The organism is Gillisella taibaishanensis, from assembly GCF_001938985.1.
GTDB classification, from domain to species: Bacteria; Pseudomonadota; Alphaproteobacteria; order Rhizobiales; family Rhizobiaceae; genus Allorhizobium; species Allorhizobium taibaishanense.
Window position 1 is genome coordinate 460,342 of record NZ_MKIN01000021.1, and the last position, 56,584, is coordinate 516,925.

51 protein-coding genes (2 of these 51 running past the window's edge) are annotated in these 56,584 nt (G+C 59.7%); 21 read left to right on the forward strand and 30 right to left on the reverse strand.

All coding sequences use genetic code 11. The features are described from left to right. From BJF91_RS09240 to BJF91_RS09275, 8 genes are all read left to right on the forward strand, one after another. Positions 1 to 928, forward strand: partial view of an ABC transporter ATP-binding protein gene (locus BJF91_RS09240; protein WP_075614190.1) — the 3' portion only. Its footprint begins 173 nt before the window's first position; the window shows 928 of its 1,101 coding nt (coding positions 174–1,101); its start codon lies off the left edge, out of view; it ends in the stop codon at positions 926 to 928. Continuing rightward, positions 925 to 1,803, forward strand: a complete 879-nt coding sequence (locus BJF91_RS09245; protein ID WP_075614191.1) for an ABC transporter permease — start codon at positions 925 to 927, stop codon at positions 1,801 to 1,803. Before BJF91_RS09240 ends, BJF91_RS09245 begins: the two co-directional genes overlap by 4 nt. Positions 1,804 to 1,806: 3 nt before the next feature. Next, the gene (locus BJF91_RS09250) at positions 1,807 to 2,649 is read left to right on the forward strand and encodes an ABC transporter permease (protein WP_075614192.1); all 843 of its coding nucleotides are present in this window, start codon (positions 1,807 to 1,809) and stop codon (positions 2,647 to 2,649) included. Between the two features lie 183 nt (positions 2,650 to 2,832). Next, entirely contained in the window at positions 2,833 to 4,176 is a 1,344-nt protein-coding gene (locus BJF91_RS09255) for an extracellular solute-binding protein (RefSeq protein WP_075614193.1), read from the forward strand. A gap of 75 nt (positions 4,177 to 4,251) precedes the next feature. After that, the gene (locus BJF91_RS09260) at positions 4,252 to 5,142 is read left to right on the forward strand and encodes a carbohydrate ABC transporter permease (RefSeq protein ID WP_075614194.1); all 891 of its coding nucleotides are present in this window, start codon (positions 4,252 to 4,254) and stop codon (positions 5,140 to 5,142) included. A gap of 7 nt (positions 5,143 to 5,149) precedes the next feature. Continuing rightward, positions 5,150 to 6,037: an ABC transporter permease subunit gene (locus BJF91_RS09265; protein ID WP_075614195.1), complete on the forward strand. Its 888-nt coding sequence runs from the start codon at positions 5,150 to 5,152 to the stop codon at positions 6,035 to 6,037. Positions 6,038 to 6,062: 25 nt separating this feature from the next. Further along, a complete protein-coding gene (locus tag BJF91_RS09270; RefSeq protein ID WP_075614196.1) occupies positions 6,063 to 7,214 on the forward strand; it encodes a sn-glycerol-3-phosphate import ATP-binding protein UgpC in 1,152 nt (383 codons plus the stop codon). Beyond that, positions 7,211 to 8,116 (forward strand): sugar phosphate isomerase/epimerase family protein, encoded by a 906-nt coding sequence (locus tag BJF91_RS09275; RefSeq protein ID WP_075614197.1) that lies wholly within the window; start codon positions 7,211 to 7,213, stop codon positions 8,114 to 8,116. Before BJF91_RS09270 ends, BJF91_RS09275 begins: the two co-directional genes overlap by 4 nt. 63 nt (positions 8,117 to 8,179) lie before the next feature. Here the strand turns inward: BJF91_RS09275 and BJF91_RS09280 are convergent, their stop codons facing one another. Beyond that, entirely contained in the window at positions 8,180 to 8,818 is a 639-nt protein-coding gene (locus BJF91_RS09280; protein WP_075614198.1) for a response regulator transcription factor, read from the reverse strand. Further along, positions 8,815 to 9,921 carry a sensor histidine kinase gene (locus BJF91_RS09285; protein ID WP_075614199.1) on the reverse strand — a complete coding sequence of 369 codons (1,107 nt, stop codon included), beginning with the start codon at positions 9,919 to 9,921 and terminating at the stop codon, positions 8,815 to 8,817. Before BJF91_RS09285 ends, BJF91_RS09280 begins: the two co-directional genes overlap by 4 nt. Positions 9,922 to 10,265: 344 nt before the next feature. On the opposite strand from BJF91_RS09285, the gene BJF91_RS09290 reads away from it, so the two are divergent. After that, positions 10,266 to 11,999: an ABC transporter permease gene (locus BJF91_RS09290; protein WP_075614554.1), complete on the forward strand. Its 1,734-nt coding sequence runs from the start codon at positions 10,266 to 10,268 to the stop codon at positions 11,997 to 11,999. A 79-nt stretch (positions 12,000 to 12,078) separates the two neighbouring features. Then, positions 12,079 to 13,389, forward strand: a complete 1,311-nt coding sequence (locus BJF91_RS09295; RefSeq protein WP_075614200.1) for an ABC transporter ATP-binding protein — start codon at positions 12,079 to 12,081, stop codon at positions 13,387 to 13,389. A 78-nt stretch (positions 13,390 to 13,467) separates the two neighbouring features. Here the strand turns inward: BJF91_RS09295 and BJF91_RS09300 are convergent, their stop codons facing one another. The 9 genes from BJF91_RS09300 to BJF91_RS09340 form a co-directional block, all read right to left on the reverse strand. Further along, positions 13,468 to 14,235, reverse strand: a complete 768-nt coding sequence (locus BJF91_RS09300) for a cyclase family protein (RefSeq protein ID WP_075614201.1) — start codon at positions 14,233 to 14,235, stop codon at positions 13,468 to 13,470. Next, a complete protein-coding gene (locus BJF91_RS09305) occupies positions 14,235 to 15,155 on the reverse strand; it encodes an NAD-dependent epimerase/dehydratase family protein (protein WP_075614202.1) in 921 nt (306 codons plus the stop codon). Before BJF91_RS09305 ends, BJF91_RS09300 begins: the two co-directional genes overlap by 1 nt. Beyond that, a complete protein-coding gene (locus BJF91_RS09310; protein WP_075614203.1) occupies positions 15,155 to 16,132 on the reverse strand; it encodes a fumarylacetoacetate hydrolase family protein in 978 nt (325 codons plus the stop codon). Before BJF91_RS09310 ends, BJF91_RS09305 begins: the two co-directional genes overlap by 1 nt. Before the next feature lie 137 nt (positions 16,133 to 16,269). Next, positions 16,270 to 16,851 (reverse strand): cupin domain-containing protein, encoded by a 582-nt coding sequence (locus BJF91_RS09315; RefSeq protein WP_075614204.1) that lies wholly within the window; start codon positions 16,849 to 16,851, stop codon positions 16,270 to 16,272. Next, positions 16,848 to 17,966, reverse strand: a complete 1,119-nt coding sequence (locus tag BJF91_RS09320) for an MFS transporter (RefSeq protein ID WP_075614205.1) — start codon at positions 17,964 to 17,966, stop codon at positions 16,848 to 16,850. Before BJF91_RS09320 ends, BJF91_RS09315 begins: the two co-directional genes overlap by 4 nt. 73 nt (positions 17,967 to 18,039) lie before the next feature. Then, a complete protein-coding gene (locus tag BJF91_RS09325; RefSeq protein ID WP_075614206.1) occupies positions 18,040 to 19,170 on the reverse strand; it encodes an FAD-dependent oxidoreductase in 1,131 nt (376 codons plus the stop codon). Further along, positions 19,167 to 19,634 (reverse strand): Rieske (2Fe-2S) protein, encoded by a 468-nt coding sequence (locus BJF91_RS09330; protein WP_324615709.1) that lies wholly within the window; start codon positions 19,632 to 19,634, stop codon positions 19,167 to 19,169. Before BJF91_RS09330 ends, BJF91_RS09325 begins: the two co-directional genes overlap by 4 nt. After that, positions 19,549 to 20,493 carry a VOC family protein gene (locus tag BJF91_RS09335; RefSeq protein ID WP_075614208.1) on the reverse strand — a complete coding sequence of 315 codons (945 nt, stop codon included), beginning with the start codon at positions 20,491 to 20,493 and terminating at the stop codon, positions 19,549 to 19,551. Before BJF91_RS09335 ends, BJF91_RS09330 begins: the two co-directional genes overlap by 86 nt. A 321-nt stretch (positions 20,494 to 20,814) precedes the next feature. Then, positions 20,815 to 21,987, reverse strand: coding sequence for an alpha/beta hydrolase family protein (locus BJF91_RS09340; RefSeq protein ID WP_075614209.1), 1,173 nt, complete (start codon positions 21,985 to 21,987; stop codon positions 20,815 to 20,817). Positions 21,988 to 22,176: 189 nt separating this feature from the next. Here BJF91_RS09340 and BJF91_RS09345 point away from each other — a divergent pair, with 189 nt between their 5' ends. Beyond that, on the forward strand, positions 22,177 to 23,154 hold the full coding sequence (locus BJF91_RS09345) for a LysR substrate-binding domain-containing protein (RefSeq protein ID WP_139310643.1): 978 nt from the start codon (positions 22,177 to 22,179) through the stop codon (positions 23,152 to 23,154). 42 nt (positions 23,155 to 23,196) lie between these two features. Here the strand turns inward: BJF91_RS09345 and BJF91_RS09350 are convergent, their stop codons facing one another. From BJF91_RS09350 to madL, 9 genes are read right to left on the reverse strand one after another with little or no spacing between them, the layout of a single operon-like run. Next, the gene (locus BJF91_RS09350; protein WP_075614211.1) at positions 23,197 to 24,117 is read right to left on the reverse strand and encodes an ACP S-malonyltransferase; all 921 of its coding nucleotides are present in this window, start codon (positions 24,115 to 24,117) and stop codon (positions 23,197 to 23,199) included. Continuing rightward, positions 24,114 to 25,010, reverse strand: coding sequence for a triphosphoribosyl-dephospho-CoA synthase MdcB (mdcB, locus tag BJF91_RS09355; RefSeq protein ID WP_075614212.1), 897 nt, complete (start codon positions 25,008 to 25,010; stop codon positions 24,114 to 24,116). The genes BJF91_RS09350 and mdcB overlap by 4 nt, the downstream gene beginning before the upstream one ends. 1 nt (position 25,011) lies before the next feature. Beyond that, a complete protein-coding gene (gene mdcG / locus BJF91_RS09360; RefSeq protein ID WP_075614213.1) occupies positions 25,012 to 25,671 on the reverse strand; it encodes a malonate decarboxylase holo-[acyl-carrier-protein] synthase in 660 nt (219 codons plus the stop codon). Then, the gene (mdcE, locus tag BJF91_RS09365) at positions 25,661 to 26,371 is read right to left on the reverse strand and encodes a biotin-independent malonate decarboxylase subunit gamma (protein ID WP_075614214.1); all 711 of its coding nucleotides are present in this window, start codon (positions 26,369 to 26,371) and stop codon (positions 25,661 to 25,663) included. Before mdcE ends, mdcG begins: the two co-directional genes overlap by 11 nt. Then, on the reverse strand, positions 26,368 to 27,252 hold the full coding sequence (locus tag BJF91_RS09370) for a biotin-independent malonate decarboxylase subunit beta (protein WP_075614215.1): 885 nt from the start codon (positions 27,250 to 27,252) through the stop codon (positions 26,368 to 26,370). The genes mdcE and BJF91_RS09370 overlap by 4 nt, the downstream gene beginning before the upstream one ends. Then, positions 27,249 to 27,578 (reverse strand): malonate decarboxylase acyl carrier protein, encoded by a 330-nt coding sequence (mdcC, locus tag BJF91_RS09375; protein ID WP_075614555.1) that lies wholly within the window; start codon positions 27,576 to 27,578, stop codon positions 27,249 to 27,251. Before mdcC ends, BJF91_RS09370 begins: the two co-directional genes overlap by 4 nt. Positions 27,579 to 27,587: 9 nt before the next feature. Further along, positions 27,588 to 29,225 carry a malonate decarboxylase subunit alpha gene (gene mdcA / locus BJF91_RS09380; RefSeq protein ID WP_075614216.1) on the reverse strand — a complete coding sequence of 546 codons (1,638 nt, stop codon included), beginning with the start codon at positions 29,223 to 29,225 and terminating at the stop codon, positions 27,588 to 27,590. A gap of 24 nt (positions 29,226 to 29,249) precedes the next feature. Beyond that, a complete protein-coding gene (gene madM, locus BJF91_RS09385; protein WP_075614217.1) occupies positions 29,250 to 30,014 on the reverse strand; it encodes a malonate transporter subunit MadM in 765 nt (254 codons plus the stop codon). A gap of 7 nt (positions 30,015 to 30,021) precedes the next feature. Continuing rightward, entirely contained in the window at positions 30,022 to 30,432 is a 411-nt protein-coding gene (madL, locus tag BJF91_RS09390) for a malonate transporter subunit MadL (protein WP_075614218.1), read from the reverse strand. Between the two features lie 258 nt (positions 30,433 to 30,690). Here madL and BJF91_RS09395 point away from each other — a divergent pair, with 258 nt between their 5' ends. Then, positions 30,691 to 31,389 (forward strand): GntR family transcriptional regulator, encoded by a 699-nt coding sequence (locus tag BJF91_RS09395; protein WP_234801583.1) that lies wholly within the window; start codon positions 30,691 to 30,693, stop codon positions 31,387 to 31,389. Positions 31,390 to 31,468: 79 nt separating this feature from the next. Here the strand turns inward: BJF91_RS09395 and BJF91_RS09400 are convergent, their stop codons facing one another. The 3 genes from BJF91_RS09400 to BJF91_RS09410 all read right to left on the reverse strand — a co-directional run bounded on the left by BJF91_RS09400 (position 31,469) and on the right by BJF91_RS09410 (position 36,847). Continuing rightward, a complete protein-coding gene (locus BJF91_RS09400) occupies positions 31,469 to 34,666 on the reverse strand; it encodes an efflux RND transporter permease subunit (RefSeq protein ID WP_075614219.1) in 3,198 nt (1,065 codons plus the stop codon). A gap of 134 nt (positions 34,667 to 34,800) precedes the next feature. After that, positions 34,801 to 35,991, reverse strand: a complete 1,191-nt coding sequence (locus BJF91_RS09405) for an efflux RND transporter periplasmic adaptor subunit (protein ID WP_075614220.1) — start codon at positions 35,989 to 35,991, stop codon at positions 34,801 to 34,803. A gap of 37 nt (positions 35,992 to 36,028) precedes the next feature. Next, on the reverse strand, positions 36,029 to 36,847 hold the full coding sequence (locus BJF91_RS09410; protein ID WP_075614221.1) for an alpha/beta hydrolase fold domain-containing protein: 819 nt from the start codon (positions 36,845 to 36,847) through the stop codon (positions 36,029 to 36,031). Between the two features lie 192 nt (positions 36,848 to 37,039). Here BJF91_RS09410 and BJF91_RS09415 point away from each other — a divergent pair, with 192 nt between their 5' ends. From BJF91_RS09415 to BJF91_RS09425, 3 genes are all read left to right on the forward strand, one after another. After that, positions 37,040 to 37,951: a LysR family transcriptional regulator gene (locus BJF91_RS09415; RefSeq protein ID WP_075614222.1), complete on the forward strand. Its 912-nt coding sequence runs from the start codon at positions 37,040 to 37,042 to the stop codon at positions 37,949 to 37,951. 182 nt (positions 37,952 to 38,133) lie between these two features. Continuing rightward, on the forward strand, positions 38,134 to 39,279 hold the full coding sequence (locus BJF91_RS09420) for an acyl-CoA dehydrogenase family protein (protein WP_075614223.1): 1,146 nt from the start codon (positions 38,134 to 38,136) through the stop codon (positions 39,277 to 39,279). Positions 39,280 to 39,475: 196 nt separating this feature from the next. After that, positions 39,476 to 40,027 carry a flavin reductase family protein gene (locus tag BJF91_RS09425; protein WP_075614224.1) on the forward strand — a complete coding sequence of 184 codons (552 nt, stop codon included), beginning with the start codon at positions 39,476 to 39,478 and terminating at the stop codon, positions 40,025 to 40,027. Positions 40,028 to 40,108: 81 nt separating this feature from the next. Here the strand turns inward: BJF91_RS09425 and BJF91_RS09430 are convergent, their stop codons facing one another. From BJF91_RS09430 to BJF91_RS09440, 3 genes are all read right to left on the reverse strand, one after another. Continuing rightward, positions 40,109 to 40,573 (reverse strand): RrF2 family transcriptional regulator, encoded by a 465-nt coding sequence (locus tag BJF91_RS09430; protein WP_075614225.1) that lies wholly within the window; start codon positions 40,571 to 40,573, stop codon positions 40,109 to 40,111. A gap of 264 nt (positions 40,574 to 40,837) precedes the next feature. Further along, positions 40,838 to 42,028, reverse strand: coding sequence for an FMNH2-dependent alkanesulfonate monooxygenase (gene ssuD / locus BJF91_RS09435; protein WP_075614226.1), 1,191 nt, complete (start codon positions 42,026 to 42,028; stop codon positions 40,838 to 40,840). 26 nt (positions 42,029 to 42,054) lie between these two features. Next, complete coding sequence (locus BJF91_RS09440) at positions 42,055 to 43,020, reverse strand: aliphatic sulfonate ABC transporter substrate-binding protein (RefSeq protein WP_075614227.1); 966 nt, start codon at positions 43,018 to 43,020, stop codon at positions 42,055 to 42,057. A gap of 446 nt (positions 43,021 to 43,466) precedes the next feature. Between BJF91_RS09440 and BJF91_RS09445 the strand changes: the two genes are divergently transcribed. From BJF91_RS09445 to BJF91_RS09455, 3 genes are read left to right on the forward strand one after another with little or no spacing between them, the layout of a single operon-like run. Next, positions 43,467 to 44,432 carry an aliphatic sulfonate ABC transporter substrate-binding protein gene (locus BJF91_RS09445; RefSeq protein WP_075614228.1) on the forward strand — a complete coding sequence of 322 codons (966 nt, stop codon included), beginning with the start codon at positions 43,467 to 43,469 and terminating at the stop codon, positions 44,430 to 44,432. A 35-nt stretch (positions 44,433 to 44,467) separates the two neighbouring features. Next, on the forward strand, positions 44,468 to 45,337 hold the full coding sequence (locus tag BJF91_RS09450) for an ABC transporter permease subunit (RefSeq protein ID WP_083943245.1): 870 nt from the start codon (positions 44,468 to 44,470) through the stop codon (positions 45,335 to 45,337). A gap of 4 nt (positions 45,338 to 45,341) precedes the next feature. Beyond that, complete coding sequence (locus tag BJF91_RS09455; RefSeq protein ID WP_075614229.1) at positions 45,342 to 46,154, forward strand: ATP-binding cassette domain-containing protein; 813 nt, start codon at positions 45,342 to 45,344, stop codon at positions 46,152 to 46,154. Between the two features lie 63 nt (positions 46,155 to 46,217). Here BJF91_RS09455 and BJF91_RS09460 read toward each other — a convergent pair whose 3' ends face one another. From BJF91_RS09460 to treY, 3 genes are all read right to left on the reverse strand, one after another. Then, complete coding sequence (locus BJF91_RS09460) at positions 46,218 to 47,693, reverse strand: FAD/NAD(P)-binding protein (protein WP_162843849.1); 1,476 nt, start codon at positions 47,691 to 47,693, stop codon at positions 46,218 to 46,220. 286 nt (positions 47,694 to 47,979) lie between these two features. Beyond that, entirely contained in the window at positions 47,980 to 48,411 is a 432-nt protein-coding gene (locus BJF91_RS09465; protein WP_075614230.1) for an OsmC family protein, read from the reverse strand. A 189-nt stretch (positions 48,412 to 48,600) separates the two neighbouring features. Continuing rightward, positions 48,601 to 51,075: a malto-oligosyltrehalose synthase gene (treY, locus tag BJF91_RS09470; RefSeq protein WP_075614231.1), complete on the reverse strand. Its 2,475-nt coding sequence runs from the start codon at positions 51,073 to 51,075 to the stop codon at positions 48,601 to 48,603. Positions 51,076 to 51,286: 211 nt separating this feature from the next. Here treY and treZ point away from each other — a divergent pair, with 211 nt between their 5' ends. The 3 genes from treZ (at position 51,287) to BJF91_RS09485 (ending at position 56,021) form a co-directional block, all read left to right on the forward strand. Then, the gene (treZ, locus tag BJF91_RS09475) at positions 51,287 to 53,059 is read left to right on the forward strand and encodes a malto-oligosyltrehalose trehalohydrolase (protein ID WP_075614232.1); all 1,773 of its coding nucleotides are present in this window, start codon (positions 51,287 to 51,289) and stop codon (positions 53,057 to 53,059) included. 312 nt (positions 53,060 to 53,371) lie between these two features. Next, complete coding sequence (locus BJF91_RS09480; protein ID WP_075614233.1) at positions 53,372 to 54,436, forward strand: DUF475 domain-containing protein; 1,065 nt, start codon at positions 53,372 to 53,374, stop codon at positions 54,434 to 54,436. A 694-nt stretch (positions 54,437 to 55,130) separates the two neighbouring features. Further along, positions 55,131 to 56,021: a SphA family protein gene (locus tag BJF91_RS09485; RefSeq protein ID WP_083943247.1), complete on the forward strand. Its 891-nt coding sequence runs from the start codon at positions 55,131 to 55,133 to the stop codon at positions 56,019 to 56,021. Positions 56,022 to 56,129: 108 nt separating this feature from the next. On the opposite strand, the gene BJF91_RS09490 is transcribed toward BJF91_RS09485, so the two are convergent. Beyond that, positions 56,130 to 56,584, reverse strand: partial view of a ferritin-like domain-containing protein gene (locus BJF91_RS09490; RefSeq protein ID WP_075614235.1) — the 3' portion only. 58 nt of this gene lie beyond the right edge of the window; only the last 455 of its 513 coding nucleotides appear in the window; its start codon lies beyond the right edge, outside the window; the stop codon is at positions 56,130 to 56,132.

Below are 56,584 nucleotides of genomic sequence, written 5' to 3' on the forward strand. Positions count from 1 at the left end.
CAAGTCCACGGCGCTGAACTGCATTGCCGGCCTGCTGCCGCTGACCGGCGGCGAGATCAGGGTCGGCGGCCAGCGCATCGACCAATTGGAGCCGGAAAAGCGCGGCTTCGGCATGGTGTTCCAGAGCTATGCACTGTTTCCGCATATGAGCGTGCGCCGCAATGTCGGCTTCGGTCTTGCGATGCAGGGGATCAAGGGTGCGGAGGCGGATCGCCGCATCGAGGCTGCTCTCAATCTCGTCCGTCTCGGCTCGCAGGCGGACAAACTGCCCGGTCAGCTCTCCGGCGGCCAGCAGCAGCGCGTCGCCATTGCCCGCGCCATCGTCATCCGTCCGCCCGTGGTGCTGATGGACGAGCCGCTCTCCAATCTCGATGCAAAGCTGCGTCTGGAAATGCGCGCCGATATCCGCGCCATCCACGATCAGATCGGCTCGACCACGATTTACGTCACCCACGACCAGGACGAGGCGCTGTCGATGGCCGACCGGATCGTGGTGATGAGCCAGGGCCATATCCGTCAGATCGGTACGCCCGAAGATCTCTACATGCGCCCCAACCACGTCGATGTCGCCGATTTCATGGGCTTCCGCACCAGGGTTGCCGGTCGGATCACCGCCGTATCCGGCGATCAGGCCCAGATCGATGCGGCAGGTGCTACGATCACAGGCACGATCCGCGAGCCGGTCTCTGTCGGCGATCCTGCCGTGCTCAGCGCCCGACCAGAGGATCTGATCGCGGTTGGCGATGGCAGCGGTATTCCGGTGACTGTCAAATCCATGGAATATCGCGGCCGCGCATTCTTTGGTGCCGCCGAGGCACACAACGGCGCGGAAGTGCATTTCCGCTCCGATAGCCTGCTGCCGCGCGGCACGGCCACCAGCGTGCGCCCGGCCGAAGGCCGCGCCCTGATCTTCCGGGGTGACGCATGAGCGACACATCTCTGCGCGTCAGACTTGCGGCCAAGGGTCTCGACGGCACGACACTGATGGTCGTTCCGGGCCTTCTCGTCATCCTGGCTCTGTTCATCTACCCCTTCGTCTATGGCGTGATCGACTCGCTGACGCCGTCGGAAGGGGCCTGGTACACGAATTACGTCACGTTCTTCACCGACCAGTTCCAGTATCGCACCATTGGCGCGACGCTTTGGCTGGCGCTGCCGGTCACTATCGTCAATCTGGCGCTGGCGCTGCCAATCGCGTTTCGCGTGCGGTTGATGACCCGCCAACGGCTGTTGACCACCATTCTCGTGCTGCCGGTCACGCTCGGCACGGTGTTCATTGCCGATGGCTTGCTGACCTTTCTCGGGCCACAGGGCTGGTTCAACCGCACGCTGATCCTGATCGGCATTCTCGATACGCCGATCAAGCTCACCAACAATTACTGGGGCGTGTTTGCCTCGTTGCTGATTTCGGGCTTTCCCTTCGCCTTCCTGCTAACGCTCTCCTACGTGACAGGCATCGATCCGGCCATCGAGCAGGCAGCGGCCACGCTCGGCGCCAATGCCCGCCGGCGGTTTACGAAAGTGTTCCTGCCGCTGCTGGTGCCGGGGCTTGCGGTTACCTTCTGCCTGTCCTTCGTCCAGGCGTTTGCAGTCTTTCCCTCAGCCGTGCTGCTCGGCGCGCCGGCGGGACCCACCAGAGTGATCTCGATTGCCGCCTATCAGGCTGCCTTCGAGCAATATAACCACTCGCTCGGGTCAGCCATCGCCATCATCATGGGCATCGTCGAACTGTTGATCGTCGCCGCCGTGTTGACGCTGCGCTCCTTTTTCTATCGCGGCCCCGTCGCCGGAACGAAAGGATAATCCATGATCCGCGATCAAGGCCTCGGCTCGAAACTCTGGCGCACCGGCGTCTGGGCGCTTGCCATTCTGTTCATCCTCAACCTCGTCGCAGTCATCGCGTCTGTCGTTGTCAATTCCTTTGCCCGGCGCTGGCTCGGCACCTGGCTACCGACCGGCTGGACCACGCGCTGGTATTCCGATGCCTGGGACGAGTTTCAGCTGTCGAGCGTCGTCAGCGTTACCTTCCAGATTACCTTTACCGTGGTGATCATTTCCGGCCTGCTCGGCGTCATCACCGCTTACGCGCTGGCAAGGCGCGAGTTTCCCGGCAAGCGGCTTGTGATCCTCACCTTCCTGCTGCCGCTGCTGGTGCCGCCGCTGACCTACGGTATTCCTCTTGCGACCGTTCTCTACAAGGTCGGGCTTGGCGGAACGTTCTGGGGCGTGGTGCTCATCAACCTCGTACCATCGCTGCCCTTTGTTATCCTTGTGATGATCCCCTTCATCGAGCAGATCGATCCGCGCATCGAGGCCGCCGCCCGGGTGTTTGGTGCCGGCACCTGGAGCCTGTTTATCCGCATCCTCTTCCCGCTGCTTTTGCCCGGCATGCTGGCAGCGCTGCTGCTGGTGCTGGTGCGCACCATCGCCATGTTCGAGCTCACCTTCCTGATTGCAGGCCCAACCACGCAGACCCTGGTCGTTTCCCTCTACTATGCCGTCTTTGCATCAGGGGTACGGGCCTCGCAGTCCATCGATGCCATGGCCGTGGTCTATATGGTGACGACACTGTTCTGGCTGGTTATCGCCCTGCAATTCGTCAGTCCGACCCAGATTGTCGCCCGGGCAAAACAGCAACCGGCAGCCTGATCGCAGGTATTTATTCTGCGGCAGCAACTGACGGGCGCCAGACCGGCGCCCGTCATCGATCTGCATAAAAAACTTCATCGTGACGTCACGGAAGCGTAGCCGATCCATCACAAATGCCCGTTAGAACCCCCCTCAATTTCCGGGGGTCAATCGGAAGTCTTTTCCTGAAAAGAGGCATTTGCGATGAAAAACTACGCTTTGAAGACGCTGCTTGCCGGCATGTTGGCAGCCACCGCGCTGGGTGCAACACCCGCCTTTGCCGAAAAGGTCAAATTCGAGTTCTGGTACGGCCTGTCGGGCGATCTCAGCGACCGCGTCCAGGAAGCCTGCCATAAGTTCAACGACAGCCAGGCCGATTACGAAGTGGCCTGCGTCTCGCAGAACACCTATGACGCGACACTGCAAAACACCATTGCCGCCTACCGCGCCAAGAAGCAGCCCGCCATTGCCCAGATCTACGACGCCGGCACGCTGGATATGATGCTCTCCAAAGCATTCATTCCCGCCAAGAAACTGATGGCCGACAACGGCTATAAGATCGACTGGAACAACTATTTCAGCGGCATCGCCAATTATTATGCGACGGAGAAGGGTGATCTGGAGTCCTTCCCGTTCAACTCCTCGACCGGCATGTTCTATTACAATCTTTCGGCATTCGAGAAGGCCGGCATCGACTTCAAGCCAGACACCTGGGAACATGTCGAGGAAGCCGCCCGCAAGCTGAAGGCTGCCGGCTATGATTGCCCGCTGGCCTTCAATTTCGATCCCTGGACCATGCTGGAGCAGTATTCGGCCATCCACAACCAGCCGATTGCCAGCGAAGCCAATGGCTACAAGGGTCTCAACGCTCAGCTGGTCTTCAACAAGACCAAGTTCGTCGACCATGTAAAATTCTTCAAGAAGATGCAGGATGAGAAGCTGTTTGTCGTCAAGACCAAGCAGCTCGGCATGGACGTGGTGCCTGCCTTCACCTCGCAGACCTGCCAGATGATGCAGACGTCGATTGCCGACCACGGCACCGTCGGCAAGACTCTGCCGGACGGCGTCAAGTGGGAGGTCACCATGCTGCCCGTGGACAAGGGCACGGAACGTCGCAATTCGCTGGTTGGCGGCGCCTCGCTCTGGGTTCTCGCCGGCCGTCCGCAGGCTGAATACAAGGGCGCTGCCGCCTTCCTCAACTTCCTCGGCACGCCGGAAATGGGCCAGTGGTGGTCGACGGTCACGGGTTATATCCCCGTCACCAAGACCGGCTTCGATGCGATGAAGGCCAATGGCTTCTATGACAAGGCGCCGTACAAGGGCCGGGAACTGGCGATTGCCAGCCTGACCTATACGCCAACCTCGGAAAACACCCGCGGCATCCGTCTGGGCGGCTTCACCCAGATCCGCATGGAAGTCACCACCGCACTTGAAGCGATCTTTATGCAGAATGCCGATGTGCAGAAGCAGATCGATACGGCTGTCGAGCGCGGCAACGACGTTCTGCGCCGCTTTGAAAAGACCTATGCGGGCCAGAAGCTCGACTGATCGAGTTTCCCCTCTCCGGAGCCTGCCCTGCGGCGGGCTCCTTCTTCTTTTCGCCTTTGACTCGATTGGTTTTCCATGGACAAGCGCTCGGTTTTCAAAAGCTGGTGGCTGCCGACGGCCTTTGCAGCGCCGCAGCTTCTGCTGATCTTCCTATTTTTCTACTGGCCCGCTGTGTCAGTGGTAAAATGGGCCTTCACGCTGGAGCCACCTTTCGGCGGCGCGGCGGAATTCGTCGGCTGGGCCAATTTCGTGGAAGTGTTTGCCGATCCGCTCTACTGGAGTTCGGTCACAGTTAGCCTGATCTTTGCCTTTTGCGGCGCCTCCGTCGCCATTCTGATCGGGCTGGTCCTCGCGCTCGCGGTCGATCGCGAATTGCCCGGCTCAGACCTGTTCCGCTTCGTCTACATCCTGCCGTTCGCAATTGCCGGCCCGGCTGCGGGCATGGCCTTCCGTTTCATTCTCTCCCCGGAACGCGGGCTCCTCGCGCCGCTCAATGCGCTCTACCCAGACTTCTGGAACCCGGCGAAATACAGCGCCCACGCGCTGATCCTCGTCATCATCATCTTCATCTGGAAATGGGCCGGCTATACCTTCATCTTTCTTCTGGCTGGCCTCCAGTCCGTGCCGCGCTCGCTGCTTGAGGCAGCCTCCATGGATGGGTCCGGGCCTATCCGCCGGGCCATCGACATTCAGGTGCCGCTGTTGGCGCCCACCCTGTTCTTCCTGCTGGTGACGATGATGACCGAGGGCTTTGTCGGCTCCGACACCTTCGGCATCGTCGAGCGCACCACAGGCGGCGGCCCCAACCACGGTACGGAAGTCATGGTGCTTCGCATCGTGAACGAAGCCTTCCAGGGGCTGAACTATTCCGGCGCTTCAGCCCAGAGCATCGTCCTGATCGGCCTGATCATGATCTTCACCTTCATCCAATTCCGCTTCATCGAGAAGCGCGTGCATTACAAGTGAGGCGGCGATGATCCAGCGTACTCCCTGGTCGAATGCCCTGACCTATACTTTAATGGTTCTCGGCTTCCTCGTACTGATCGGCCCGTTCATTGTCATCATTTCCGGCGCAAGCCAGACCATGGTGCAGATCAATGCGGTACCCTTCAATTTCGTGCCGCAGGACCAATTCCTGGTCAATCTGAAGACGGCCTGGACCCGCGCCAATCTCGGTACGGCCATGCTCAACAGCTTCGCCATGGCTGTCATCGTTACCTTCGGCAAAGTGGCGCTGTCGGCAATGACCGCCTTTGCCATCGTCTTCTTCCGCACCCGGCTGAAGCATGTCTTCTTCTGGGTGGTATTCATCACCCTGATGCTGCCTTTGGAAGTGCGGGTCGTGCCGACCTATAGCGTTGCCGCAGACCTGTTTCAGCCGTTCAAGCTGCTGATTGGCGCGCTGACAGGTATCGAAATCTCCGTAGACTGGAACCTGCTCAATTCCTATGCCGGCCTGACCCTGCCGCTGGTCGCAACGGCCACAGGCACTTTCCTCTACCGGCAGTTCTTCCTGACCTTGCCGGACGAGCTTGCCGAAGCCGCCCGCATGGATGGCTCCGGCCCGGTGCGCTTCTTCTTCGATATCCTGTTGCCGCTGTCGCGCACCAATATGCTGGCGCTCACCACCATCATGTTCGTCTATGGCTGGAACCAGTATCTCTGGCCGCTTCTGATGGTTACGGACCCGTCTTACACCACGGCGCTGATGGCACTGCGCAGCCTTGTGCCTTCCGACAACGGCACGCCGGACTGGAATGTGACCCTTGCAGGCTCGCTGATCATCATGGCGCCGCCGCTTCTTCTCGTCGCGGTGCTGCAGCGCTGGTTCGTGCGCGGCCTGGTTTCTACCGAAAAATGATCAAGACCAAGAAAGTTTAACCACAATGGCTGACATCCAGATCCGCGACGTCCGCAAATCCTACGGCAAGACGCCGACGCTGCACGGCATCGATCTTGTCTTTGCCTCGGGCGAATTCGTCGTCATCCTCGGCCCATCCGGCTGCGGCAAGTCTACTCTGCTACGCATGATCGCCGGGCTTGAGGACATCACCTCGGGCGAAATCGCCATCGATGGTCGCGTCGTCAACAAGCTCGAGCCGCGCGAGCGCGGCTGCGCCATGGTCTTCCAGAATTACGCGCTCTATCCGCACATGACCGTCGCCGGCAATATCGGCTATGCTCTGAAGGTCGCTGGTGTGCCGAAGGCCGAACGCGAGCGGCGCATCGCCGAGACCGCCAAGATCGTCGGTCTCCAGGATTATCTGGACCGCCGCCCGGCCGCGCTGTCCGGCGGCCAGCGCCAGCGTGTCGCCATGGCACGTGCCATCATCCGCGAGCCGAAAGTGTTTCTGTTCGACGAGCCTCTGTCCAATCTGGATGCCAAGCTGCGCGTCAGCATGCGCGCCGAAATCCGCAAGCTGCATCAGCGGCTGTCGGCCACCTCGGTGTTCGTTACCCATGACCAGGTCGAGGCGATGACGCTGGCGGATCGGCTAGTGGTGATGAACCGCGGCCATGTCGAACAGGTTGGCCGGCCCCTCGACATCTATCACCGTCCCGCCAGCACCTTCGTTGCCTCCTTCATCGGTTCGCCGGCCATGAACCTGTTCAAGACCCGCGTCGAAGTCGAAACAGCCACCGTGCGGCTCGGCGAAGCTATGGTCGACATCGATCCGGTCGCTGCCCATGTGCTGCGCGGTCGCGATATCATCGTCGGCATCAGGCCCGAGCAATGCAGGCTCGCCGCTCCCGGGGAAAAGGGTATTCCGGCGATAATCGAATTCGTCGAGGAGCTCGGCACCGGCCGGATGGTTCATTGCGACATCGCCGGAGAGGCGTTTGCCGTCGCCGTGCCTGAAGAGGCGGAAGTCGCAGCCGGAGATCGGGTCACGCTGACGCTGCCTCTGCAGCAACTGCATTTCTTCGACAGCGAAAGCCAGAAACGGATCGAGCTGTCGCCCGTGCCTTTGCCCGCCCAGCCCAAAACGGCTGCCGGCCTTTCTACCTTGATCCAACCCACTGGAGTTCATTCATGACCGAGATCATTTCAGCCATCGGTTTTTGCAATCGCACTGGTCATGGCGACCTGACCACGCTCGATGCCTCGCTGCGTGAAATCGCCGATACCGGCGCAACAGCCTGCGAAATCGGCATCTACGGCGAGGAAATCGTCTCGGGCGGTCGCATTATCGAGGATCGCACCCAGCGGGTTGCCGACATCGTCAGCCAGTATTCGTTCAAGAAGCTATCGCTGCACGGCCAGATCAGCTCGAATTTCATGGACCGCGAACATCTGCATTTGCAGAAGAAGGTCGTGCGGGCCATGCTGGAACTGTGCAACCGGCTTGGTGCTGGCATTCTCGTCCATCATTCGGGCGCAACCCAGTTGGCCGATGGCGTCAACGGCCCCGATCTCGACAAGATGGAGCGCGAGGCGCTGGCCGAGATGGCCGATGTCGCCAAGGGATATGGCGTGCGTATCGCGCTTGAAAACATCTTCACGACGGAATCCGGGCAATATCGCCAGACCCCGGCGCAGGTGGGCGAAACAGTCAAGGCCGTCGGCCATGACAACCTTGTCGCCCTGATCGACTTTTCCCACGCCTATATCGAATCCACTTTCAAGGGCCTGGATTTCCGCGAGCAACTGCGCGCCATGGCGCCGGTCACCGGCCATCTGCATGTGCATGACAGCTTTGGCCTGCCCTATACGATGAAGGAATTCTTCCATCGGGCCGAAGCAACCGCGCTTGGGATTGGTGACCTGCATCTACCGATCGGCTGGGGCGACATTGCCTGGGACGAGATCTTCGCCGAGCTCACCTTCCTGCCGGACACCACGCTGATCATGGAAATCGGCGCCGAGCGTTTCCTCGACCAGCAGCCCGCCTGCCTCGAGCGCGCCCGCGGTCTGGCGCATCTTGTCAACGCGGCCTGAGAACAGGCAACTTTGATCATCTATGAAGCGTCCCGCTAGCGGGACGCTTTTTTCATAAGCAACCTATTCCTGAGGTTTCACCTGATCCCATATCCGCACGAGATCGGCGACAGAGCGGGCATTGAGCTTGCGCATCAGATGGGCGCGACGCACCTTGACGGTGATTTCGCTGACGCCGATCGCACCGGCGATCTGCTTGTTGAGCAGTCCCTGGACCACCAGTTCCATCACCTCGCACTCGCCCGGCGTCAGTTTTTGCCAAAGCGCCATGAGATCCGCCGAAGACTGAGCCTGCCGGCGGTTCTGGCTGTCGAGTGCGATGCCCTGCTGGATCGCATCGAGCAGGTCTTGATCGCGAAACGGCTTGGTCAGGAATTCGATGGCGCCGTTCTTCATCGCCTTGACCGACATGGCGATATCACCGTGGCCGGTAATGAAAATGACAGGCAGCTTCAGGCCAAGCCGCTCCATCTGTTGTTGGAACTCAAGCCCGCTCTGACCCGGCATCCTGACGTCAAGCACCAGGCAGCCGGGCGCATCGACAAGCGGCGTGGCTAGAAAGTCCTGAACCGAGCCATGCGACCGCACCTGTAGGCCGACTGAGGCCAGAAGATCCTCCAAAGCGACCCGCACCGACAGATCGTCATCCACGACATAGACAATCGGCTCTCCAGCCGTTTCCGTTACAAGACCATCCGTCATGCGCCCGCGTCCTCCGCACCGATCTCTCCTGGTCCGCCACGGGCGTGATCCGCCGCCAGCAGGCTGAACTGCACGACCGTGCCCATACGATGCGCCGAGACAACCGAAATGCGGCCGCCATGAGATTCGACAATCGAACGGCTGATGGCAAGCCCTATGCCCATGCCTGTTTCCTTGGTGGTCCAGAAGGCTTCGAACAGATGATCGAGCGCATTCTGCTTCATGCCGATGCCGGTGTCGGCAACAGCCAGAACGATGGTTCCTGCGCCGTCGCGCGACGTCGAGACCGTCAGCTCCCGCTTGAAGCTCGGGACGCCAGCCATTGCCTCGATAGCATTGAGCAAAAGATTGCTGATCACCTGCTGAATCTGGATCTTATCGGCCATGACAAGCGGCAAATCGTCGGCAAGCGCGATCCGCAGGGCAATGCTATTAATCTCGATCTCGTGTTCGGCAAGACTAAGCGCCTCGACCGTCGCCTCGTTGAGATCGAACGGTTCCTGTTGCGGCGGTCCGCTCTTTGCTAAGCGCCGCACCCGCACGATGACGTCACTTGCCCGCTTCGCGTCAGCGCCAATGCGCTCCGCCGCCTGGCGTGCCCTCTCAACATTCGGCGGCGTATGATCGAGCCATCGGCGGCAGGCATCCGCGCTGGTCGATACCGCCGCCAAGGGCTGGTTGACCTCGTGGGCGATGGAGGCGGTCAACTCGCCAAGCCGCGTCAGCCGCGCCATGCGGGAAAACTGCGCCTGTGCGTCATAGATCGCCGCCTGAGCCGCGACGATCTTCAGCGCGAGATAGGTGGTGATGCCGATGGCGCAGGTGCTGATGCCGCAATTGAACAGCCCGCTCTCGAACGAACCGCGCCGCGTCAAAAACAGGCTCAACACCGTCAGCCCAATGCAGATCAGCGCCAGAACGGCGACGCCGCGCATCGACAGAAAGCCGATGGCGATCAAGATGACGGCGATATAGAAAACCGAGAAGGCGATTTCGAAATTGGTGATTGTATCGGCGGCAAAGATGCAGCCGAGCAGGAACAGGATGAAAACAGCCCGCAGCCTCGGCCGGTTCTGATGCTGGGAAAGCAAAGTGTGTTTCATCGTCAGAAGGTCATTGCTTTCGCTTTGGTACTTTGCGGACGCTTTTCAACGAGCCTCGCGGCGGCAATTCAATCCACCTAGGCCTCGTCTGCCAACCTATCCGGCAAATGCCCGGCAGCAATAGCCCGGGCAGCAAATATACAAAGGTATATCGAGCCTATGCCTAAACCATGGCCGTCTTTCCTCTTGCAAACTGGCACCAGCCAATCCGCCAAACTATAGGATTACCAGGCCTTTAGAGATCGCAGATCGATAGTTAATGGCCGTTCATGCCACCGATTGCCCGATCCTGAAATTGCAGCACCGGCCTTCCCATGCCGGCTCGCGACATAAAGGCTGCTCCCATGATCCATCCGAAATTTGCTCCGCTCGCCATCCGGCGATCCATCCTGCCAAACCACTGGGACCTGATGGCCTTGCTGCTGATCATCGGCGCCATCGTTCTGTTCGTCTATGGCGAGAGGGTTACCTCAGTCCCCCTTTCGGCGCTCGATGCGGCGCCATTATCGCTCGACCCCAGCAATCTGCCGATTTACGCGCTGCGCACTATCCTGCGCATGCTGGCGGCAATCGCGTTTTCGCTGATCTTCACCTTCATCTACGCCCCCGTTGCCGCCAAGAGCCGCCGGGCGGAAATGGTGTTGGTCCCTGCGCTGGACATCCTGCAATCGGTGCCGATCCTGGGCTTCCTTACCTTCACCGTCACCTTCTTCCTCAACCTGTTTCCCGGCCAGGTTATTGGTGCGGAACTGGCCTCGGTCTTCGCGATCTTCACCAGCCAGGCCTGGAACATGACGTTCAGCATGTACCAGTCGATGCGCAGCCAGCCCAAGGACCTGGAAGAAGCCACTCGCAGCTTCCAGCTCAGCGGCTGGCAGCGGTTCTGGCGCCTCGACGTGCCCTTCGCCATGCCGGGCCTCGTCTGGAACACGATGATGTCGATGTCCGGCGGTTGGTTCTTCGTGGTCGCCTCCGAAGCCATCACCGTCGGCAATACCACCATCACTCTGCCCGGCATCGGCTCCTACGTGGCGCTCGCTATCAAGGAGCAGAATATCCTCGCGGTGTTTTATGCCGTCATCGCCATGCTCGCCGTCATCCTGCTCTATGATCAGCTGATGTTCCGCCCGCTGGTCGCCTGGGCCGATAAGTTCCGCTTCGAAACCACGACCTCGGGCGTGGCTCCGTCCTCCTGGATGCTCGACCTGTTCCGCAAAGCCCGTGTCACCCGCATGCTGACGGCACCGCTGCAGTGGATCGGCCGGCTGGTCTGGACGTTGCGCCTGCCAAAGCTGCCCCGCTTCGGATCGAAATCGGCAAGCACCACCACCTCCCGCGCCATCGACTGGCTGTGGATCGGGCTGATCGCCGTAGCCTCTGCCTGGGCTGCCTATATCAGCTTCGATTACATGCGCGCCAGTATCGGCTGGTCCGAGATCCCGACGGTGGTGCTCTATGGCTCGATCACCCTGCTGCGCGTCATCGTACTGATGGCGATTGCGACAGTGGTCTGGGTTCCCGTTGGCGTCTGGATCGGCTTGCGGCCGAAGCTGTCCGAAAAGGTACAGCCGCTGGCACAGTTCCTTGCCGCCTTCCCGGCCAATATCGCCTTCCCGGTCTTCGTCGTGGTCATCGTCCATTTTGGCCTGAACGCGGATATCTGGCTGAGCCCGCTGATGATCCTCGGCACCCAGTGGTATATCCTGTTCAACGTGATTGCCGGCGCCAGCGCCTTTCCGAGCGATCTCAAGGAAGCGGCCCGCAGTTTCCACATCAGCGGCTGGCGCTGGTGGTTCAAGGTGATCTTGCCCGGCATCTTCCCTTATTACGTCACGGGCGCCATCACCGCCTCGGGCGGCTCCTGGAATGCCAGCATCGTTGCGGAAGTCGCGAGCTGGGGTGACACGCAGCTGACGACACCCGGCCTCGGCTCCTATATCGCCAATGCCACGACAGCAGGCGATTTCCCACGCGTCGTCCTCGGCATCATCGTGATGTGCACCTTCGTCACGCTGTTCAACCGGTTGGTCTGGCGCCCACTCTATGCCTATGGCGAAAGCCGCCTGCGCCTGGGCTGATGCCCTAAGCCCTGTGGCCGGGGATGACAGACATAACCGGCTGCGTCCAAATTGCTTATCCTATCAGAGGTTTGTTCCCATGCTCGATATCATCGCAAAAGCTCCGCTGATCGACATCGCCCAGGTCTCGCGCTCCTTCCCCAAGGCCAGCGGCAACGACGTCACCGTGCTTGAAAATGTCGATCTGTCCATCAAGGAAGGCGAAATCGTCGGCCTGCTCGGCCGCTCCGGCTCTGGCAAGTCGACCCTGCTGCGCATCATTGCCGGCCTGCTGTCGCCATCATCGGGCAGCGCCAAATATCGCGGCACCGACATCGACGGCCCGCCGCCCGGTGTCTCCATGGTCTTCCAGTCCTTCGCCCTGTTTCCGTGGCTGACGGTTCTGCAGAACGTCGAACTCGGCCTCGAAGCCAAGGGCGTTGACCGCGCCGAGCGCCGTTCGCTGGCCCTTGCCGCCATCGACTTGATCGGTCTCGACGGCTTTGAAAATGCCTATCCTAAGGAACTTTCAGGCGGCATGCGCCAGCGCGTCGGCTTTGCCCGGGCGCTGGTCGTGCATCCAGACCTGATGCTGATGGACGAGCCCTTCTCCGCTCTCGACGTGCTGACGGCTGAAACGCTGCGCACGGACATGATCGATCTGTGGATCGAAGGCCGGCTCCCGATCAAGTCGGTGCTGATCGTCACGCACAATATCGAAGAAGCGGTGCTGATGTGCGATCGCATCCTGGTCTTCTCCTCCAATCCGGGCCGGGTGGCGCGCGAATTGAAGGTCGACCTGCCGCATCCGCGCAATCGGCTCGATCCGGTGTTCCGTCAGTTGGTCGACAGCATCTATGCGCTGATGACCGCTCGTGCCGAGCCGCGCCTGCCCGCAATGGACGGCATTCCCGGCACCGGCATGGGCATGGTGCTGGAACCGGTCTCGACCAACATCCTGTCGGGCCTGATCGAGGCTCTGGCCGGTGCACCCTACAATGGCCGGGCCGACCTGCCGGTTCTCGCGGGCACGCTGCAGCTGGAAGCCGACGAGCTGTTCCATCTCGGCGAAGCGCTGCAACTGCTGCGGTTCGCACATCTGAGCGAAGGCGATCTGGTGCTGACAGAAGCCGGCACCCGCTTTGCCCATATGGAAACCGATGCCCGCAAGCGGTTGTTTGCCGAGCATCTGGTTACCTATGTGCCGTTGATGGGCCTGATCCGGCGCGTGCTCGACGAGCGGCCGACCCATACGGCACCGGCCGCCCGCTTCCGCAACGAGTTGGAGGACTACATGAGCGAGTCCTATGCCGATGACACGCTGAAGACCATCGTCTCCTGGGCGCGCTATGCCGAGCTGTTCGCCTATGACGAACGTACGGAAATGTTCAGCCTGGAAAATCCTGAGTAAGCCAAACGAAAGGACGGCGTCTGCCGAAAGACAGACGCCGTCTTTTCTTGTCACAGTGCATTCGCCTGAGGCGGCGTGCTAATCAAGGATTGCGACGGCACGGCACCAGCCAGCCGATCCGCCCTTGATCTTGACCGGCAGGCAGGACACGGTGAAGCCATTGCCCGGCAATTCATCTAGCTTGGTAAGCTTTTCCATATGCATGAAAATGCCTTCGCGACCGGCCTTGTGACCTTCCCAGATCAGGCCGGCATCGCGCGTTTCGGCAAAGCGCTTCGCTGTCACGGGGAACGGCGCATCCCATGACCATGCGTCGGTGCCGGCGATGTGGATGCCCTGGCTCATCAGCCAAAGCGTCGCCTCCCGGCCAATGCCGCAGCCGCGGCCGAGATAGTCGGGACGTCCGTAGGCGGCACCGGCCGCCGTATTGATCAGCACGACATCGAAGGGCTGCAGCGTGTGGCCGATGGCTGCAAGCGCGGCGCGAAGGTCGGCTGAGGTTGCGACATGCCCATCCGGGAGATGGCGCAGATCAAGTTTCACGCCTGGGCGAATGCACCAGTCCAGCGGTACTTCGTCGATCGTCCAGGCCCGTTCGCCACCGTTCATGGTCGAGGCGAAATGCCAGGGCGCATCGAGATGCGTGCCGCAATGGGCGGTAAGATTGAGCTGTTCGACAGCCCAGCCTTCGGCGCCAGGCACATCTGCGATATCGAGACCGGGGAAAAACTGCAGGACTTCCTCGGTACCTTCGGCATGGCCGGAATAGGTTATCTTGGGCCCAAGGCCCGGCGGATCCGCCGGCACGTCGTTTTCGATTGCAACGGAAAGGTCGATGATCTTCATCACGGTTCTCCTGAAAGGGCAGCTTTGGCAAGGGTTTCGAGATCGGCATCCGCCTTGAAGCCGAGCGCCAATGCCTCACTGGCATCAAGCGGCGGCATGGCGCCAAACAGCTGGCGCAACGTCTCATCCGAGCCCCATGTCACGTTCGCCGGCCTGCCGATATAGTGGGCAACCGCCACGGCAACCTCACCAGTCGTAGCCACCAGAGCCGGCGGCTGGACAAGTGTCACGCGCCCGGCTTCTAATTGAGCAGCATTTAGCAGCAAATCGACCGCCGCCCTGCGCGATACCCACCAGCAAACGCTGCTTGCAGGCACTGGACATGCATAGGCTTCGCCGGCGGCGATGCGGTGAAACAGCAGGCTCATAAAGGCTGAGCCATGGCCGCTCTCGGTCTGCGGTCGCGCAACGATGCCAGGGAAACGCAGACTGATTGATGACAATACGCCGCGCCGCGCCATGTCTGACAAAAGATATTCCGTCATCAGCTTATGCGCGCCATAGGTTAAGTCAGGCGTCGTGCGGGTATGGATTGTCACTGCGTCGTTGCCCAGCGTTCCATAGACGCCAATCGACGAGGCAAACACGAAGCGGGCGCCTGGGCGCCGCTCCGCAACGGCCGTTGCAAGCGCGATAGGTGCGAGCAGGTTAGCCTTCTGGCCAAGCGCCTGTTCGCGCTCGGCAAGCCCGCCCGGGACGCTGGCGAGGTGAAAGACTAGGTCGAAGCCCGGCTCCAGCAGTGTCTCCAGAAAGGCTGGATCTGAAAGATCACCGGCGCTCTGGTCAACACCAGCAAGCGCCGGCTCGGCAAAAGCGCGGTCTGTCAGAACAAGCTTTTCAATTGGAAGGGGCGCCAGGGCAAGCCGGGCTGCAAGGCCCCTGCCGAGAAAACCATCCGCTCCCGTTACCAAGACGCGCATCAGGCTTGAACCACCTTCTGGTCGATGACGCCAAAGGGCGTCGAACCATCAGGCATGCGTGCCTCCATCCGCACCCGGTCACCCCAAGTCAGAAATGGCGTGCGTGCCTGGCCCTGATCAAGCAGCTCGATAACCCGGATCTCCGAAATGCAGGAAGAGCCGGCAGCACGGTCCACGTTTGATACCGTGCCTGACCCGACGATCGTACCCGCCGAAAGACGGCGGCTGCGCACGCAATGAGCAATGATCTGACCGAAGGAAAAATGCATTTCCTGGCCGTTCGCATCGCCGACACGGCGACCGTTGATCTCGACATGCAGTTGAAGAGCGACCCGGCCCTCCGCCCAGTGGGGACCAAGTTCATCCGGCGTGATGGCAACAGGCGCAAACGAGGTCGAAGGTTTCGCCTGGATAAACCCGAAGCCGCTGCGCATTTCCTGAGGACCGACTGCTCGCAACGACCAATCGTTGATCTGTACGATCAGTCGCACCTGCTCAAGCGCCTTGTCGGCCGTCGCCCCCATCGCAACGGGAGCCAGAATGACACCAAATTCACCTTCCATGTCGATCATCATCGCATCATCGGGAAACTCGACATCGGCAAGCGGACCGCGAAAGTCGTCGCTCGCACCCTGATAGACCAACGGAATAGTTTTAACATCCGGCTTGGGCGGATGATTGAATGCCTTGTCCATCAGGTCGCCGTGATTGAGGAAAGCGGATGCGTCCAGCCATTGCGGTGAGCGAGGCATGGGGGCGAGACACCGCTCCGGCTCGAAACGAGTGGCGAAGGGTTCGGTATGATTGTTCAGCCGCTCATAAACCTCGGCAAGACGGGGCGCGACAGAATCCCAATCTTCGATAGCCGCCAGCAATGAGGAGGCAATGCCAGTCGCCGGCACCGCGCTTCTGAGGTCACGCGAGACGATCCACAATTGACCGTCGCGGCTTCCGTCGTGATAGGTTGCAAACTTCATAGTGATCTTATCCTCTTGAGGTTTCGGCCTGAGAAGCAGGACTGCAATCCCGATAGGACAGACGCGAAAATCAATGATCAACTCGTCACTACCATCGGGACGAGGCTTAACAGAGCGATGGCGCCAAACCTGCCGGCTTAACGACCATTCAGGCTTTCCGCGATCGCGGGATCTAAGACGCCGGAGACCAGAATAAACAGCATCCGGCAGGGCTTGCCGGATCGGTTGGCCCAGGCGTGGTTAGTGCCGCGCTGGATCACCACCGAGCCGGGCTTGAGGACCATTTCGCCATCATCGACAACAAGGGTCATCTCCCCTGTTATGACGATGCCGTAATCCAAAGACTTTGTGCGATGCATGAGCGGATGTGGCGAATCTTTGCGAACCGTCGAGGCAGTCTCATCACCAATCTGCTCAAAGGCGGCGCTCATCCGTCCAGCACCCTTTTCCAGAAATTCCTCCGTATCCGGCGGAATATCGACGAAGCGCATGCGGGTGCCACCGGGCGGTGGAAGCAGGGTCAGCGGGCCAAGCGTCGGATCGGCGCCATTATCGAGGACGGCGGGTGTGGAACCCGTCGACCAGACTTCGTGAAAAAACGTGCCGGGAATGGCTGCCAATTCAACCACGGTCGGCAGAGGGCCGACCTGACTGAGGATGGCGCGCCCGTCGGGGGAATGGCCGGTGACGACACGGGTGATCGCAGGCAACTGCGTCATGCTGCTTTTGCCTTAGTAAAGAACCCGATGGAGGTGAACCCAAACACGATTGCAGCGATACCAAGCGCGGCATAACCGAAATTCTGCCCGAGTGCACCGCCGACAATTGGACCGAGGGCGGCACCAACCATCAGCATCGCCGGCGTCGCCGCGACAGCCCGGCCAGTGGGGTCAAGCTTTGCGAGATGCCCGAAAACGAAGTTATGGGTGAAGATCTGCACGGAGACGAAGACTGCCGCGGCGGCTGCCCAAAGTGGAAAAATAGTCGCAGACGTAACGATCAGGGCGAGAACAATCTGTATCAGCGGGCCGACCTGCGTGACAACGGTTGCCCGCACCCGGGTCTGAAGAACGGCAGCGAGAGGCGACGGGAAGATAAAATTGACGAAGCCCAAGGCGATCAGGACGGCAAGCACATTCTCAGGCGAAAAGCCACGATCCTTGCCGATGACTTCGACAAAGGAAAATACCATGGCCTGATTGAAGGTCATGATGCCGATACCGAAAATCGTAAGCCACGTCGCACGGCTGAAAGGCGTTTTTTCCGGCTCTGAAGATGGGTCTGGATTACGGAACATCAGTCCGCAGGATACCGCAGCAATAGTCATGATCAAGCCGAAGACCTGGAAGATCACCGCACCGCCGAATTTGATCAGCAATTGTGGGATGACCCCGAGCAACAAGATGGCAAACAGACCGAGAGCGACGCCGGCTATGGCATAAAGCCGATGGGGGTTAGACGACCGCCCAATCGTGCCGTGAACCATTGATAGGGCAACCCCGATCGCAAGACCTGCTACGAAATGGAGCAGCGCCAGCATAACGAAACTGGTCTCCATCGAAGCCGCCCAAAAGGCGGCCGATGCCGCCGCAAAGCCGACGAAAGCCCAAAGCCGCTGGTTCATCTCGTTAAACCGCGATGCGACAGTGATGCTGGCGGTGACCGCCCCCACCAAAAACAGCGTAACAATAGCCCCGGCTTGCTGAGGGCTGAATGCATACCGTTCTACCAGCGCACCGACCCAAATGGGCAATGTGACGAGATCCAGCATGCCGCAAAAATTGCCGATGATGAGGGCAGCAGATCCCGCGAGCCCGAATTTCTGTCCAGACATTTATACTCCTCCAATTTGTTAAAACGCTGGCCAGTGCAGGCAATCTCCCAATCGCCGGCGCTGCTCCTATTGATCAGATGGCTTCCGCCAGAGTCTTCATGGAGACCTTCATGATCGAAGCGTGCTCTTCGTGGCTACCGTTGTGGATCTCGATATCCGCGAGCTTGCCGGAGTTTTCGACCACCATCCGGCACCGCTCCCAACGGCGCGCTTCGAAGGCCGCCAGGGACCCATTGAGGGTACTGCCCTTGGCAAGCTCCTCGGCCAGAACCATAGCATCCTCGATGCCGATGCAGGCGCCAGCCGCCAGATGCGGGGTGGTCGCGTGAACCGCATCGCCAATCAGCGCGACACGGCCTTCGTACCAGGGCCGAGGCAGCAGCATCTGCTCGAGCGGGCGATAGACGATCTGGTGCTCAGAGGACAGTTCGGAGGCAATTTTACGAATGGTCGGAGACTGGAACCGAAGGAGCAGCTCGCGTAGACGCTCGACAAAGGTTTCCGGCGCGATGAAATCGTTCGTCGGGCGATCTTCGGTCAGAAACAGATACACCTGGTCTTTATTGACGCAGTTTAAGCCAACCTTGACCCTCGGCCCCATCCACATGACAACCGTGTCAACGTTTTCCGGCTTCGGCAGAACGGCACGCCAGACAGACTGCCCGATAAAACGGGGCTTCGGCGCATTTGGAAAAGCCTTAGCGCGAACGGCCGAATAGAGCCCATCGGCACCGATGACGAGATCGTAAATGCCATGGCTCCCGTCGCTGAACGTGACGCGTGCGCCATTTGCTTCCTCGACGATATCGGTGAAGGTGACACCGAGCCGGATCTTCGTGGAGGAGGACTTAACCGCCTCGGACAGAATTTTGGCCAGCGCCGGACGCATGATGCCAGCACCGCCGGGAATGTCTGGACCTGCAACGCGTGGCGTTGGAAGCGTCACCAGGACAGCATCGTCGGGTCCACGGATCTCGACACCATCGCTGGCATTTCCCTCCTCCATGAAACGATCGATGAGACCGAGTTGGTTCAGTACTCGCAACGTAGAGCCATGCAAACTGATACCGGCACCATAAGAGCGCCAACCCGCGTCGATCTCGACCAGATCAACCTGAAAGCCCTGCCGGGAAAGCTGCAGGGCCGCGGTCATGCCTGCAAAGCCGCCGCCGATCACCAATATGTTGTTTATGCCGGAATTCATTGTTTTTCCTCCTGTGCAGCGGCGGCGACGAAAACGTCACCCTCCTCGCTCACTGCAATGTCAACGCGTGTCAGTCTTTGTCCAAGGCAGGGGCCGAGCACGCAGTCCCCCGTTTCCATGTCAAACAGAGCGCCATGAGAATGGCAGGCGAGATGGGTCTTTTCGCCGTTCAAATAGGCATCTGTCTTCCAAGCCATCGGCGTGCCCGTGCTGTAGTGGGGGCAAGAATCCAGCCATGCATGCAGGGCTCCGCCACGCCTGAGCACAATTATTTTGCGCCGAAAGTCACCAACCGGGGCGAAGCCTTTTGCTTCGCCCTCGCCGATAGCGTCCTGCCTGCAAAGATAGTGGAGAGGCGACATGAGCCCTCCCCTCTGTTCAGTGCTTCGCGCCAGGAGGCGGTCCGCCCGGGGCCCATTTTTCTTTAAGCTCGAACAGCACGATCTGTGAGGCTTCCGGACCATTGGGAGCTTCACGCGCGACCCAATTGTCGTCGTGTTTGTCCATGTCCGCGTCGTACTCGATATGGCAGCCCATCGGGCTGTTGAAATACCAGAACCAGTTCGATCCGAATTTATGCCGGCCCGGCCCCCAGAAACTCTGGTAACCTTTCTTGACGAAGCGGGTGCCGGCAACCATCAGCTCGGTCGGTCCGCCCATGTGGAACGCCAAATGCTCGATGCCCTTCATGTAATCGGGCGTGCGAATAAAGAATAGCGTATGGTGATCGTCATTGGCCTTGGGACGCAGGAACGGTCCCGCACCGGTCAGAATGTCGGTGACGACAAAGCCTAGGCGCCGACAATAAAAGTCCGTCGCGATCTCGATATCAGGCACAAAGAGCACCACATGGCTCAGGGTGCGCGGCAGAGCCGGCATTTCTTCCCACACACCGAGTTCGTTCGGCTTGCGCTGTGCAGGCGCACCCGGCGCGTTGATCTTTTCAGCAGGCATGTCGAGTTCACGGCGGGTTGTCACCTGGAATTTCAGCTCGAAACCGTGATCGTCCTTCAGCTCGATCGAGCCATCTGCAAGGCGATTGACGCGACGATCCTTCGACAACTCGGTCTCGATCGCATCCAGATCCTCCGAGGAACGCACGCCGTAAACCTGCTGGCGCAGCATATTGGAGGTCGGCAGCGGCGCGGGCAGAGAAGGGTCGGATTTGTGGCGGATAACGATGCCGGTACCGTCCAGCGTCTCAAACCGCCCACCAGCCTCGGTCACGTCAACCGGCTTAAGGCCGAAGTCTGCAAGGTATTCACAACATGCGGCGACATCGTCAACGCCAAAGACGAGATAATCGGGTCCAATGATATTCATGGGACAATCCTTTCTTTTACGAGGTCTTTACTGACCTGCGTGGAGAATAAATTTGCGAGCGCCCGTCAGGCAGAACGCCGCTTCTTCGGAGGTATTACGTCGCTGAATGGCGTCGCGGCTGGCCCGGGAAAGACCAAGGCGGCGACTTCATCTGGAAGCCACGCCTCGATGGCCTGGACCGGGCGGTGTCACAGCGACGCACGGCATGCCTGACCAAGGCCAGATAACCAAGCACCACCGCACCATGTACTTCGAACACATGGCAGGGGGTCTCGACCACGCGACGCCCAAGGCGCCTGCGGTCGCAAATCAACCCGGTTGTCATGCATTTTCCTTAGCAGACAGGCGACCGCCGAGTGTTTCCGCTACCCAGTCGGCGATATAAGCGCCGGCATTTGCCGAATTGTCGAAACTCGAATGCTGGACGCCGCCGGTGCGCTCATCAAAAATCTTGAGTTGGCGCCGCGGGCTGTTGATCAACTGGTCATAGGTGGCATGGGCCCAATGCAGAGGGATCTGGCTGTCCTTTTCGCCGTGAGTGACGAGGAAAGGCACGCGAATCCGGTCAAGGATGCCGTCGAGATGGACTTTTTCAGCTATCTGCATGAAATCGTCCATATCCTTGGCGCCCCAGACCCACATAACGTGGCTCCAGTAATGCGGGACCGGGAAATTGCCTTCCTTGGCAAGCCGCTTCTTCTGAACGTCACGCCAATCGTGGTTGGAGCCCCACACGACACCGCAAGCGAAGCGAGGCTCGAAGGCCACGGCGCGCGGACAGTAATATCCGCCGAGCGACACACCTTCCATGCCAATCCGCTTTGGGTCGACATCCGGATGCGTTTCCAACCAGTCGACAACACGGCTGGCCCAGTGTTCGCTATCGTAGCGTGCGGTCAAACCCTGAAGGCGCAGCGCTTCCCCAGTGCCCGGCTGGTCGACGATCAGAGAGGCGACGCCGCGCTTGGCGAGCCAGCCCGGCAATCCCACGAGAAATTTCATTTCCTTGGTGCTGTCGAGGCCATTGACCTGAACAAGCAGAGGAGCCGGGCCGGTCACGCCTTCAGCAGGCACGTAGAGCGCTGAGAGATGCTTGCCTTCATAGGGAATTTCCACGCGGCGGCAGCTGGAGCCGGACAAGGAAAGTCCCTTTTCGAACGACTTGAGGAACTTCTGGTAAAGCGCAACCCTGCCTTCGGAGCCATGCGCCAGCAGGCGCTCGGCCGTAAGCATGTAGTTACCGGCGCGGATCAGCTTGTCACCGGCAGATAGCAAGCAGCCGTTTTCCTCATCCTCATCAGCGAGGCTGACAAGCTTGTCGGCCATCTTGATCCAGGTCTCGCGAAAAGCTTGAGTTCCAGCGGCATCCGGTGCCTTGGCTGCCTCTTGCAGAGGCGCGCACATTTCTTCGATCTCACCCATGCGAGCACCCATTTCGATCGATAGATTGACCGAGAGGTTCCAGACATAGTTGGTCGGAAAATACTTAAACATTTAGGGTCCTCGCGCTCGCCTCCTCAGGCGACTTTTCAAAGGGAGAAGTCCGCGGCGAGCCATCCTCCGGCTCGCTGTTTTTCTCCCTGGCCAAGAGGCTTATCCAAGTTCCAACCGTTTATGAAATTGCATTGATGAATAAGTGTATTTGTAAAATAAATACTTCTGCTCTTAAAATTGGTCGCTATCTTGGGAACCGCCTTGGGAGGGGCACGTCAAATGCGTTTTAAAAATCTGGACCTTAATCTCCTCGTCGCGCTCGACACGCTGATCCGGGTCCGCAATGTCAGTCGCGCCGCCGAAGAAATGTTCATCACGCAATCGGCTATGAGTAACGCATTGGGAAGATTGAGAGATTATTTCGATGATCCGCTGCTCATTCAGGTCGGTCGGTCGATGGAACTGTCGCCGCTTGCGTCGTCGCTTGCCCAGCCCCTGCGTGACATCATTGTTCGCATCGAAGCTGCGGTGGTCTCGACCCCATCCTTTATTCCCGAGGAGTCGACAAGAAGCATCAACATGATTGTTTCGGATTATACGCTTTCGACAATCATGCCTTTGTTTTTACGGCATGTTACGGCGCGGGCACCCGGCATGCAGATACATTTCAAGCCGCAGCAAAACTATCCCCATCTTCTGCTCGAGCGCGGCGAAGCCGACCTCTTGGTGGCGCCAAGCGAATTCTGCTCCACCAATCATCCCTCCGAACTTTTACTAGAGGAGCAGATTGTTTGTGTCGTCGACGCCAACAGCCATCTTGCTCAGGGAGCGCTCACGGAAAAGGCCTTTCTCGCCGCTGGCCACGTGGTGATGCAGCCGCCGAATGGCGGCGAGACTTTTGTGCAGAGGGTTTGCGACAAACTGGGCGTAAAAATCCGCGCCGAAGTCTCAACCTTCTCTTTTGGGTCGCTGATGCTACTGGTGAAGGGATCTGACCGAATCGCCATGATACAGCGTAGTTTGGCGGAAAACCTGATAAAGCTTGGCGGCGTTCGGATCATGGAACCGCCATTTTCAATACCGCCCATGCGTCAATGCCTGCAATGGCATAGCTATCGCACCCGTGACCCAGCACTGGTCTGGTTACGGGCGCAGATGCATGAAGCGGCGCAAAAGCGCAGCATCTCCCATCTTGCAGACCTGCAGTTCCTCGCCCACGGCCTGTGAAATTTCCGGGGGCTTGGACCGCCTGCGTGGCGTAGTTCAGCTCTATAAAGGCTCGCAGTGGCGTGAGACCCACGTCACAACGCCGTCGAGAGACCGAAATTCAGCCATGGCGCGGCAGGCGAATTCAGGCAATTCGGCCTGAGCCATAGCGGTGAGATCCTTGCCGGGGAGAAGCTCCAGTGTTGCGCTACAGCCGCCTTCCCGAAGGCCGGCAAGGCAAGCCGCCCAATCCACGGTCTGGGCGAGCTGCGCTGACAGCACCTCAATTGCCCGCTCGCGCGAGCGCACGAAACCGCCGTCAATGCCGGCCAGAACGGGGATAGGCGGATCTTGGAATGTTACCTGCTGCAAGGCACGACGAAACACCGGAACGGCTGATGCCATCAACGGCGAGTGGGATGCGATCTTCACGGACAGCCGCGTCGTATGAGCGCCAGCACGTTCGAGCGCAGGCGCCAGACGCTCCAGATTGGCAGCACTTGTCGCCACGACAAAACGATCCGGGCCATTGCGGATGGCCACCGACGCATCAAACGTATCGCAAAGAGGCGTAAGAACCTGCTCCCGCAGGCCGCGCACCGCCAACATGCCGCCTTCTTCGCTGGACGCCTGGTCCATCGCCTCGGCACGCTGGCGCGCCAACCGGATGACATCGGCAGGCGAAATTGCCCCGGCGCAGCCATAGGCTGCCAGCTCACCAATGCTGTAGCCCGCAATGGCCAGTGGTTGCGCAAGACGCTCACGCAGAGCGGCAAATGCCGCCATTTCCACGGCGCAGAGAATCGGCTGAGCGACCGCATTGTCGTAAAGCCTGCCGGGATCGCTCATGACGTCATGAAGATGTGTGCCCACGACCTGGTAAAAAGCCGAGAAGATTGCTTCGGCAGCGTCATTGCCGCGCAGGCGCTCCAACATGTCGGCGCTTTGTGCGCTTTGTCCGGGGCAGAGAAGCGCGAAACTCATTGTACGCCCTGCCTGTCCGCAAGCGCCTCCAAGCCGTCCAGAAACAAAGTACAGGACAGGAGATCGGCAGCCCCACCGGGCGAAATCCGTCGGTCGCAGAAGGCTCGGTGCAGCCGGACAGCACTGGTAAACCAGCTGGGATGACCGGCGCCGCCTCTGTCCAGCCAGGCACGGCTTTCGCGCTGCACAAAATCCAGCCCATCCCGGCCGGCACGATGCAGGATATTGGTGTCGTTCAGCACGGCGAGGATGGCAAAGAAGGTCTCGGCAAGGCAGGCGTCCTCACCATGGCCCCGCGTCCGTGCCTGTCGCAGGGCCGGAAGCGCCACCATGCGCAGCACTGGGTAGCCGGCGGCGGCTTCTTCTCGTGCGCCCGGCCCACCATGGTTGGCCGTGGCTTTCAAGCCGTTCGAGTGTGGTTGGGCAGGAGTGGCGCCGAGAATGGCCCTGCCCCAAAAAGCCGGGATCGCCAGGCAGATGCTGTTGGCATCCAGCCGCAACCCCTCAGCGGCATGTCGACCGGCTGAAGCCGCGAGCAGGCCGAGATTGAAGATCGCGCCGCGATGGGTGTTGATCCCGCCGGTCGCGGCCATCATCCGCCGTTCCGCTTCGATGCCGAGATCACGCAGAACTGGAAACTCGGCTCCGGCAGCACCCGCCGACGTTATCGCCGGAAAATAGGTGCGCAAGGAAAACAAACTGCGCATGAAGGTCGCCATCGTCATGTCGCTATGGGCGCCATTGTCGACCGGGCTGACCAAGCCGGGTTTGGGGTAAAAGGCCAGTTCGCCATAGAGCGCACGGATCGCAGCCCGTCCAATGACTTGGCTGATACCAGGCGCTATTTCGGTCGAAGATTGAAGTGGCAACGTCTGCGGTACAAATTCCGCCATGCTAGGCTCCAAGTCGATCGAGAACGGTCGCCCGTGGCACTAGGCGCACACCGCCATGCCGCTTTTCCAGCAATTCGTCAGCACCGAACATCAACTCGCGCATCGGCACGGCACAGCCGTCCGGCAACAGAACTTCGCCGTCGATGCGCGGCTGATCATGCGAGGCGAGAACAGCGGCGAGTGCGTCGATCCATTTCAAATCAGAGTTTACGGCCTTGGCAGGACGCAGTACCAGATCAAGATCAGATTGCGGATGTAGATACGTCTCACCGGTCTGCATCTGCCAGGCCAGCGACCCGAACACCGACGCCGCAATGTCGAAGCGGTCGGCTACGGCGAGCACTGCATCAATCGTTGCCGACCAGCTTGCCGGCGCAACAATTCCCGCCTGGTCGAGGGTGACTTCGGGGAAAAGGGCCGCGACGGCTGTCTCATCCACCCATAGCCCAATCCGCTGCTTATCCGGCGTGGCATAGCCCAGCCGCAGCGATGATGGCGGATCATCCGGCTGCGCGGACGCAACCACCAGGCATCCACCGGTATCGATCCATTCGCAGAGCCGCTCCCATGTATGCTCTTCGGCGCTGCAAGCCGGGATCGGCCGCAGGTTGTCGCGCCAACAGGGTTTCAGTGTGACAAAACGATGCCGCTCAGGCCGCATCGCTTTTCACCTTGTCGCAGACGACACGCGCGAGCTTGCGGCCCCCACGGGCCTCGCCATCATGCCGGCGTCGGTCGGTGGTGCCATCTGCTGTATCCTTCAAAGCCCCCTCAAGATGCGCTGAGAGATCGCCGTCCCAGATCGCCTTGACCGCGCCCATCGCCACATAGTTTTCGACGCCGGGGGCAGAGACCGCGCTGTCGCGCGACAGTTCCTCCAGCCGCTCCACCGGGATCTTGGTGACGCGGGACATGGCCGGCAGGTTCATCACCCGCATTTCCGCCTCCGGCAGAGCATAGCAGACATCCGCTAGCAAACCGGACGACAGGAAACCGGCGCTGACCGCCTCGCCATAGACGAGACCGATGATCCGGTGGCCACGGCGTCGGGCGACATCGACGCATTTCGCCAGATGTGCGATATAACCGTTAAGGCCCAGCAATTCGTCGCGTCGGCTCATCTTCTGGCCGGCTGTATCGACCAGAAGCAGGATCGGGCTGCCGGGCCGCTCCTTCATTATTGTGATCAGCGCCTGCGCCATCTGCATGGCAAGATCGATGCCGACATGGGCCTTGTCGCGCGTGCCAACGACGTTGACGACGTGGCCACCCAGCTTTCCCGTCCCCGACAGAAACTGTTCTTCGAGGGAGATCTCATGCCCCTGCGGAAACAACCGGTCCAATACGTTTTCAACGGTCATAGCGAGATCCTCTTGTCGTCCACGGCCTTGAGGAAGGCCTCGGCTTCGAGCAGCGGAATATCTTCGACATGCTCAATCCCCGCCGACTGCCAGATATCGCGTGCATCGGAAGCTGTGCCGAAGCGCTCGACCCGCGCTTTCAGGAAAACATGTTCAGCCTCGATAGCATCGAGATCCAGCGGATCGGCTGGACGCAGCCAGTCGATCGCTGCTGCCCGGAATTCGTCGATATCATCTGAAACAAAGCCTGAAGCCTCGCCGATGATATAGCGGTGCTTGCCGCCCGCGGTGCGCCAGACCAGCGCCCGGTCCGAGGCGTCGAACTCCTCGACTCCCATGGTGGTTTCGATGACTTCAGGACCGGACAGACCAAGCCGGCCCTCTTCCGACATCACCACCGCCGTGCAGAGCCTTGCCGCAATGCCCATGCCGCCGAAGACGCCGAAGCGGCCGCCGTCGAGCACGATGACAGGAATCTGGGCGGCGCGCAGATTAAGAATGGCGCGCATGACTTCGGAGACGGCGATCAGCCCGGCATTGGCTTCATGCAGGCGCACTCCGCCGGATTCCAGCAGCAGCAGGACAGCTTCCGGCCGCTCCGCAAGAGCACGTTCCATCAAGCCTACGATCTTGGCGCCATGCACCTCGCCAACCGCACCGCCCATGAAGGCGCCTTCCTGGGCAGCGACAAGAACAGCCTTGCCATCCAGCAGGCCCTTGCCGACCACCACGCCATCGTCGAAGGCCGCAGGTGAGCCAAGCACTTTCAGATGTGGGCTGACGACGCGGTCCTGCGGCGGCAGAATTTCCTGAAAGCTGCCGAGGTCGAGAAGCCCGTCGATGCGTTCGCGGGCGGTTGCTTCATACCAGGTTCCACTCATCGCTCGCCAGCGCCTCCCCGGCCGCTATAGATTTTCAAGGCCTGATCCAGCCTGAGCGCCACCACGGCGGGCGTTGCTCCGGCATCGTTGATCGACATCCTGATGTTGCCGATCTTCCAGCGCTCGAACACGTCGCCGAGCACCGCCTCCCAGATGCGACCGAAGCCCACGGCCGCCGTCTCGACCTCAATCTGGCAGGCACCGCCGAGATCGGCGGGCTCGATCAGCACTTCGAGATTACCGGAGCCCAACACGCCAGAGATGACCGGCTGATTGCGGGCGGCGAGCGGCATTCCGCCCGCAAATTCGAATAGAAGCTTTTCCATGACGATCACTCACCAGTTGCGGAACCGAGCCGGGGGATTGTAGAGGCCCTTCGAAGCGCGCACGAGGTCCTTCATCGATTTGGCGGCGAGCAGATCGCGGGTCGCCAAGGTAACATCGACACCGAGATCCGCAGCGCGGCGTATGATGCCCCGGTCGCGCAGGTTCTCCACCATGGCCTTGTCGCGGTCGAGGCCGACGGAGGTATAGCCCGCCACGCCTCGAATCGCCTGTTCGCGCTCTTCCGGCGTGCGGCAGAGCAGGAGATTGGCGATGCCTTCCTCCGTGACGATATGAGTGACGTCGTCGCCATAGATCATCACGGGCGGCAGATCGAGGCCGGCGCTTTCGGCGAGTTTCCAGGCATCCAACTCCTCGACAAAGGCCGGTGCCATATGCTCGCGGAAGGTCTCGACCATCTGCACGACAAGCTTGCGCCCCCTCGGCATGGAACCGGTCGAGGCCTCCTGCCCCGCCTTCAACCAGGCCTTCGAGCCATGGCGACGACCGCGCGCATCCGAGCCCATATTGGGGGCGCCGCCAAAGCCGGCGATGCGGCCGAGCGTAGCGGTGGAACTGTTGCCCTGCAGGTCAATCTGCAGCGTCGAGCCGATGAACATGTCACAGGCATAGAGGCCCGCCGTCTGGCTCAGCGCCCGGTTGGAGCGCATCGATCCATCGGGACCGGTGAAGAACACATCGGAGCGCGCCCGGATATAGGCATCCATCCCAAGCTCGGAGCCGAAGCAATGCACGCTTTCGACAAAGCCCGCCTCGATGGCGGGAATAAGGGCCGGATGCGGATTGAGCGCCCAATGGGTGGCGATCTTGCCCTTGAGGCCAAGGCTTTCGGCATAGGTCGGCAGGATCAACTCGATGGCTGCCGTGTCGAAACCAATGCCGTGGTTGAGGCGGGTAACGCCGTATTCGGCATAGATGCCTTTGATCGCCATCATCGCCATCAGAATCTGGATTTCCGAGATCTGTGCGGGGTCGCGGGTAAACAACGGCTCGATATAATGCGGTTTCGGGCTCTTGACGGTGAAATCCACCCAATCGGCGGGAATATCGACACGCGGCAAGACGTCGACGATCTCATTGACCTGGGCGATGACGATGCCCTGGCGAAAGGCCGTCGCCTCGACGATGACGGGCGTGTCCTCGGTATTGCCGCCGGTATAGAGGTTGCCGGCCCGGTCCGCCGCCTGGGCGCAAACAAGGCTGACGCGCGGGGTGAGATCGGTGAAATATCTGCCGAACAGTTCGAGATAGGTGTGGATCGCGCCGATCTTCAGCTGGCCACTACCAAGCAGACGCGCCAGCCGCGCCGCCTGCGGACCGGAAAAAGAAAAGTCGAGCTTGCTGGCAATGCCACGCTCGAACACGTCGAGATGGGTGGGCAGCGACAGCACCGACTGGACGATATGCAGGTCGTGAACCTGAGCCGGATCAAGACGGGCGAGTTCGGCGGCCAGAAAATCCGCCTGTTTCTGGTTGTTGCCCTCGATGCAGAGCCGGTCGCCGGGCTCGATCACGGCGGCAAGCAGCTTACCGATCTCGGCGGCAGCAACCTGTTTGCCCTGGCAGAAGGTGGCGGCGCGGGCAAGCCGCGCCTCCTTGTTCTTCTTCTGGCTATTCCAGTCACGCATGGATGGTTCCTTTATCGTATCCGGTCAGCCCAGAAGGGCCTTGACGGCAAGAAACAGGACGGACGGCCCGAGCAGGCAGCCGAACCCGGTATGAAAGGTTGCGACGAGAGCGCCATAGGGCACCAGCCGCCTATCTGTCGCCGCAAGCCCGGCGCTGACGCCGCTGACGGTACCGGCCAAGCCCCCGAACACCATGGCCGCCTGCGGATTGTTGAGCCGCATCGGCCGAGCCAGCACCGGCGTAAACACCATCACCAATATCGCCTTGACCACACCTGTCGCAATCGACAGCGCGATCACATCGGAACTTGCCCCGATCGCTGCACCCGTGACCGGACCGACGATATAGGTAATCGCGCCAGCGCCAATGGTCGAGAGCGCCACCGGATCGCGATAACCAAAAGCATAGGCAACGCAGACTCCGACGATGAAGGGCAGGACCGTGCCGAGAACCAGCGCCAGGAAGCCGAGCCATCCGGCCTTCTTCGCTTCCTCCACATGCACTTCGCTTGCCGTTGCAACGATGGTGAAATCGCGCATCATCGCACCGCCCATCAGGGCCAGACCGCCGAATTCGGCGATGTCAGCCAAGCCCTTGGCCTTGCCGGTGATCGAGCCGCCCAGCCAGGCAAGCGCAAGCCCGGCCAGCACGGCAATCGCGGAACCAGCGACACGCCCGCCAGTCAGATGCCGGCCCATCTGGTTGGATATCCAGATGACCAAGCCAATAAATGCGAAAGCGGTGACCAATTGTCCTTCGAGGACTGTCTTTTCAATCAGTTGAAACATGGCACACTCACCGCTCGGCCGCTGCATCGTCAACCGGCCCGAATGGGTCGGCAGCAATATGATTGCGCTCAATCACGCGATTGATGACGCCGACGAAGAAGAAGCAGGTCAGGAATGTCAGGACCGCGGCAAGCAGGGCCAAAGGCCCGGATTTAACGGCAACAATGACATTCTGCGTCGAGGCCATGGCTACGACGACAGGAATATACATCGCGGCCCAGAAGGTGACGCCTTTTGCCGTTTCAGGCACATACCAGCCAAGCTTCTGCATGCGGTGAATGCAGGCAATCAGCAGGATCATGGCGATGCCGACGCCCCCGACATTGGCCTTGACGCCGATCAGGATGGCGATGCCCTCCCCAAGCATGACGCCGATGAGATAACAGGCGGCGAGAAGCGCCGTTCCAAAGATAACCATAGTTCCTCCTCCCAGAACCAATTGAATTTATGAAATGCACTGCACCCTTCGTTCGCTCCTCAACGCCGAAATCGAATGCAGTGGCTTTAAAATGTATACGCAACCTATTTTCTGTATACAGAGATAAAAATAGACGGACTGTCAAGGCCTCGCTATTGCTCTGCAGGCCGTGACCGGTCACGTTTCCCTGAGTTTGTGGGATCGCGACCATGCTGATGCCTGTCATGGTGGGGGTAATGAAACCGAGTGAGGCAGTGGGTGCCGGATAATATCATCGATAGCGACAGGGCCTCGCCGTCCCTGTCGGAGCAGTTGCTTGACGCGATAGAAGAGCGGATCGTCATGGGCACCTATCCGCCTGGGACGCGGCTTGATGATGTCGAACTGGCCAAGCATTTCGGCGTGTCACGCACGCCGATCCGCGAAGCGCTCATTCGGCTGGAAACCATGCGGATCGTCGAAAAGACACCGCGCAAAGGCTGGGTCGTAACCCCAATCTCGCCGCAGAGCCTGTGCGAGATGTTCGAGTTCATCTCGGAGCTGGAGGCGCTATGCGGGCGGTTTGCGGCCAAGCGGGCGACCCCGTTCCAGCTGCAGCAATTGCTGACCGCGCATGAGGCCTGCCGCGGTGTCAGCGATCCCGACGATTATTACCGCGCCAACGAGCAGTTCCACATGGCGCTCTACCGGGCGGCGGGCAATGTCTATCTCTTTGAACAATTGTCGGAAATGCTGCGCCGGGCCAAGCCTTATCGGCGGCTGCAGCTCAGGGCGCCAGAACGCATCCGGACATCCTTTGCCGAGCATGAAGCAATCGTCGCCGCCATTCTCGCCAATGATGCCGAAGCGGCGATGGAGCGGCTGCGCGATCACGTGATGCTACAGGGCGAGCGCTTCAACAATCTGGTCCGCTCCCTGAACGACATGGCGAAATCCGGCGCAGGCTCTCGGGTTTAGCGCGCTGGGCGCAAGAAGCAAAAAACCACGCCGCCTTGCAAGGCAGCGTGGTCGTTTTTCACATCGGTTCTGTTTCGTATTATTCGGCGGCGACTGCCATCGGCTTTTCATTGTCCTGGTCACTATCACCGCCGTGCTGGATCAGCGGACGGTTGCCCGTCAGCTTGCGGGTCAGCACGTAGAAGACCGGGGTCATGAATATCCCGAAGAAGGTGACGCCGATCATCCCGGCAAACACCGCAACACCCATGGCTGAGCGCATTTCCGCACCGGCACCGGTCGAGGTCACCAACGGCACGACACCCATGATGAAGGCCATCGAGGTCATCAGGATCGGCCGCAGGCGCAACCGGCTGGCCTCAATGGCGGCACGCACCGGCGTCCTGCCTTCGAATTCCAACTCCCGGGCGAATTCAACGATCAGGATCGCGTTCTTCGCCGACAGTCCGACCAGAACGATCAAGCCGATCTGGGTGAAGATATTGTTATCTCCCCCCGTCAGCCAGACGCCCGTCAAGGCAGCCAGCACACCCATAGGCACGATCATGATGATCGCCAGCGGCAGGGTCAGGCTTTCATACTGGGCAGCCAGCACCAGATAGACCAGCAGCAGTGCCAGCGGGAAAACCAGGATGCCAGAGCTGCCGGCCAGGATCTGCTGATAGGTCAGGTCAGTCCACTCGTAGCTGATCCCCTTCGGCAGAACTTCGCCCGCAATCTTCTCGACAGCCGCCTGGGCCTGCCCGGAGGAAAAGCCTGGCGCCGGACCACCGTTGATATCGGCAGCGAGGAAACCGTTATAGCGGTTGGTGCGCTCCGGACCCGTCGTCGGATCAACCTTCAGCAGCGCCGAAAGCGGGATCATCTGACCGGCGCTAGAGCGGACCTTCAACTGACCGATATCATCAGCCGTGGCACGGAACTTCGCATCCGCCTGCACCCGCACGCTGTATGTCCGGCCGAAGGCATTGAAGTCGTTGACATAGAGCGACCCCAGATAGATCTGCAGCGTCTGGAACACGTCGGTGACAGACACGCCCAGCTGTTCGGCCTTGGCCCGATCAAGATCGGCATAGAGCTGAGGCACGTTGATCTGGAAGCTGGAGAACAGTCCAGCCAGTTCCGGCGTCTGATAGGCCTTGGCGAGGAATGCCTTGGTGGCCTCGTCCAGCGCCTGATAGCCAAGCCCTGCCCGGTCTTCGAGTTGCAGCTTGAAGCCACCTGTCGTACCAAGCCCCTGGACCGGCGGCGGCGGGAACATGGCGATGAAGGCATCCTGGATGGCGCCGAATTTCTGGTTGAGCTGCATGGCAATCGCCCCGCCAGACAGATCGGCCGTCTTGCGCTCCTCAAAATCCTTCAGCGTCACGAAGACGATGCCGGCATTGGAGGAATTGGTGAAACCGTTGATCGACAGGCCCGGGAAGGCGATAGCATGATCGACACCCGGCTGGGCGAGCGCGATATCGCTCATCCGCTTGATGACGTCTTCCGTCCGGTCCAAAGTCGAGGCATCAGGCAATTGCGCAAAACCGATCAGGTATTGCTTATCCTGCGCCGGCACGAAGCCACCCGGCACCGCAGTGAAAAGGCCATAGGTGGCACCCGCCAACACGAGATAGACCACCATCACGATGCTCTTGCGTGACAGCAGGCCGCCGACGCCCTTACCGTAAGCGTTGGAGCTGGCACCGAACGCACGGTTGAAGCCACGGAAAAACCAGCCGAGCAGGAAATCCAGCCCGCGGGTCAACCGGTCCTTCGGCGCATGGTGGCCCTTTAGCAGCAGAGCAGCCAGCGCCGGAGACAGGGTGAGCGAGTTCAGCGCCGAGATGACCGTCGAAATGGCGATGGTCAAGGCGAACTGACGATAGAACTGGCCCGACAGACCTGTGATAAAGGCGAGCGGCACGAAAACCGCCACCAAAACCAGCGCAATCGCGATGATCGGCCCGGAGACTTCCTTCATGGCCTGATAGGTGGCCAGGCGCGGCGACAGTCCGTTTTCGATATTGCGCTCGACATTTTCGACCACGACGATGGCGTCGTCAACAACGATGCCGATGGCCAGCACCAGGCCGAACAGGCTAAGCGCATTGATCGAGAAGCCGAAGGCATACATGACCGCAAACGTGCCGATGATCGAGACCGGCACGGCAATCAGCGGAATGATCGAGGCGCGCCAGGTCTGCAGGAACAGGATCACGACCAGAACCACCAGCGCCACGGCTTCGAGCAGGGTATCGACGACCTTCTCAATGGACGAGCGTACGAATTTCGTCGTGTCGTAGACGATCTCGTATTTCACGCCGTCGGGCATAGCCAGCTGCAGCTCGTTCATGGTCTTCACCACTTCATCGGAAATGGTGATGGCATTGGAGCCGGGTGCCTGGAACACCGGAATGGCGACGGCGGCCTTGCTGTCTAGCAGCGAGCGCAGGGAATAATCGGAGGCACCAAGCTCGACACGGGCGACGTCGCGCAGGCGGGTGATCTCGCCATTGGTACCGCTCTTGACGATAATATTGCCGAATTCTTCCGGCGTCTGCAGCCGACCCTGTGCATTGACGTTCAGCTGCACATCGACGCCCGGAAGGCTCGGGGATGCCCCGATGATGCCGGCGGCGGCCTGAACATTCTGCTGGCGGATAGCGTTGGTGATATCGCTGGCGGCCAAACCATGCTCGGCAGCCTGCTGCGGATCGATCCAAACGCGCATCGAATAATCGCCCGAGCCGAAGATCTGTACCTGCCCGACGCCTGGAATGCGCGCCAGCCGGTCCTTGATGTTGAGGACGCCGTAATTGCGCAGATAGGTGATGTCATAGCGATTGTCGGGCGAGATCAAGTTAACGACCATCATCAGGTCGGGCGAGCTCTTGACCGTAGTGACACCAAGGCTTTTCACTTCCTCAGGCAAGCGTGGCTCAGCCTGCGAGACGCGGTTCTGCACCAATTGCTGGGCCTGGTCGGGGTCGGTGCCAAGCTTGAAGGTGACGGTTAGCGTCATGACGCCGTCAGACGTCGCCTGGCTGGACATGTAGAGCATGCCTTCGACGCCGTTGATCTGCTCTTCCAACGGAGTGGCCACCGTCTCGGCAATCACCTTGGGGTTGGCGCCGGGATAGGTTGCGCGCACGACGATGGATGGCGGCACGACATCGGGATATTCGGAAATCGGCAGCGCGCGCAAGCCGATCAGGCCCGCCACGACGATCAGAACCGATAGCACCCCGGCAAAGACCGGGCGGTCGACAAAAAATCGGGAGATGTTCATTTCAAAGCCCTCTCCGGCGTAAAACAACTCCGTTTCCGGGCAAGACAAAGCTGCCCCGAACAAACGGTCTCGAATGGATGGGATGGCCCTGCCCGGCTATGCGGCCGGGCGGGATAAGTCAGTATCGGTAGGGGTTAGCGCGATGCGGCGAGCTTTTCTTCCGGCTGCGGCACAACCGTTGCGCCGGGCCGGACGCGCTGCAAACCATTGACCACAATGATATCGCCGGCATTCAACCCGCTTTCTACCACGCGCTGGCCTTCGGAAGCGGCACCCAGCTGCACTTGACGATAGTTGACCTTGTTATCGGCACTGACGACCAGCACGAATTTCTTGTCCTGATCCGTGCCGATGGCGCGCTCGCTGACCAGGATCTTGTCCTCGGCCTTCGGCTGGCCCATGCGTACCCGCACGAACTGACCAGGGATCAGCTTGCCGCCGGGATTGTCGAACACGGCCCTGACCCCGATCGTGCCGCTGGCGGCATCAACCTGGTTATCGATCAATTGCAGCTTGCCCTTGATCGGCGTGCCTTCATCGGCCAGCGTGCCGATTTCGACCGGGATCTGGTCGATGGCGGCCAGTGGTCCATCGGTCTGCGGCAGCTGCGAAAGCGCTTGGCTTACCAGCCTTTCGTTGGCACTGAAGCTGGCATAGACGGGATCAACCGATACCAGCGTCGTCAGGACCGAGGCGCTGGAGCCTCCGGCGACGAGATTGCCCGCCGTAATTTCCAGCTTACCGACCCGTCCCGCGACCGGTGCGCGGACCTGGGTGTAATCCAGCTCCAACTGAGCCGATTGCAGCGCCGCACGAGCGGTGGCCGCGGCGGCCTGTGCCTGGGTAAAAGAGTTGCGGCGCTGATCCATGTCGCTTTGCGAAATTGTGCTGTTGCCTGACAGTTTCAGGCCTCGATCCAGCTCGATGCGCGCGAGATCCAGCTTAGCTTCCGCAGAAGCGAGTTGGCCTTCTGCCTGGTCGACGGCCGCCTGGTAGGGCGCCGGATCGATGGTGAACAGCAAGTCGCCGGCCTTGACAAGCGAACCTTCGCGGAAATGCACCGATTGAATGGCACCACCGACCCTTGGCCGAACCTGCACGCGTTCAACGGCTTCCAGACGGCCGGAAAACTGCTCCCAGCGCGTGAAATTCTGGCTCTTCACCGTCGCTACGGTCACCGGCACCGCCGGCGCCTGGGCCGGGCTGGACGCCGCCGTCGCCTGTTGGCTCATCGGCAGTTCAAGAAAGAAAGAGGCGGCTGAAATGGATGCAAAAAGCCCCAGGCCGGCGCCCAAAAGGGCCCAGCGTTTTGTATTCGATGACATTGTCAATCTCCTTGCGGCCCCCACAGACCGCTTTTGATCAATCGGGCTTGGCGACCTCCGGTCGACTGCCGATGTGTTTTACGAATGCTGCGAACTGGAGCGCCAATTCCTGTTGCCAGGTGGGTGGCGCGCCCGGATCGCCGCCGTATATTGATGACCAGCCAAGTCCCGGCGGCAGGACGTGGCGGCAAACGTGAACGCCGGCCTCTTGAAGGCTCTGCGCAAAACCAAGGCCCTCGTCGCGCAGCGGATCATCCTGTGCACTGACGACAAGCGCCGGGGCAACTCCGGCCAGACGCGAACAGAGACGCGGCGCCGCATAGGGGTGGCATTTTCCACCACTCAGATACTGGCTCCATCCCTCACTCCAGCGCCGCTCCATGCCAATCCCTTCGGCTTCGCGAATGGAGCCTGTGCCCATGAAGGGATCGAGCAAGGGCGACAGAAGAACCTGACCGTCCAGCTCATTTGCGTGGTAGTCCCGGGCCTTCAAGGCAATGCCTGCGGCAATATTGCCGCCGGCTTCCTCACCCGCCACAAGCAGCAGAGACTTGCGATCGCCCAGGCCGGCCCGCTTTCGGGACAGGTAAGAAAAGATTGCAAAACCGACTTCCAAAGGGCTCGGAAAAACCGGACCCAGCGGAGCATTGTAATCCGGCACGACCACGATAGCGCCCGTACCGGCAAGACAATCAGCGACCTGGCTGTCGATCAGACCAGTCTGCGCAAAGGCCCCGCCGTGAAACAACAGCACGACCGGCGGCCCCTTGGCATATTCGGCGCCTTGATACACGCGTGCTGGCACCGGCCCGACGGCCAGCTTGTCCAGCACCATGTCCTTCACCTGCACCGACATTAGATTGCTTTCCTGGTTTGCGACCCAAATCCACAGGACATAGCCGCTGACGGGAGGCCGCCTCGCGATCTCCTCTTGTCATCTGAAGCAAAATCTATTGTTATTCGCGCCTGGGAACAAGAATGCTTATATAGACCACACTGTTCGGATTTTTGAACAATAACGCAGCGCACGCAGACGGAGTTATCGAGCATGGATCAGCTTTCAGCAATGCGCGCCTTCATCCGGGTGGTGGAGACCGGAAATTTCACCCGGGCGGCAGAGCGTCTGGCCATGCCGAAGGCTACGGTGACCAACCTGATCCAGGGGTTGGAGGCGCATTTGCAGACCAAGCTGCTCAACCGTACCACGCGCCGGGTCATGGTGACCACCGACGGCGCGCTTTACTACGAGCGCGCGGTGCAGATCGTATCCGAACTGGACGAGTTGGACGAAAGCCTGTCCAATGCTCAGGCCATGCCGCGCGGTCGCCTGCGGGTGGAAATGGCCGGCGCCTTTTCCGACTGGATCGTCATTCCCGCGCTCTGCGAGTTTTATCAGATGTATCCGGACCTGCGCATAGATCTCGGGGTCAGCGACCGCACGGTGGATTATCTTGCCGAAAACGTCGATTGCGCCTTGCGCGCCGGCAGCCCGACAGACCAGTCGCTGATCGCCAGGCGGGTTGGCGAAGTGGAAATGGTGACCTGCGCCGCACCGCGCTATCTGCAGAAGTTCGGCACCCCTATTCATCCGCGCGACCTCGAAAACAACCATGTCGTCGTCAACTATTTCAGGAGCACCAACATCAGGAAAATGACGTTCGGCTTTATCCGGGACAAGGAAGAAGTCGAGATCAACGCATCGTCTTTCGTGTCGGTCAACGACAGCCGATCCTATATGGTGGCTGCCAAGACAGGACTTGGCGTCTCCCTGATCCCCCGCTTTATGGCCAGGGAACTGCTCGCGTCAGGCGAGTTGGTGCAAGTGCTGGAAGACTGGCAGCGTCCTCCGCTGCCGCTCTACATCGTCTATCCGCCCAACCGGCATCTGAGCAACAAGGTGCGCGTCTTCGTGGACTGGCTGGTAAAGCTGCTGATCGATTCGCAAATGAACGCACCTTGAAGCGTCACCTGATACGGCACCCATGATGCCGGGCCTTAGCAACGATTGAAAAGAATCTATACAAAATCTATCGATATGATAATATCAACTACTGGCCGCTTATTCGAAGCGCCTCGGTTGATGTCGCGCCGGACCACGTCAAGGTCCCAGATTCGAAATCGAGACCAAAGGGAGAAGCCGTCATGGGAACATTCTCGCCCGTTTTCGAACGACCGGCAAGGCCAGTCGCCTTGATCAAAGCCGAGGACGAAGCGCTTACTGCCGCTCAGGTTTTGGCCGATAGCGCCTTATCGGAAGACCACGCAGAGGAGCAACCGAGGCTCGACCATCTGCTGCGGTCCGGTCTTCTTGGCATTTCCATCTCCACCGACTACGGCGGCATCGATATTTCCAACGTGCTGCTGTCGACGGTCTGCCGCATTGTTGCGGAGGCCTCGCCCAATCTCTCCGCCATACTGGCCGCTCATTATGGCGCGCTCGAATTGCTGCGCACCCACGGCAGTGAGGCGCAGAAGAGCTTCTTTTTTGCAGCCGCACTCGCCGGCATGCGCTTCGCGCGCGCGAAAGCCGAGGCTGCGACAAGTTCAAAAGACAGCGGCCTGCATCTCACCCACAATGGCCTAGGTTGGTCCTTGAACGGCACCGCCATAGCGTCTCCAGCGGCCATGACGGCTGACTGGATCATGGTATCCGTCTACGCGCCACCGGATGAGCCGATCCATCTTTTCTGTCCCGGCAACGGCTCGCTCACCCCAATCGCCAACACGCTCTCTTCAGGCACCCATTCAGAGCGGGGCCAACCCGTACTGTTTCGTGATCAAAAGGGAGAAAAGGACGCGGTGCTCCAACCCCGCCGCCCGCATCACGAACCTGACGTGCCGCAGGCAATGGATCTGCTGTTGCAGGCGTCGGTGGAACTTGGCAGCAGCAAAGCTTTCCTTGCGCCGTTCATCTCACCGACTTCCATTGCCGCTAGCGCTACCGGCATGCCTTTCGAACGTCTTGCCGACGCTGCGCTTCGTGTGGCAACGGCAGAAGCCGTCGTGGAAAAGGCGGCGACCGCTATCGATGCCGCCCAGATAGGGGCTAGCGATCGCCACCGCCACACCGCATTTCTGATAGCATCGGCTGCCAGCGTGGCAGCCCGCGAAGCTTCTGCTATGGTTAGAAGCATGGCGATCGCATCAACCGACGAAGCAGCGAAGCGGGATCATATCCATTTGGGTTCGCTCAGCGTCAAACCAGCTGACGCTGAAATGATCGTGTCTCTGATGCGGCGCGGTCACGGCGATATTGATAGCGCGTTCGATGACGAACGTCTGCGGTAACTACTGCCCCTAAACCCGACGTAAGGGAATGTAATCCAACCCGTGGGCTCTGCGGTTCAGTTGCAGCGCGTCGAAACCCGAAATCGCAGAAATATTTTCTACTTTATTACTATATTAAAATTATAGACTAACTTGACAAAATTTCAGCCCAGAGCCAATTTACGTTACAGAACAAGCATGTAACAGGAGTTTGCTCATGACAATCCTAACAATGCCACGCAAGGAGACAGTCGCGATCCCGAGCGATGCGCTTGTCAGCGTCGAGCCGGGACTTTTGAAGTCAGCGATGCGGACTGTCAGTGGCCAGGTCTCGGTGATCACCGCTGGCCAGGGCAAGGACCGAACCGGTGCGACCGTGACATCGGCGACGGCGCTATCGGTCGATCCGCCGACGATCATCGTCAACATCAACCGAACCTCTTCTAGCTATCCTGTTATCCGTTCCTATGGCCATTTTGGTCTCAACATCCTCGGGGGTCATGACGAGGCAATCGCCAACCGCTTTGCCGGCGTCGGCGGGTTGAAGGGTGAGGCACGCTATGAAGGAGCGGAGTGGACGGTCGGGCCGAGCGGCGCGTCACTGCTCACGAGCGCGCTTGCTGCCATCGATTGCGAAGTGGAAGAGATCATCGACCGCCATAGCCATGGCATCATTATCGGCCGGGTCGTCTCCGTCATTTTTGGGCATGGCGACCCGCTGGTCTATCAGAATGGCCGTTACGGGCAGTTTGCACCGCTGCTGGGCTGAACAAAAAAGCCACCTGTTAATGCAAACGGCCTGCCGAGACACTCGTCACGGCAGGCCGTTTCTGCGGTGCTATACTAATGATCAGCTTGCGCGCTTTTCCTGGCGGTCGTCTTCGGTCAGCTCTGCCATGCTGGGCGTGGCGACGAACTGTTCCAACGTCATATTGTCGAGAATGGCTGCTATTGCATCGCGCACCTGGGTCATCGACCGGCGCACCTGACAGTTAACCGGATCGGCGCAATCGTCACACGCCTCGAACGCGGTGCGGCTAGCACAGCGGATCGGCGCCAGAGGCCCATCGAGGAGGCGAATGGCGTGACCGATGCGGATTTCGCTGGCGGGATGCGACAGCGAATAGCCGCCGCCCGGGCCCTTTTTCGAGCGCAGGATGCCGCCGTTGCGCAATTCCAGCAGGATCGTATCGAGGAACTTCTTGGGGATGTTGTTTCGCAGCGCAATTTCGCTGATGAATGCCGTTTCACCCGGTCCGAGCTGCGCCAGATCGACCAGCGCCTTCAAACCGTATTTACCTTTTTTCGTCAGCATGACTGCCTGCTTTCCCAACATTCAGGGCCAGCACCACCGGCCCCGCTTCACATTCACCCTTGCATGAGCAAAATCTACAGCGCGAATTTTAAAAACATATAAAAATTATGTATTTCATATTCAAGCTTTGTCGCAGGGGATTGTGGCAGGCCTACGTCAATCACAGGTGATTTGCGAGCCGTCGTTGCACGGAAGCATCAAAAAAGCCAACGACCGCCCCGAAAATTTCGGAGCGGTCCACTTATCTAGCGATATCGACAACAATCAGGAGCCGGACACAACCCGGAAACCACCGGAATGGCCGCCACCCGCAAAGACTTTCGAATCGGCGAAATCGCTGTGGGTCAGGTCATTGTCGCGCGCACGTCCAAGCCCGATCTTCGGGAACAGCAGCTCGGCCACGCGGTAAGCCTCTTCAAGATGCGGATAGCCGGAACCGATCACTGTATCGATGCCCAGCGCCTGGTATTCACGCAGCCGCTCGGCAATCGTTTCCGGCGAACCGACCAAAGCCGTACCGGCACCCGCCCGCACCAGGCCAACACCGGCCCAGAGATTGGGGGACACTTCGAGCTTGTCGCGCCGGCCATTGTGAAGTTCCGTCATGCGCCGCTGGCCGACAGAATCCGACTCCTTGGCAAAGCGAGCCTGGGTTTCGCGGATCGTCTCATCCGACAGCTTGGAAATCAGCTTGTCGGCGGCGGCCCATGCTTCCTCATCGGTCTCGCGAACGATGAAATGCAGGCGGATACCGAAAGAAACCTCGCGACCGCTTTTTGCAGAGGCTGCCCTGACCGCTTCGATTTTCTCCTTCACCTGCGCCGGCGGCTCGCCCCAGGTCAGATATTTGTCGACGCGGCGCGACGCAAATTCGATCCCGGACTCCGAGGAGCCGCCGAAATAGAGTGGCGGGCGCGGAGACTGCACCGGCGGAAAGCCAAGACGCGCCCCTTCCGCCCGGATGTATTTGCCGTCGAGATTGGCGTGGCCCTTGGCGAGCAGATCTTCCCATACGGTGAAGAATTCGTCGGCATGGGCATAGCGCTCGTCGTGGGATACGAAAATACCGTCGCCCGCCAGCTCCGACGGGCTACCGCCGACAACGATGTTCAGCAGCGAACGACCATTGGAGACACGGTCGAGCGCCACGGCAAGCCGTGCATAATAGGCCGGCGAAGCCGTGCCCGGACGGATGGCCACTAGGAATTTCAGCTTCTGGGTATAGGCGGCGAGCGAGGCCGCCGTCACGAAGGATTCCTCGCAGGCAACACCTGTCGGCAGCAGCACGCCATAATAGCCAAGCCGGTCAACGGCAGTAGCAATTTCCCTCAGATAACCGTGATCAACCGGGCGGGTCAGATCGTTGGAGCCCAGATAGGTGCCATCGCCTGAGGTCGGAATGAACCACAGGAAATCGAGTGGCTTCGATGTGTTTGCGTTCGGCGTTTGGGTCATCGGTCTGTCCTTTATATTGTCAAGTTTCAGCTGGCCTTCGGACGCCAGACAATGTCGGCGATCTTCAAGGGCTTGGGCAGGATGTTGAGGTCACGGAATTCGTCGGCGAGCGCCTGCTGATAGGTGACGGCCTCGTCCGTTATGGTCGAAACACTGCCAAGGTCGGCGCCGGGACGGGTCAGCACGGTACGCGTCGTTTCAACTGGAACGCCGGTTATTTCGGCAAGAGCGGCAACGGTCTCATCAAGGCGACCTTGCGCTGCAACGCCGGTTTTCCGCAACTCATCGATCACTTCAGTGATGATGTCGGGATTTTTCCCAACGAAGTCGCCATTGCCGAGAAAGAAGCTCCAGCTTTCGACGATGCCTTCCGCCGTGGTCAGGACACGGGCATCGGGATCAGATTGCGCAACCGCAAAATAAGGGTCCCAGATGGCCCAGGCGTCGATACTACCGGACTTGAAGGCAGCACCGGCATCCGCTGGCGACAGATCCGCCGCCTTGACATCTGCCGGCGTCAGCCCGCCCTTTCGCAGGGCCTTGACCACAAAGTTATGGGCGCTCGAGCCGCGTTTGAAGGCGAGCTTCTTACCCTTGAGATCGGCGAGGGATTGGATTGGGCTGTCCTTGCGCACCAGGATCGCAGACCCGGACGGAGCGCCCTTGTAGGTGCCGACATAGAGGAGATTGCCTCTGGCCGCCTGGGCAAACAGAGGCGGCACATCGCCGGTCGGGCCGAAGTCCAAAGCGCCGGCGCCGAGTGCTTCGAGAAGCGGCGGGCCAGAACTGAATTCGGCCCAGGTAATGGTCACGCCGCGAGCGGCCAAGCGCTTTTCAAGCGCCCCGCTGCGCTTGGCAAGTGCCAACACCCCATTCTTTTGCCAGCCGATACGAAACGTCGTGGCAGCAGCATGAGCACCGCGCAGAGCGGGCGTGGCCAGCGCTACGCCAGTCGCACCAAGCAAGCCAAGGGTTTGTCTGCGGGTGATCATCGGCAATTTCTTCCTTCGCTCGTCGCGCCCAATCCAAAACCACTGATAGGGCGTGGTCAGGCGCTCACCATTGTTCATATTCGCCGCCGCATCGAGCGCGGCAGAACGGAATAGCTACATGATGATTTAGTCTATGGAATTTGTAAGGAATAATTTTCGCTTTATGCCCGTCACGGGAAATTTCCTGCCGCGGTTTAGCACCGTTTCGGAGGCGTCATTTCCTCATCAGGGCATTCTTTCAGCTACGAGTTTCGGCAAGGCCGTCAGCAACACTCCAGCTCGCGGCAAGTGCAGCGTGGCCAGTAAGCGCCATGAAAACCGCAAAAACTGCCGATCCTCAAAAAAATGTTCCGGCGCAGCGCGGTTTATTGATCGTTTTTATCTCCATTATTTCCATAGACTATATACTCTACAGTTAATTCAGCAGCTTGATGCAGAGATCCCCAATGACCGAAATATCCCGCCGCCTGTTCGGCACTGCCGCCCTTGCCACACTCACATTGTCCCTCGTTGCCGGTGCGGCTCGCGTGCGGGCGGAAGGCCTGGGCACCTTGAAAATAGGCTATCAGAAGACCGGTCTTCCGGTCATTGCCCGCCAGCAAGGTGTGATCGAGGCGGCGCTGAAGCCGCAGGGAACCTCCGTATCCTGGGTGGAGTTTTCGGCCGGGCCGCCACTGGTCGAGGCCTTAAATGCGGGTTCGGTCCATGTCGGCTGGACTGGCGATGCGCCGCCGATCTTCGGTCAGTCCTCAGGTGCTGCCATCGTCTATGCCGCAGCCCTGCCGCCGAACGGCAAGGGCGAAGGCATCGTCGTCAAGAAGAGCTCCGGCATCAAAACGCTCGCGGATCTGAAGGGCCGTAAGCTGGCCGTCGGCAAGGGGACAAGCGCCCATAATCTCGTGGTCGTCGCATTGGAAAAGGCAGGTATCGGGTTTGACGCGATCACTCCCGTCTATCTCGCGCCGGCAGATGCAGCGGCAGCCTTCGCCAATGACAAGGTCGATGCATGGGCCGTATGGGACCCGTTCCTGGCCATTGCCGAAACCCGTTACGATCTGCTGACGCTGGCGCGCTCAAGCGAGGTGCTTGATGTGAAGACCTATTTCCTCGCCAACCGCGATTTCGCAGCTGCCCATCCTCAAGAACTGCAGGCTGTGCTGAAAGCACTGGGCACGGCTGCGGACTGGTCTGCCAGCCACCGTGAACAGCTGGCCGCTGCCCTGCATGAAGTAACGGGCGTGCCGCTTGAGGCCCAGACGCTCGCCGCCAACAGGGCCGAGTTCGGGATTTTCAAGATCACCGACGAGATCGTCGCGACCCAGCAGGAGACGGCAGACCGGTTCTACCGGCTCGGCCTGATCCCGAAGAAAATCAACATTCGCGACGCGGTGTGGACCCCGCCCACAAATTGATTGCCGAAAGAAAAGCGAAAGCAGGGAGCTTCAGCATGACAACAGCCCCGACAGGACGCAGTGCCCCGACATCACATGTCAATGCACCGATCAAGCCAGCGAATGGCGCACCTTCCAAAACCTGGACCAAAATCTTGGCGCGGCTCGGCAGTGACAGCATCGGCTGGGCGCTGCCTGTGTTGATCCTGATTACATGGGAGGGCGCCTCGCGGGCCGGTTTGCTGCAGCAGAATGTATTGCCTGCGCCGTCTGCCGTAGCGGAAGCCTTCTGGCGCCTGACGCTCTCGGGCGAATTGCCGGCCAATATTGGCGTCAGCACGCTGCGGGCGCTGGCAGGCTTTGCCATTGGCGGCGGCATTGGTTTTGCACTCGGCCTGCTCAATGGCCTGTCTGGCCTGGCGCGCGGCATCACCGATACGACCTTGCAGATGATCCGCAATATTCCGCACCTCGCGCTCATTCCGCTGGTCATCCTGTGGTTCGGCATCGATGAGGAAGCCAAGCTGTTCCTGGTGGCGCTCGGCGTATTCTTCCCAATCTATGTCAACACGCTGCTGGGCATCCAGGGTGTCGATCCGCAACTGGTTGAAATGGGCCGCCTCTACGGCATGAAACCCGCCCGGCTGTTTCGCAAGGTGATCCTGCCGGGCGCCCTACCCGCGATTTTCGCCGGCCTGCGCTACGGCCTTGGCATCATGTGGTTGACGCTAATCGTGGCCGAGACCATCGCCGCGTCGTCCGGCCTCGGTTACATGGCGATGCAGGCCCGCGAATTCCTGCTGATCGACGTCGTCGTGCTGTCGATCCTGATCTATGCGCTGCTTGGCAAACTGGCCGACCTGCTCGCCCGTTTGCTGGAGCGCATCTTCCTTCAGTGGCATCCCGCCTTCCAGACCGCGAGGTAGACCCATGACCGTGACAACCCTGACACGCCTTCGTCCCGTCCCTGCCGCTGAGCCGCTCACAGCCCGTGCAGAAGCCGTCGCGGCAGCGGAGCCGGCCTTTTCCTTCCGCAATGTCCGCAAGACCTTCGGCTCGCAAACCGTTCTCGATGGCATCGATCTTGATGTCGCCGAAGGGGAGTTCCTGGCGATCATCGGCAAGAGCGGCTGCGGCAAGAGCACGCTGTTGCGGCTGTTAGCGGGGCTCGACAAGCCAAGCTCCGGGGAACTGGTGCATCATGGCGACAACGCGCATTCCGCGCGGGTCCGGATGATGTTTCAGGAGCCGCGACTGCTGCCCTGGGCGCGGGTGGACGACAATGTCGCTGTGGGCCTGACTGGTATTGCAGAAGGCAAGGCCGCACTGACAGCCGCCCGCGATTTGCTGGACGAAGTCGGCCTCGGCTCCCGCGCCCAGGAATGGCCCTCCGTTCTCTCAGGTGGGCAAAAGCAGCGTGTTGCCCTGGCGCGCGCCTTGGCGGCGCATCCGCATATCCTGGCGCTCGACGAGCCGCTTGGCGCCCTTGATGCCCTCACCCGGATCGAAATGCAGCAATTGCTGGAGCGGATCTGGCAAAAACAGAAATTCACTGCCGTCCTCGTGACTCACGACGTATCCGAGGCCGTGGCACTTGCCGACCGGATCGTCTTGATCGACGCTGGCCGGATCGCCTTGGACCTCAAGATCACCCTGCCCCGGCCCAGACGGCAGGCTGCAGCCGAAAGCGCGCAGATTGAAGCGAAGATCCTGGACAAGCTGCTGGGCGGTTCGGCAGCGTAAGCGGTGCAAAGAAAAGACCGCCGGAGCTGCATGGCTCCGGCAGTCGGACGAGACAACTATGGCTTATGATGGAGTTTTGACTGCGTTTTGCCTGACAGCTAAGGCCTCGGCTACTCCGCTTGCCACCAGTTCCGCCTGACGGGCAACCTCGGGAACGCCCATCAATTCGCCGAAGGTACCACGCGCCAATGGACCGGCGATGAACAGATCGTCCTGCGGCAGTCCGTCGATGCCGGTGGCGCGGCCGGCCGTGTCGCAGGCAATGCCAAGCCCATAGGCATCGGCCTGAAGATGGCCAGTGCTCTCGAGCGACAGATACATCGACTGGGATTTCAGCACGCTCGCATGATCCGGCCCAGTCGCCAGCACGACCCAGTCAAACGGCTTGCGCTCGACAAGGCCCTTATCTGCCGAGACGAGATCAACCGCGATCGTCTGGATGCCGCGCTCGATCTTGATCAATCTGCCACAGGAGAGTGTCAGGCTGCCATCTGCAAGACGCTGTTGCCAGACAGCTTCAGCTTGCGGCGGTAGACGGTAGCGATGTACATCCCATAACCGGCGGGCGTGGCGCAGGAAGCGCTTTCGCTCTGTTTCGCTCAGCCGCGTCCAGAGGGTCAGGCCCTGCTTGCGTAAGGCGTCCGTCACCGCATGCCACGTTACACCTTGGCTCTGCGCATCAGCGATGGTTCGGCGTACGGCGGCGAGCAGCTTTCTGGCGCTGCTACACTCTTCATCGCTGAAACAGCAAGAAAAGCTTTGTGGTGCGAGATGATGACCCTTCGAGGCCATGCCGCGCCGGGAAAAGGCTGTGATCTCGCCGCAATGACCGCGCGCGCTTAAGGATGCGACGATATCGGCTGCCGTCAGCCCCGTTCCGACCACCAGAACCCGATCTTGATCGCGAATGCTCGACAGGGCCGCGCCCGCAGCCGGATTGGTGATGAAGCGTGGATGCCCCTGGAGCGCAGACTGCAGCGCCCGGGGCGCCTTCGGTGCGGGATGGGTTGCGGCTATGACCAGAAAATCGGCTTCCACCCAGGCGCCGAGGTTGCCGGTCAACAACCAACGCCCGCCGACCTTGGTTACGGTCTCTACCGTTTCGCGGATATGGCGGATGGCGCCATCTGCGAGATAAGGCGCCATGCGATCTGCCATGAACCGACCGAAGGCTTCACGTCGCGCAAAAATTTGCGGCGCCCCGACAATGTCCCCGTCAACGACGCTGTCTGGATCTTCAGTGAGACATGATGTCGTCTTTAGCCAATCAGCGAAGGCCGAGGGTTCGTCGGGAATGGCAATCATTCTGCTTGCCTCGACATTCAGGCGAAGCGATGGATCCTGCGTGTCATAGGCGAGACCCGCACCAAGTGTTTCTCTCGGCTCGAAAACGAGGATCTGGAGATCCTTGATGCCGCTTTCAGCCAGGAACCGTGCCACCGATGCGCCGGCAAAACCACCGCCGACGATTGCTAATGTTTGCTGTGCAGTTGGCCCCGGCCTGACTGCCTTGGACATTTTCGACAAAAACTGGAGCATGCTAACCTCCATCAAACGGCCTTTGGGAATGCCAACCAGGCATACCCATCCGTGCCTGTTATCATCCCTATCCGTTGTCGCGCGGCTGCTGTGCCGGGCGTCTGTCGTGGCTGTCCTCCCAGCCAATCCATATACACTATAAAATAACTAGACTAATAAGGAAAGCGATTTCACCCGTTAAATCCGGGGCGCCTGTTACCAGCTTTGATCGAAAGACCGTATTTCCAGATTGATGTAACCTGGAAGGTCAGGTCCGCCGCGAATACGAGCAGACCTGACCGGGAATTTATCCGAACGAAACGCTCAGGCTAATCGGCACCGCAGACAGCGCCTTAGACACCGGGCAGCCGGCTTTGGCCTTGTTGGCGATCTCGGTAAACTTCGCTTCGTCAGCGCCGGGAACCTTGCCCTTCAGGACCAGCTCGATGCCGGTGATGGCAAAGCCGTCGCTGACTTTTTCCAGGGTCACATTGGCCTTGGTGTCCAGGCTTTCGGCCGTCAGGCCAGCTTCACCAAGCATCATGGACAGTGCCATTGTAAAGCAAGCCGCATGGGCAGCACCGATCAGCTCTTCTGGATTGCTTCCGGTCACGCCTTCGAAGCGGGTGTTGAAGCCATAAGGGTGATCCTTCAACGCGCCGCTTTGGGTGGAAATCTGGCCTTTGCCATCCTTCAATCCACCGGTCCAATGGGCCGAACCATGCTTTTCGATCTTCATAAATTTCTCCTTGGATCGGATGCAAACCGACATGCACGCCGGAAGCGAGAGGTTCGCATCGTGTTGATCTCGAAACTCCGGAGCGGCATCCGCTCCGGGTCATCGAGTTAACCCTCCGACGCCCGTTCGGTTCCGAAATGCGCCGATGGCAGAAGCGGGTGAGCGATACATTGGCCCACCCGACGCTTTTTAATGCTGGCTCTCAACAGCAAGCGACGGAGAAACCAGAAGCCCAACGTCCTGCCCCTGGAGGAGGTCGGAAACCTTGACGGAGCCTGGGGCGAAAGACCGGCCTGACTGGAGATCCTGCCATGGTCCACTCATCGAATCCGGCATGACAAGCGCTGTATCCTTCCAGATATCAAGGGCATCCCCCTCATGGCGACCGGCCGCGGCAGCCGTCAGACGCGGGACGATGGTCAACACCTGCTCTTCACCATGCACCCGGGCAAATGCCAGAACATGGTCGCGCCCCGGCCCGGTGACATCAATCGGACGGTAATCCCCCTCGTCAAACAACGCCCGATGCCGCGCCCGCAAAGCGAGTCCCTTACGGATCAACTCTTGTTTGCGTGCGGCAAGCGAGTGTCCGCCATGCGTTGCTGCCAGCGCCGCGTAATCGACCGTGCGGCGATTATCGGGATCGACCAAACTGTCCTCGACACCTTCAGCGCCCTGATAGATGTCAGGCACACCGGGTGCGGTCAGCTTGATCAATGTCTGCGAAAGGCTATTGCGGGCGCCTGCAGCGATGAAGGGTTGCAGCACCCGGTCGAAATCCTCGACGAAGCCCTGGTTGTCGGGCGAGACCAGCCATTCGGCATAGGCACGCACCACCTGCTCATAAGCTTCGTTCGGCTCAGCCCAATCCGTGCGCAGCTTGGCTTCCCGCAGCGCCTTTTCCGTATAGGCGAGGAACCTGTCTTTCAGGCTGGCAAGCGCCGATTGCTCAAAGTTAACCGGCCAGATGCCGGCCAGCGATTGGTACAGCATCCACTCGATATTCGCCTCCGGCGCTGGTCCATCCGGCAGTTGCGCGACGTGATCGCGGTTCATCTGACTCCAACGCTCGACAGCGAGGCACCAGTCTTCCGCTCTTTCCGACAGCGCGTAGAGCCGCGCCCTGGCATCCTCGCCACGTTTGGTATCGTGCGTAGAGGTGGCGGTCAGCCCGTGTGGCTGGGTTTGAAGCCGCTCCCGCATGGCGGCGTGGAAAGCCTCGATGCCGCCGGCAGCCGTTGCCTCGACATGATCAGGCTCGCCACCGACCTCGTTTGCGGCAATCAGCCTGTTGTAGCGATAGAAGAGCGTATCTTCCAAAGCCTTGGCCATGACAGGACCGCTCAACTGCTGGAACCTAGTGCGGAATTCGGCAGCCGCATTGCCATGGAAATCGCCGAGGATCAGTCGCTCGATCACAGCAAGAGCGCTTTCACCCATCAACCAGGTGCGGGCCTTGGCAACGGTCTGCGCCAAGATCACCCTGTCCTGTTCGCCAAGCCCTCCGCGATACCCGTAGGTGCGATAGACCGGAAAAGCGACCAGCAATTCGTGCAGAGCTGTCCGCAGCTCGCTATCCGTCTCACCTGGCACGACAGACTGAGCGAGGGCGACGAGCCGGGATACCTCGCCCTTGAAATTGCGCTGGACCATCCGGCTCTTCGCCTCACGCAGGCCCTTGCCGTAATCCGCCGCGACAGGATCTGCCTTCTGATAGTCTGCCTGCAGCCGCTCGATACCCTGACCGTCGATAAACAAATGGGAAAGCGCCGTGATGAATTCGTACCCCGTGGTGCCGGCCACCGGCCACTCCGGCGCAATCCTCTCGCTTGGCCCGAGGATTTTTTCGACGGTAATATGCACCTGCGGCCCGACCGCCTGACGCAATTGCTCAAGATAGCCGGCAGGATCGGCGAGACCATCGACATGGTCGATCCGCAGTCCCTGCACCGCGCCCGAACGGACCAGCTCCAAGATCAAGCGGTGGCTGTCTTGGAACACGTCAGGCTTCTCCACACAGACGCCGACCAGGCCGGTGACTTCGAAGAAACGGCGATAGCTCAGGTTTTCCGAGGCCTCCTTCCAATACAGCAATTCCCAAGGCTGCTGCGTAAGCAGAGGCTCAATCGCATCGGTGGAACCCGGATGGGCCGTGCTCTGTGGGCTCAAAGGAATATGCGTGTCGAAATAAGCAAGACTGGATGTCTCGCCCCCCTCATCTGCAACGACCCGCAACTCGCCATCGGCAAGCGCTTGAGCCACAGGCTTTCCGAGGATCGGCAGAGTGAGCTTGCGGCTCCAGTCGATGTCGAAATGGCCGGCATAGGCGCTGGCACGGCCATGACGCAGAACATCGCGCCACCAGGTATTTTCGACTGATGCAGCCATATGGTTGGGGACGATATCGAGGATGAGGCCCAGCCCTGCCTGCTTCAGCGCGGCGGTCAGCCTGTCGAAGCCAGCGCGTCCGCCGATGGCGGGATCGATTTCATTGGCATCCGTAACGTCATAGCCATGGGTCGAGCCTTCCGTGGCCGTAAAGATCGGCGAGGCATAGAGATGACTGATGGAAAGCGATTTCAGGTGGGGAATGAGCGCGATGGCGCGGTCGAAGGTCATGCCGTTGCGAAACTGCAGCCGATAGGTCGCGGATGGGATGGTCATGCTGGCCCTCTTGATGATGTCCCCCAGTAACCCCGTCGGCGTGCTTCTGTTCCACTGACCTAAAACCCCGAACCATGCGGCACCGACTGAGACCACCGCTGTGCCGAATATCGCTGGAGGGGTGGAACAGCTACGCCATCCGCAAGTTAATGCAGCGGGTTTCGCCCGACGACACCATGGGCGGCCACAGCAGGGATGCCGAGGAGACATAATGCAGGATTTTACATTCGGACCAATTCTGTCCGGCGACGGCACGACATTCAGGCTATGGGCACCGCTGCAAGATCAGGTACGCCTCAAGATTGAGGGCCGAGAACCCGAAGCGATGGCTCGGGATGGTGACGGCTGGCACCGCGCCAAGGTTGAGGGCGCTGGCGTCGGCTGTCGTTACCAGTTCGTGCTGGGTGACGGACTAGCCGTGCCCGATCCGGCTTCCCGTTTTCAGCCCGACGATGTCCATGGACCAAGCGAGGTCATCGATCCCGCCTATGATTGGCAGACCAAGGAGTGGCGCGGTCGCCCCTGGGAAGAGATGGTGATCTACGAGTTCCATGTTGGCAGCTTTACGCCGGAGGGCAGTTTCACGGCCATCATAGAGCGGCTGGATCATTTGAAGGAAACGGGCGTCACCGCGCTGCAACTGATGCCGATCGCTGATTTTCCCGGTCGCTGGAACTGGGGCTATGACGGCGTACTGCCCTATGCGCCCGACAGCAGCTACGGCCGCCCGCAGGATCTGAAGCGCCTCGTGGATGAGGCGCATGCGCGCGGCCTCTCGGTGTTTCTCGACGTCGTCTACAATCACTTCGGCCCTGACGGCAATTATCTGCCAGCTTACGCGCCGATCTTTACGGAAAAGCACAAGACGCCCTGGGGTGCCGGCATCAATTACGATGGCGACGGGGCTGATAACATCCGCGAATTCGTGGCTCAGAACGTCGTCTACTGGATCCGCGAGTTCCGGATCGACGGACTGCGTTTCGATGCCGTACATGCCATCGAAGACGACCGCAAGCAGCACATCCTGCACGAGATCGCCAACCGCGCCCGCGCCGCTGCCCCGGATCGGACAATCCACCTGATCGTCGAGAATGAGGACAACAATAGCACGCTGCTTGCGCGCGACGACATTGGAACGCCTCTGCATTTCACCGCGCAGTGGAACGATGACCTCCACCACGTCCTGCATATCGCAGGCACCGGGGAAACCTTCGGCTATTACCAGGACTATGCCGAGGATACTGGCAAGCTCGGCCGGGCGCTGGCCGAAGGTTTTGTCTATCAGGGCGAGCACATGTCCTATCGGGGTTCCGAGCGTGGCACGCCCAGCGCCCAGCTTCCGCCAACGGCCTTCATCTCCTTCATCCAGAACCACGACCAGATCGGCAATCGTGCGATGGGGGACCGCATGGCGGCAGCGCAGCCGCAAGAGGCGCTGAATGCACTCGCGGCCGTCTATCTGCTCGCGCCGCAGATCCCCATGCTGTTCATGGGTGAGGAATGGGGTGCAAAGACGCCGTTTCCGTTCTTCTGCGACTTCAATGAGGAGTTGAACGAAGCCGTACGGCAGGGCCGTCGCAAGGAACTGTCGCGCCTGCCCGGTTTTGATGCAGAAGATGCACCAGACCCGACAGCGAAAGCGACATTCGAAAGCGCCAAGCTATCCTGGCAGGTGGACACACAGGATCAAAACACGCTCGCATTCTACCGCGACCTCCTGACCCTGCGCCGGGACAGAATCGTGCCGCTGCTCAAGGGTTGCCGTGGCCATGTGGGGCGCTATTCGGTGAGCGGATCTGTTATTACCGTCGATTGGTCCTTACACGGCAAAGAATTGAGACTGATCGCGAATCTTTCCGCACAAGAGGGCGCGGCGTTGATAAGTCCGACCTCCCCCGAAGCAGAGATTATCTTGCAACTGGGCAAGGTCGCGGATGACAGCATTGGCGCATGGTCGCTTCAGTGGAGCTTGGGACCTGCTTGACGCTTAATCCCAACAATACACTCACCAGCAATACCATCGGAGGTCTTGACCCTGCCGATACGACTGCTAGTTAAGAATTGCTTTTGCCGGACCAGACATCGGTTCGGCAAAATGAACTTTGGTGCCGGGCCCCTCTGGCGAGAGTTTTACGGCGCTCTCGTGATGTCGGTACCGCCAGCAATTGCAGCCGGCGGATTTCAGAACAATGATACCCTCCTCCTTTCGTAACCCGTGGGATCTTTCTCCCATGGTCATGGTGCTCTTTTCAGCCCTCGGCATGCTGACCTCTCCCTCGAGTCACGAGGTGGCGGCATGACGACGGCGGCAAATAAATCCATTCTCAGCTATTTCACCTGGGCATTCGTCGTCACTGTGGCCGGTCTCGCACTTGGTGCCTGGCTCGGCTGGTCGATGACAGGCACGATCGGCGGCCTGGCAACCGCATTCTTCATCTGCGCCGTTCTGGCGGTGCTGGAAATTTCGCTGTCCTTCGACAACGCCATCGTCAATGCCAACAAGCTCAAGGACATGACGCCGGCCTGGCAGCGCCGGTTCCTCACCTGGGGCATCGTCATTGCCGTGTTCGGCATGCGCATTGTGTTTCCGCTCGCCATTGTCGCCATAGCCGCTCATATCGGGCCGATCGAAGCGTTGATGCTCGCGGCAACCGAGCCTTCGGAATATGCACGGATCATGAACGAGGCCCATCTGCCGATCGCAGCCTTCGGTGGCACCTTTTTGATGATGGTCGGACTGAACTATTTCTTCGACCAGGAAAAGGACGTTCACTGGATCGCCGCGCTCGAGCGCCAGATGTCGCATTTCGCCAGCATCAAGGGGATCGAGATCGCCTTCGTTCTGGTCCTCATCCTGATCTTCACTTCGCTACTCGACGCCGCCGAAGCGACGACTTTCCTCTATAGTGCCATCTACGGCCTCTTGACCTTTCTGGCGATCGAATTGATCGGCAGCCTGCTGGATGCCTCGCAGAAGACCATGAGCACTGCGGCCAAAGGTGGCGTCGGTGCCTTCATCTATCTGGAAGTGCTGGACGCCAGCTTCTCCTTCGATGGTGTGATCGGCGCGTTTGCGCTGACGCAAAACCTGTTCGTCATCGCCATCGGCCTTGGCATCGGCGCCATGTATGTGCGCTCGATGACGATCATGCTGGTCGAAAAGGGCACGCTGGCGGAGTACCGATATCTGGAACACGGCGCATTCTACGCCATCCTGATCCTGTCCGTGATCATGTATTGCCAGACCTTGATGCACATTCCCGAAGTGGTGACCGGACTTGGCGGGGCAACGTTGATCGGCATCTCCTTCTGGTCGTCCGTGCGCTATAACCGCAGGGAAAAGGCAGAAATCCAGGATTGATTCGTGTGTTGGCACCAGCACGGCCACTGATATCGGCCCTGCTGGTGCCAAGCTCTAGCTAAAAATGCTTGATGACCACCAGCAGCATCGCGATGCGGCACATATCAGCGTTTCAGAACGACCGGTCATTTACAGTTGGTTTTCCTGAATGTTTTTCTTTCAGACACGCCGTGTTCACTAGGCACAGGCAGGCATATTCACGTATCGATTCTGTAAATGCCTTATATTTCCAATAGGAATTTTACATTCGTCAGGCCTTTATCTACCAAATTTAAATGGAGATTAGGGGGGCGTTACCGCGCAATCAATGTCGAAACATCAGCCAAGGCTGTGTAACGCGCTGGAATAAACGGTAGATGATTTGAGGGATAACTTACCCAGGCTGACTTATGTGATCAGGTGATAAGCGCTTCATCTTGCTGCTAGGCACGAAGATGCGATGTGCCAGATTTGGCGACATCTGTTTGTTTTCATAGATCGTGGACACGAAAAGGGTTCGATGTGGCTCAAGCCATTTCGCTCAATGCCCGAACTCGCCCATGTTTATGGAAGCAGATTTAAGAATATCCACGATCAATACTAGTTCGAGCCTCGGAGCCAGGAAAGCCTCGAAACAGACATGAGTGATAATTGGGATGTGATGTTCAGCATCGCGACGAAAGCAGCTTCATAGTTGCAGGAGGAGAATGCATAAATGAAAAAAATAATTTTATCTGTGGGGAGCGCACTTCTCGCGACAGTCTGTTTTTCATCTGCCATGGCAGCGGAAAACGGAAATACGCAATATGCGCCCGGTGCTTCTCAATTTTATTCCGGCGCCATTCCACCTTTTGAAGGTTTGTACTTTCTATCGCAGACAAGCTATTATTGGGCCGATCGAACAAATGACGGCAAGGGTCATGAGATTCCGATCGATCTCGATGCCAAGGCAATGGTCGAGACGCTCCGCTTCCTGTACGTATCCGATATCCATCTCGGGAGCGCCCAGGTGTGGGGTCAGTTAATCGTTCCCCTGGTTCATCTCGATATTTCGAATTCCTTTGGTCATGGTGTCGACAACAACGTCGGCGATATCAGCACGACGCTCGGCCTTTCCTGGCATCTGGACCAGAAACAAGCCATCGTCATGGGCGTGGACCTCGCCATGCCCACAGGAACCTATGATAAGAACTCCTTCGCGAACACCGGCGTCAACCACTGGTCAGTTCAGCCGACAGCCGCCTATCACTACTCCGATCCGGAGGGCCTCGAAGTGGCTGTTTCGGCTCGTCTTATCTTCAACACCAAAAATACCGACACCGACTACAGGACCGGTAACGAGTTCATTTTCGATTATGCGGCAGGGTGGAATATCGGCAAGGTGCGTCTGGGCGCAGTTGGCTACTACATCAAGCAGTTTACCGACGACACGGGTCCTGGCGTCGCTTCAGATGGCCATCGTGGCGAAGGGTTGGCAGTTGGGCCTTCCTTTACCTACAATTTCAATCCCGGCCTGAACGTCAGCGCATCATGGCAGCATGACGTTGTTGCCAAGAACCGTGGTGAAGGCAATAATCTTTGGGTGAACTTGGCGACCAAATTCTGATCGTCTCGGGCAATTGGTGAGGGCAGTATCTAGATCTAGCCCCGCCCATTCACGCCGCGCCACCGATCTCCGGGCGCGGCGTCTTTCGTGCTGGCCATAGCGCCTGTCTTAAACCTTTGCCGTTTCACCACTTTCCTTCAATGCGGCAAAGCGCGTTGTCACACCGCGTAGGTTATCGTCCAGCCAGCGCGCCATCGACTCCTCCTCTTTGAGGTTGGCCTGCAAAGCGGCGGTCGCCTGACCATGACCACCCAGTTCGGCCAGAACCAGCAGCGACTTATAAGCCGCAATTTCGAAATGCTCGAAAGCGAAGTTGGCGAAGGAGTTCTTCAGGATCTCGTCACCCGCCATCGTGTGGCCCATGGCAGCCATGCTGCCGGTGAAGGACAGTGCCATATCTTTTAGGGCGGAATTGTCGGAGCCGAAGCGGTCGAGAAGTTCATCGAGCCTGGCGATCTGGCCTTCGGTCTCGGTGATATGCAACTCCAGCCGACGGGCAACTTCCGGATAGTTTTCAATGCGTTTGACCTGTGGACGCATGATGGAGAGCGCCTGCTCTTCCA

What these genes read in the sequence shown, in the direction of transcription:
- BJF91_RS09245 (WP_075614191.1), top strand. Translation starts at nt 925, where the DNA reads ATGAGCGACACATCTCTGCGCGTCAGACTTGCGGCCAAGGGTCTCGAC.
- BJF91_RS09250 (WP_075614192.1), top strand. Translation starts at nt 1,807, where the DNA reads ATGATCCGCGATCAAGGCCTCGGCTCGAAACTCTGGCGCACCGGCGTC.
- BJF91_RS09255 (WP_075614193.1), top strand. Translation starts at nt 2,833, where the DNA reads ATGAAAAACTACGCTTTGAAGACGCTGCTTGCCGGCATGTTGGCAGCC.
- BJF91_RS09260 (WP_075614194.1), top strand. Translation starts at nt 4,252, where the DNA reads ATGGACAAGCGCTCGGTTTTCAAAAGCTGGTGGCTGCCGACGGCCTTT.
- BJF91_RS09265 (WP_075614195.1), top strand. Translation starts at nt 5,150, where the DNA reads ATGATCCAGCGTACTCCCTGGTCGAATGCCCTGACCTATACTTTAATG.
- BJF91_RS09270 (WP_075614196.1), top strand. Translation starts at nt 6,063, where the DNA reads ATGGCTGACATCCAGATCCGCGACGTCCGCAAATCCTACGGCAAGACG.
- BJF91_RS09275 (WP_075614197.1), top strand. Translation starts at nt 7,211, where the DNA reads ATGACCGAGATCATTTCAGCCATCGGTTTTTGCAATCGCACTGGTCAT.
- BJF91_RS09280 (WP_075614198.1), bottom strand. Translation starts at nt 8,818, where the DNA reads ATGACGGATGGTCTTGTAACGGAAACGGCTGGAGAGCCGATTGTCTAT.
- BJF91_RS09285 (WP_075614199.1), bottom strand. Translation starts at nt 9,921, where the DNA reads ATGAAACACACTTTGCTTTCCCAGCATCAGAACCGGCCGAGGCTGCGG.
- BJF91_RS09290 (WP_075614554.1), top strand. Translation starts at nt 10,266, where the DNA reads ATGATCCATCCGAAATTTGCTCCGCTCGCCATCCGGCGATCCATCCTG.
- BJF91_RS09295 (WP_075614200.1), top strand. Translation starts at nt 12,079, where the DNA reads ATGCTCGATATCATCGCAAAAGCTCCGCTGATCGACATCGCCCAGGTC.
- BJF91_RS09300 (WP_075614201.1), bottom strand. Translation starts at nt 14,235, where the DNA reads ATGAAGATCATCGACCTTTCCGTTGCAATCGAAAACGACGTGCCGGCG.
- BJF91_RS09305 (WP_075614202.1), bottom strand. Translation starts at nt 15,155, where the DNA reads ATGCGCGTCTTGGTAACGGGAGCGGATGGTTTTCTCGGCAGGGGCCTT.
- BJF91_RS09310 (WP_075614203.1), bottom strand. Translation starts at nt 16,132, where the DNA reads ATGAAGTTTGCAACCTATCACGACGGAAGCCGCGACGGTCAATTGTGG.
- BJF91_RS09315 (WP_075614204.1), bottom strand. Translation starts at nt 16,851, where the DNA reads ATGACGCAGTTGCCTGCGATCACCCGTGTCGTCACCGGCCATTCCCCC.
- BJF91_RS09320 (WP_075614205.1), bottom strand. Translation starts at nt 17,966, where the DNA reads ATGTCTGGACAGAAATTCGGGCTCGCGGGATCTGCTGCCCTCATCATC.
- BJF91_RS09325 (WP_075614206.1), bottom strand. Translation starts at nt 19,170, where the DNA reads ATGAATTCCGGCATAAACAACATATTGGTGATCGGCGGCGGCTTTGCA.
- BJF91_RS09330 (WP_324615709.1), bottom strand. Translation starts at nt 19,634, where the DNA reads ATGGTCCGGAAGCCTCACAGATCGTGCTGTTCGAGCTTAAAGAAAAAT.
- BJF91_RS09335 (WP_075614208.1), bottom strand. Translation starts at nt 20,493, where the DNA reads ATGAATATCATTGGACCCGATTATCTCGTCTTTGGCGTTGACGATGTC.
- BJF91_RS09340 (WP_075614209.1), bottom strand. Translation starts at nt 21,987, where the DNA reads ATGTTTAAGTATTTTCCGACCAACTATGTCTGGAACCTCTCGGTCAAT.
- BJF91_RS09350 (WP_075614211.1), bottom strand. Translation starts at nt 24,117, where the DNA reads ATGAGTTTCGCGCTTCTCTGCCCCGGACAAAGCGCACAAAGCGCCGAC.
- mdcB (WP_075614212.1), bottom strand. Translation starts at nt 25,010, where the DNA reads ATGGCGGAATTTGTACCGCAGACGTTGCCACTTCAATCTTCGACCGAA.
- mdcG (WP_075614213.1), bottom strand. Translation starts at nt 25,671, where the DNA reads ATGCGGCCTGAGCGGCATCGTTTTGTCACACTGAAACCCTGTTGGCGC.
- mdcE (WP_075614214.1), bottom strand. Translation starts at nt 26,371, where the DNA reads ATGACCGTTGAAAACGTATTGGACCGGTTGTTTCCGCAGGGGCATGAG.
- BJF91_RS09370 (WP_075614215.1), bottom strand. Translation starts at nt 27,252, where the DNA reads ATGAGTGGAACCTGGTATGAAGCAACCGCCCGCGAACGCATCGACGGG.
- mdcC (WP_075614555.1), bottom strand. Translation starts at nt 27,578, where the DNA reads ATGGAAAAGCTTCTATTCGAATTTGCGGGCGGAATGCCGCTCGCCGCC.
- mdcA (WP_075614216.1), bottom strand. Translation starts at nt 29,225, where the DNA reads ATGCGTGACTGGAATAGCCAGAAGAAGAACAAGGAGGCGCGGCTTGCC.
- madM (WP_075614217.1), bottom strand. Translation starts at nt 30,014, where the DNA reads ATGTTTCAACTGATTGAAAAGACAGTCCTCGAAGGACAATTGGTCACC.
- madL (WP_075614218.1), bottom strand. Translation starts at nt 30,432, where the DNA reads ATGGTTATCTTTGGAACGGCGCTTCTCGCCGCCTGTTATCTCATCGGC.
- BJF91_RS09400 (WP_075614219.1), bottom strand. Translation starts at nt 34,666, where the DNA reads ATGAACATCTCCCGATTTTTTGTCGACCGCCCGGTCTTTGCCGGGGTG.
- BJF91_RS09405 (WP_075614220.1), bottom strand. Translation starts at nt 35,991, where the DNA reads ATGTCATCGAATACAAAACGCTGGGCCCTTTTGGGCGCCGGCCTGGGG.
- BJF91_RS09410 (WP_075614221.1), bottom strand. Translation starts at nt 36,847, where the DNA reads ATGTCGGTGCAGGTGAAGGACATGGTGCTGGACAAGCTGGCCGTCGGG.
- BJF91_RS09415 (WP_075614222.1), top strand. Translation starts at nt 37,040, where the DNA reads ATGGATCAGCTTTCAGCAATGCGCGCCTTCATCCGGGTGGTGGAGACC.
- BJF91_RS09420 (WP_075614223.1), top strand. Translation starts at nt 38,134, where the DNA reads ATGGGAACATTCTCGCCCGTTTTCGAACGACCGGCAAGGCCAGTCGCC.
- BJF91_RS09425 (WP_075614224.1), top strand. Translation starts at nt 39,476, where the DNA reads ATGACAATCCTAACAATGCCACGCAAGGAGACAGTCGCGATCCCGAGC.
- BJF91_RS09430 (WP_075614225.1), bottom strand. Translation starts at nt 40,573, where the DNA reads ATGCTGACGAAAAAAGGTAAATACGGTTTGAAGGCGCTGGTCGATCTG.
- ssuD (WP_075614226.1), bottom strand. Translation starts at nt 42,028, where the DNA reads ATGACCCAAACGCCGAACGCAAACACATCGAAGCCACTCGATTTCCTG.
- BJF91_RS09440 (WP_075614227.1), bottom strand. Translation starts at nt 43,020, where the DNA reads ATGATCACCCGCAGACAAACCCTTGGCTTGCTTGGTGCGACTGGCGTA.
- BJF91_RS09445 (WP_075614228.1), top strand. Translation starts at nt 43,467, where the DNA reads ATGACCGAAATATCCCGCCGCCTGTTCGGCACTGCCGCCCTTGCCACA.
- BJF91_RS09450 (WP_083943245.1), top strand. Translation starts at nt 44,468, where the DNA reads ATGACAACAGCCCCGACAGGACGCAGTGCCCCGACATCACATGTCAAT.
- BJF91_RS09455 (WP_075614229.1), top strand. Translation starts at nt 45,342, where the DNA reads ATGACCGTGACAACCCTGACACGCCTTCGTCCCGTCCCTGCCGCTGAG.
- BJF91_RS09460 (WP_162843849.1), bottom strand. Translation starts at nt 47,693, where the DNA reads ATGCTCCAGTTTTTGTCGAAAATGTCCAAGGCAGTCAGGCCGGGGCCA.
- BJF91_RS09465 (WP_075614230.1), bottom strand. Translation starts at nt 48,411, where the DNA reads ATGAAGATCGAAAAGCATGGTTCGGCCCATTGGACCGGTGGATTGAAG.
- treY (WP_075614231.1), bottom strand. Translation starts at nt 51,075, where the DNA reads ATGACCATCCCATCCGCGACCTATCGGCTGCAGTTTCGCAACGGCATG.
- treZ (WP_075614232.1), top strand. Translation starts at nt 51,287, where the DNA reads ATGCAGGATTTTACATTCGGACCAATTCTGTCCGGCGACGGCACGACA.
- BJF91_RS09480 (WP_075614233.1), top strand. Translation starts at nt 53,372, where the DNA reads ATGACGACGGCGGCAAATAAATCCATTCTCAGCTATTTCACCTGGGCA.
- BJF91_RS09485 (WP_083943247.1), top strand. Translation starts at nt 55,131, where the DNA reads ATGAAAAAAATAATTTTATCTGTGGGGAGCGCACTTCTCGCGACAGTC.